The sequence below is a fragment of the Blastococcus sp. SYSU DS0828 genome, assembly GCF_054050975.1.
The window spans coordinates 1-56,560 of record NZ_JBJHAK010000012.1 but is presented as its reverse complement, the minus strand read 5'-3'; the positions used below and the strand labels follow the sequence as shown (position 1 = coordinate 56,560).

Here is a 56,560-nt window from a genome sequence, read left to right as displayed (position 1 = left end):
CCAGCGGAGCGATCCCGGCGGCGGTCAGGACGCCGCGCAGCTCGGCGAGCTCGGCGGTGTCGACCCGGCCGACGCCGACGGCGAGGACCACCAGCGCGCCGTCCCGCGCCGCGGCGCGCCAGGCACGCCCCGGCGCCAGCGGGTCGGCGAGCTCGAGGCGCACCCGGACGCCACCCGCTGCGCCCTTCTGGGCGGCGGCGGTCGTCCCCACCGCCGTGGGCACGTCCCGGTCGCGCAGGACCGCAGCGATCTCCCCGGCCAGCGTCCGGGCCGACACCCGGTCGTCGAGCGACGGTGACAGGAGCAGGGCACGTACCGGGCCGGCGTCGGCCGCGTCCTCCAGGCGACGGGCCAGCACCCGGGCGGGGCTGCCGGTGAGCTGGCTGCGCGCGGCGCGGCCCGACCGCTGCACCAGGACCTCCGGGGCCGGGTCCCCGCCCCAGGCGCGCCGGACGTCCTCCGGCGAGCGCACGGACGGGTCGGCCTGGGCGCGGAGGACGGCGCCGGCCAGACCGAGGAAGAGCCCCACCAGAGCGCCGAGCCCCAGCACGAACAGCGGCACGGGGGAGGCCGGTGAGGTGGGAACGGTGGCCGGGTCGCTGACGGTGAGGGTCACCGGGCGCTCACCGGTTCGCGATTCCTCGAGCTCGGGAACGACCTCGGTGACCTGCTCGGCGACCGCGTTGGCGATCTCGGCGGCCTCCTCGGCGTCCCCGCCCGTGACGACCACCCGGAGCTGGGAGGTGTCGGCGGGCACCTCGGCCGACACCCGGTCCCGCAGCGAGGTGAAGGACTCGGTCAGGTCGAGCTCCTCGATCACCGGGCGGAGGACCGGTGCGCTGGCCACGAGGCCGGGGTAGCTCTTCGCGCGCTGGTTGACGTACTGCGCGCTGTTCGAGATCGTCGGTGACGCCGACACGAAGACCTGCGCCGTCGCCGCGTACGTCCGCGGGACCAGCTGCAGCGCCACGGCGGCCACGACGAGGCAGACCGCGAGGACGCCGACCCAGGTGGTCCAGTAGCGGCGGATCGCCGCGAGGTACTCGCTGAATTCCATGTCCGTCCCTGCTCCTGGCGCCGTGGTCGCAGAACAGCTGGGAGGGGTGCTCCGAGGCCGGCCGTCCCCGCTGTCCCGCAGCCTCTCGCCGGGAATGCTAGGGCCGCCGGATCGCCGCACCGGCGCTTCCGGTGGGGGCCTCACCCCTTCGGGCGGGGCGGCCGGACGACCGAGCGTGCTGGGCACGCACGTTCGGGTGAACGACCCCGCGATCGTCACCCACCGTGATCCTCGGTGCGTAGTGTCCGCCAGAGTGAGCCGCTGACCTGCGACGACTGCAGGCGTGCATCACGCTCGGTGAACTCGCGGGCGCCAACGTGGCCCGCAGCCAGAACATCGCACGGGGGGCCTGCATGACCGTCATCGGATACGCGCCGGGTGCCTACGACCTGTTCCACGTCGGGCACCTGAACATCCTCCGGCACGCGGCCGACCACTGCGACCGGCTGATCGCCGGCGTCGTCTCCGACGAGATGCTGCTGCAGACCAAGGGGCGGGCCCCGGTCATCCCGCTGGCCGAGCGCATGGAGATCGTCGGCAGCCTGCGGTTCGTCGACGCCGTGCACGCCGAGGTGGTCCCCGACAAGATCGACACCTGGCGCGAGGTCGGGTTCGACGTCCTCTTCAAGGGCGACGACTGGCGGGGCACCACCAAGGGCCTGAAGCTCGAGCGCGACTTCGCCGAGGTCGGCGTCCGGGTGCACTACTTCCCGTACACGATGCACACCTCCAGCACGATCCTGCGCAAGGCGCTGGCGGCCATCGAGGCGGAGCAGCCGGTGGGCCGGGTGGCCCGCGCCCGCACCTCCTGAGCGGGGCGGCGCCTGTCGGGGGTGCCGTCTAGCCTGGGGAGCGGCCCCGGCCGCACTCGGCGGTCCGTGCGAGGCCGGACAACCTCAGGAGAAGAAGAAGCGTGACCCTGCGCGGCGTGCTCGACGTCGTCCTCACCGACCCCGGCATGGCCCGCGTGGTCGCCTCCGCCGGGAGCGCCGAGCTCGCCGTCACCGCACCACCGACGGTGCAGCCGCTGGTGGCGGCCGCCCTCGCCGCACCGGCGCCGGGCGCCGGCGTGCCCGTCCTCGTCGTCACCGCGGGGGAGCGCGACGCCGACGCGGCCGCCGACCTGCTGCGCTGCTTCGTCCCGGGCCGCCGGGTGGAGGTCTTCCCGGCCTGGGAGACGCTGCCCCACGAGCGGCTCAGCCCGCGCGCGGACACCGTCGGCCGGCGGCTGGCCGTGCTGCGGGACCTCACGCACCCGGGGGAGAACGGTGCGATCGACGTCCTCGTCGCCCCGGTCCGCAGCGTGCTCCAGCCGCTGGCCCCCGGGCTCGGTGACCTGGTGCCGGTCGAGCTGAAGCCCGGGGACTCGGCCGAGCTGGACGACATCGCCCAGGCGCTCTCCGACGCCGCCTACACGCGCGTGGAGCTGGTCGAGAAGCGCGGCGAGTTCGCCGTCCGCGGTGGCCTCCTCGACGTCTTCCCGCCCACCGAGCCGCATCCGGTGCGCGTGGAGTTCTGGGGCGACGAGGTCGACGAGCTGCGGTACTTCTCCGCCGCCGACCAGCGGTCGCTGGACGAGCGCCCCGAGCGGCTGTGGGCCCCGCCGTGCCGCGAGCTGCTGCTCACCGAGGAGGTGCGCGCCCGTGCCGCCGCGCTGGCGGTCGAGCACCCCGGCCTGATCGAGGTCCTGGGGAAGCTCGCCGAGGGCATCGCCGTGGAGGGCATGGAGTCGCTGACCCCCGCCCTCATCGGCGACGCGGCCATGCAGCTGCTCACCGACCTGGTGCCCGCGGGCACGCACGTCCTGGTCTGCGACCCCGAGCGGGTGCGCAGCCGGGCGGCCGACCTGGTGCGCACCGCGGAGGAGTTCCTCGCCGCCTCGTGGGCGACCGCCGCCGAGGCGGGGGAGGCGCCGCTAGACCTGGGCGCGTCCTCCTTCCGGGACCTCGCCGACGTCCAGGCCGCGGCCCGCGGCCGCGGCCTGCCCTGGTGGACCACCGGCGCCTTCACCCTGCAGGCCGAGGACGACGAGCGGCAGGTGACCCTCGACGCCACACCCGTCGAGCGCTTCCACGGCGACCAGGGCGCCGCCGTCGAGCGCATGCGGGGCTGGCACCGCGACGGGTGGCGGGTCGTCGTCACCTTCGCCGGCCCCGGCCCCGCGCAGCGAGCCGCCGACCAGCTCACCGAGGCCGAGCTCGGCGTCCGGCTGGTGCCCGACCTGGCCACCGCCCCCGACCCCGGGCTGACCCACGTCACCCAGGGCAACCTCGAGGCCGGGTTCGCCTTCCCGGGCGTCGGGCTGGCGCTGGTCACCGAGCACGACCTGACCGGCCAGCGCGGCACGACGATGCGCGACGCGGTGAAGATGCCCGCCCGCCGGCGCAACGCCGTCGACCTGGTGCAGCTGCAGCCGGGCGACCTCGTGGTGCACGAGCAGCACGGCGTCGGCCGCTACATCGAGATGATCAGCCGCACCGTCAACGGCGGCCAGCGCGACTACCTGATCGTCGAGTACGCGCCGTCGCGGCGGAACCAGCCGCCGGACCGGCTGTTCGTGCCCACCGACGCCCTCGACCAGCTGACCCGCTACGTCGGCGGGGAGTCGCCGGCGCTGTCCAAGCTCGGCGGCGCCGACTGGCAGAAGACCAAGAGCCAGGCCCGCAAGGCGGTCAAGCAGATCGCCGGCGAGCTGATCCGGCTGTACTCCGCGCGCATGGCGACCCAGGGCCACGCCTTCGGGCCCGACACGGTCTGGCAGCGCGAGCTGGAGGACGCCTTCCCCTTCCAGGAGACCCCCGACCAGCTGGCCGCGATCGACGAGGTCAAGGCCGACATGCAGCAGACGGTGCCGATGGACCGGATCATCTGCGGCGACGTCGGCTACGGGAAGACCGAGATCGCGATCCGGGCCGCGTTCAAGGCGGTGCAGGACGGCAAGCAGGTCGCCGTCCTGGTGCCGACGACGCTGCTGGCCAACCAGCACTTCAAGACCTTCTCCGAGCGGGTCGCCCAGTTCCCGGTGACGGTGAAGGTGCTCTCCCGGTTCCAGTCCGACCGCGAGACCACCGAGATCCTCCGGCAGCTGGCCGCCGGCGAGATCGACATCCTGGTCGGCACCCACCGGCTGCTGCAGCCGACCACCCGGTGGAAGGACCTCGGGCTGGTCATCGTCGACGAGGAGCAGCGCTTCGGCGTCGAGCACAAGGAGTACCTGAAGACGATGCGGACGGCGGTCGACGTCCTGTCGATGTCGGCCACCCCGATCCCGCGCACCCTGGAGATGAGCCTCACCGGCATCCGCGAGATGTCGACGATCCTCACCCCGCCCGAGGAGCGGCACCCCGTGCTCACCTACGTGGGCGCGTGGAACGACAAGCAGATGGCGGCGGCGATCCGCCGGGAGCTGCTGCGCGACGGCCAGGTCTTCGTGATCCACAACCGGGTGCAGTCGATCGACAAGGCCGCCGCGAAGATCCGCCACCTGGTGCCCGAGGCCCGCATCGCCGTCGGCCACGGGCAGATGAAGGAGCACGAGCTCGAGCGGATCATGGTCGGCTTCTGGGAGAAGGAGTACGACGTCCTGGTCGCGACGACGATCGTCGAGTCCGGCCTGGACATCCCGAACGCCAACACCCTGATCGTCGACCGGGCGGACACGTTCGGGCTCTCCCAGTTGCACCAGATCCGCGGCCGGGTCGGCCGTGGGCGGGAGCGGGCCTACGCCTACTTCACCTACGACCCCACCCGCACGCTCACCGAGACCTCGGTCGACCGGCTGACCACCATCGCGAACAACACCGACCTCGGCGCCGGCATGGCGGTGGCGATGAAGGACCTGGAGATCCGCGGCTCGGGCAACCTGCTCGGCGGCGAGCAGTCCGGGCACATCGCCGGCGTCGGCTTCGACCTGTACGTGCGGCTGGTCGGCGAGGCGGTGGCCGACTACCGGGCGCAGGTGACCGGTGAGGAGGCGCCCGCCGAGCCGGTGGAGGTGCGGGTTGACCTGCCGGTCGACGCACACCTGCCGCACGACTACGTGCCCGGCGAGCGGCTGCGCATGGAGGCCTACCGCAAGGTCGCGTCCATCCAGGACGAGGCGCAGGCGCAGGCGGTGCTCGACGAGCTCACCGACCGGTACGGCGCCCCGCCGGCGCCGGTGCTCAACCTGCTGGCCGTGGCCCGCTTCCGGGTGGCTATGCGGGAACTCGGCATCACCGAGGTCTCGCTGCAGGGCCGCACCATCCGGGTCGGCCCGGTGGACCTGCCGGAGTCCAAGCAGATGCGGCTGGCCCGCCTGGCCGACGGCGCCTCCTACAAGGCGGCCGTGCGGACCATCTCGCTCAAGGTGCCGGTCGGCCCCGACCGCCGCACGCCGCTGCGCGACGTCGCCCTGCTGGAGAACCTGCACGCCACGCTGACCGCCGTCCTCGGGGCCCCGGTCGCGGCGTAGCGGGCGCTGCCACGGCCCTGCTGCAGGGGGCCGCGCCGAGCGTGCGAGGCGTGGGGGCAGCAGGGTCCTTTTCGTGGGAGTCTCCCGGCGTGCTGATCCACCGCGCCGCCCGGTCGTGTGCCGCCGTGTCCCTGGCCGTCCTCGCCCTGACCGGTTGCCGGTCGGCACCGGACGTCGCCGCCTACGTGGGCGAGGAGCGGATCGGCGTCGCCGAGCTCGAGGCGGAGGTCGCCGACCGGCTCGCCGACGCCGGTGTGGCCGCCACCGCGCAGGGGCGTGAGGAGCAGCTCACCCGCCGGGTGCTGGGCCTGCTCGTCGAGGGCGAGGTGCACGACGCCGCGGCCGAGCGCTACGGGGTGCAGGTCACCGACGCCGAGGTGACCCGCCGGATCGAGGAGCTGCTGGGCGACGACGACCCCGAGGCCGTCTACGCGCGGCTCGCCGAGCAGGGCATCGGCCGGGCGGACGTCCGGGAGAGCGTGCGCCAGCAGCTGGTGCGCCAGGAGATCGCCGCCGCCGAAGGGACGGCGGACCCGCTGGACGAGGCTGCCCTGCGGGCCCGGTACCAGGAGGTCCGCGAGGAGCTGGGCCAGATCGAGTTCGGCTACGTCACCGTGCCGGACCAGGCCACCGCCACCGCCGTCATCGCGGAGCTGACCGCCGACCCGGCCCGCTACGCCGCGGTGGCCGCGCGGTTCGCCGGCCCGTACACGCTGCCGGAGCTCGGACGCCGGGCCGCCGACGAGCTGCCGCCCGCGCTGAGCGCGCCGCTGGTCACCGCCGAACCGGGGACGGCGGTCGCGGTCCCGGTGCCCGAGACGGGCGGGGTCGTCGTCGCCTTCCGCGCCGGCACCGTCTACCCGTCCTTCGAGGAGCTGCGGCCGCAACTGGTCGAGGAGGCCGGCGAGCAGGCGGAGGCCTCGGTCCGGCCGCTGCTCGACGAGGTGCGGGCCGACCTCGACATCGCGGTCAACCCCCGCTACGGGACCTACGAGGAGGGTCGGCTGCTGCCCGCCCAGAGCGGGGTGGTCGACCTCCTCGACGATGCGCCGGCGGCTGCTTCGGCAGACTGAGCCGGTGCCCGTCGCGCTCGCCGTCCCCGTCAGCCCCCGCCTGCCCGGCCTGCTGAGCCCCGCCGGGTGGCGGGCGGTCTCCTCGGGGCGCCCGCTGGCTGCCCTGCCCGGGGCAGCCGGCACCGCTGCGGTGCTGCGCGCCGACGGGCTGGCCGTCGCCGAGGTACCCGACCTCGCCGCCGCCGGCGCCCTGGCCGGCGACGTCGTCCTGCTGGTCCCCGCCGGGGAACCGGTCCCCGGTGCGGAGCTCGTCGCCGCAGCCCCGGAGCCCGCCGGGGTGCGGCTGCTGGACGTCGTCGCGGTCATGGACCGGCTGCGCTCGCCCGGCGGGTGCCCGTGGGACGCCGAGCAGACGCACGCGTCGCTGCGCGGGTACCTGCTCGAGGAGGCGCACGAGGCCTACGACGCGATCGTCGACGACGACCCGGCCGCCATGCGCGAGGAGCTCGGCGACGTGCTGCTGCAGGTGGTCTTCCACGCCCGCGTCGCCGCCGAGGCGGGGGAGCAGCGGCGCTTCGACGTCGACGACGTCGCCGGTGACCTGGTCGACAAGCTGGTCCGCCGGCACCCGCACGTGTTCGGCGACGCCGGGCCGCGCGATGTCGCCCAGGTGGAGGCCGGCTGGGAGGAGATCAAGAAGGCCGAGAAGCAGCGCCGCTCGCCCACCGAGGGCGTCTCCCGCTCGCAGCCCGCGGCGTCGTGGGGCGCGGCCCTGGTGCGCCGGGCCGGTCGGGCGGGGCTCCCCACGCCCGAGCCGGCCGAGCTGGCCGACGCGAGCCCGGAGGCGCTCGGCGAGCGGCTGCTGGCCGTCGTCGCCGCCGCCGAGGCGCGCGGGTGGGACGTGGAGGACGCGCTGCGGGAGGCGGTGCGCCGCTACGCCGGCGAGCTCGACGCCGCCGCGACCCGACCCGACCGGGGGACGTCGACCTGACGGGCGGTGCGTCGGCTCGCTAGCGTGGAGGACCACCGACGGCGCGTGATGCGCCGGGCCGGGAAGCGAGCAGCGACGACGCGCCACCGGCCCGGGGACCACCGCCTGCCGCCGACGAGGATCCGGCGGCCGTACCCGACCGGAGAGGAGCCGCTCCGCTGTCCGCCGTGCTCTCCGCCCCTGCCGATGACCCGGTCGGCCCCGACGAGGCCGTCGAGGGCGTGTCCGGCCTGATCCCGTCCGAGACCTGGCAGGTGCTCCTCGTCTGCGCCGGCGCCGCCCTGGCGGCCTGGCTGCTCGGCGTCCTGATCGGCGTCGTGGTCCGGCGGGTGGGCCGTGGCTCGCCCGTGACCGCCGACCTCTCCCGGCGGGGCCGCACCCCGCTGCGCGCGCTGCTGGTGCTGGTGGCGCTGACCGTCGTCCTCGAGGCGGCCGACGACCTGGGGGACTGGGCGGAGGTCGTCGTCCACGTACTGGCCCTGAGCGTGATCGCGACCATCGGCTGGCTGGTCGCCGTGGCGGTCTTCGTCGCCGCCGATGCCTGGCTCGCCCGCTACGACGTCGACGTCGCGGACAACCGGCACGCCCGGCGGGTGCGCACACAGATCTCGCTGCTGCGCCGGCTGGCCGTCGTCGTCGTCGCCGTGCTCACGGTCGCGGGGATGCTCCTGACCCTCCCCGGCGCCCGCGCCGCCGGCGCCAGCATCCTGGCCAGCGCCGGCGTGATCTCGATCGTCGCCGGCCTGGCCGCCCAGACCTCGCTGGCCAACGTCTTCGCGGGCCTGCAGCTGGCCTTCACCGACGCGATCCGCGTCGACGACGTGGTCGTCGTGGAGGAGGAGTGGGGCCGCATCGAGGAGATCACCCTCACCTACGTGGTCGTGCACATCTGGGACGACCGGCGGCTGGTGCTGCCCTCGACCTACTTCACGACCACGCCGTTCCAGAACTGGACCCGCAAGGAGTCCGCCGTCCTCGGCGCCGTCGAGCTCGACGTGGACTGGACGACGCCGTTCGACCGGATGCGCGAGGAGCTCGACCGGCTGGTCACCGGGAACGAGAACTGGGACCAGCGGGTCAAGGTCCTGCAGGTGACCGACGCCGTCGGCGCTCTCGTGCGGGTCCGCGTGCTGGTCAGCGCGCAGGACGCGGGGACCCTGTTCGACCTGCGCTGCGCCGTCCGGGAGGGGCTCGTCGGCTGGCTGCAGCGGGAGGCCCCGCACGCCCTGCCGCGCGTCCGGAACGAGGGCGCCGCCGGGTACGAGACCGCCGGGCGGCGCGGACCGCGGCCGGCCCCCGACCCCCGCACCGCACCCCGGCCGGCGCGCCCGTCCGGCCGCGGGCCCGCGACCAGCGAGGGGCTCTTCACCGGGAGCCTGGAGGCCCGCAAGCGCTCCCAGGCCTTCAGCGGGCCGAGCGAGGAGGACCAGGCCGAGCGCGCCCGCCACGACCGGACGGCCGGGGACGAGGGGACCGCGGAGCAGGAGCGGGGCCCGTCGGCGCCCTGATCCGGCGGGGCGCGGCCGGGGGAGGCCTCGCCGACAGTTCCGGCTGGTTAGGCTGCCCCCGTGCCGAGCATCGATGCCGTAGGCGCGCGGGAGATCCTCGACTCGCGCGGAAACCCCACCGTGGAGGTCGAGGTCGCCCTCGACGACGGGACGATCGCCCGGGCCGCCGTGCCCAGCGGAGCCTCCACGGGCGCCTTCGAGGCGGTCGAGCTGCGGGACGGGGGTGAGCGCTACGGCGGCAAGGGAGTGACCAGGGCCGTCGACGGCGTCCTCGACGTCATCGGCCCCGAGCTCGTCGGCTACGAGGCCAGCGAGCAGCGGCTGATCGACCAGCGCCTGCTCGACCTCGACGGGACGCCGGACAAGTCCCGCCTGGGGGCCAACGCCATCCTCGGCGTCAGCCTCGCCGTCGCGCGGGCCGCCGCAGACTCCACCGGCCTCCCGCTGTTCCGCTACGTCGGCGGCCCGTCGGCGCACCTGCTGCCCGTGCCGATGATGAACATCCTCAACGGCGGCGCCCACGCCGACAGCAACGTCGACGTGCAGGAGTTCATGATCGCCCCCGTCGGGGCGGCCACGTTCGCCGAGGCGCTGGCGATGGGCACGGAGACCTACCACGCGCTGAAGGCGGTGCTCAAGGGCCGCGGCCTGGCCACCGGCCTGGGCGACGAGGGCGGCTTCGCGCCCGACCTGCCGAGCAACCGGGACGCCCTGGACCTCATCGCCGAGGCGGTGGAGAAGGCCGGCTACAGCCTCGGCACCGACATCGCCTTCGCGCTCGACGTCGCCGCCACCGAGTTCCACACCGACGGCGGCTACGACTTCGAGGGCCAGTCCCGGTCGGCGGAGTACCTGGTCGACTACTACCGCGGCCTGGTCGACGCCTACCCGATCGTCTCCATCGAGGACCCGCTCGACGAGGAGGACTGGGACGGCTGGATCGCCATGACCGCCGCCCTGGGTGACCGGGTGCAGATCGTCGGCGACGACCTGTTCGTCACCAACCCGGCGCGCCTGGCCGACGGCATCGCGCGCAAGGCCGCCAACGCGCTGCTGGTCAAGGTCAACCAGATCGGCACGCTCACCGAGACCCTGGACGCGGTGAACCTGGCCCACCGCAACGGCTACCGCTGCATGATGAGCCACCGCTCGGGCGAGACGGAGGACACCACGATCGCCGACCTCGCCGTCGCCACCGACTGCGGGCAGATCAAGACCGGTGCGCCGGCCCGCAGCGAGCGGGTGGCCAAGTACAACCAGCTGCTGCGCATCGAGGAGGAGCTCGACGACGCCGCCCGCTACGCCGGCGCCGCCGCCTTCCCGCGGCTGAACGGCTGAGCGGAGGCCGATGAGCAGCGTGCGCGGCCGGCGGGGCGGAGGCGAGACACGGCGCGCGACCGGCCGGGTGCCGCGGGTGCACCACTCGCGGCCGGTCCGTACCGGGCTGCGCTCGGGGGCGTCCAGCCGGCCGGCGCAGCGGCGTCCGAACCGTCGCCCGGAGCGCCGACCGACCGCCTCGGTCGCGCCCCGTCGCCGCCCGCTGTTCACCGGCCGCGCCGTCGTGCTGGTCGGCCTGGTCCTGCTGCTCGCGCTCACCCTCGCCGGGCCGATCCGGCAGTACCTGGCCGGCCAGGCCGAGCTCGCCCGGCTGGCCGCGGAGGGCCGGCAGCTCGACGCGCGGGTCGGCGAGCTGCAGGGCGAGCTGGCGCGGCAGGCCAACCCCGCCTACGCCCAGCGGCAGGCGCGGGAGCGGCTCTCCTACGTCCTCCCCGGCGACCGGCTGGTGCTCGTCGTCGACGGGGACGCCGTCGAGGGTGACGCCGGGACGCTGGCGGCCGCCGCGGACCCGGGGCCGCTGCCCTGGTACGAGGGGCTGATGCGGTCGGTGGCCGAGGCCGACGGCGGCGTGGTCGACCAGCCGGACGACGAGGAGGTGGCGGAGTGATGGAGGACCCCGCTACCCCCCCGGCCTCGCACGCTCGGCCCGGGCCCCTGCAGCGGGGCCGTTCCAGCCCCGTCAGCGAGGAGGACCGCGAGGTCGTCGCCCGGCAGCTCGGCCGCCCGCCCCGTGCGCTGGCGGGTGTCGCGCACCGGTGCCCCTGCGGCCAGCCGGACGTGGTCGAGACCTCGCCGCGGCTGGAGGACGGCACGCCGTTCCCGACGCTCTACTACCTCACCTGCCCGCGGGCCTCGGCCGCCGCGAGCCGGCTGGAGTCGACCGGCCGGATGCGGGAGTGGCAGGCGGAGCTGGCCACCGATCCCGAGCTCGCCGCCGGCTACCGGGCGGCGCACGAGGCCTACCTCGCCGCGCGCGACGCGAAGGACGTGCTGCCCACCCGCGCCACCGCCGGTGGCATGCCCGACAGGGTCAAGTGCCTGCACGCGCTGGCCGGCCACGCGCTGGCCGCCGGCCCCGGCGTCAACCCGATCGGTGACCGCGCGGTCGCCGAGATGGGGGAGTGGTGGGCGAAGGGCCCCTGCGCCCGGCCGGAGGGCGACGCATGACGCGGGTCGCGGCGATCGACTGCGGCACCAACTCCATCCGCCTGCTCGTGGCCGACGTGCCGGCGCAGGGCGGGCACACCGACCTGCTGCGGCGGATGGAGGTGGTGCGCCTGGGCCAGGGCGTGGACGCGACCGGCCGGCTGGCGCCGGAGGCGATCGAGCGCACCCGCGTGGTGCTCGCCGAGTACGCGGCGGCGGCCCGGGACCTGGGCGCCACCGACGTCCGGATGGTCGCCACCAGCGCCACCCGCGACGCGGCGAACCGCGCCGACTTCGAGGACATGGTGCGGGCCACCCTGGGGCGCACACCCGATGTGGTGACCGGCCGGGAGGAGGCCGAGCTCTCCTTCCTCGGCGCCACCGGCTCGCTCGCCGCCGCGGCCGCCGCGCACGGGCTGGCACCCGCACCGGCTCCCTGGCTCGTCGTCGACATCGGCGGCGGCTCCACCGAGTTCGTGCTCGGGGACGCCGACGGCGTGACCGCGGCCCGCTCGGTCGACATCGGCTGCGTGCGGCTGACCGAGCGGCACCTGCACGACGACCCGCCCACCCCGGAGCAGATCGCGCGGACCGAGCGCGACGTCCGCGCCGCGCTGGCCCAGGTCAGCGCCGAGGTGCCGGTCTCCCGCGCGGCGAGCCTGGTCGGGCTGGCCGGCTCCGTCACCACCGTGGCGGCCCTCGCACTGGGCCTGCCCACCTACGACTCCGCGGCGATCCACGGCTCGCGCATCCCGGTGGCCGACGTCCGCCGGGTCGCCGCCGACCTGCTGGGGGCCACCCGGGCGCGCCGCGCCGCCGAGCCGGTGATGCACCCGGGCCGGGTCGATGTGATCGGCGCCGGCGCGCTCATCCTGCGGGTGCTCATGGAGGAGTTCGGCCTGGCCGAGGTGACCGTCAGCGAGCACGACATCCTCGACGGCATCGCCCTGCGCCTCGCCCGCGACCGGCCCCGTCCAGAGGCTCGCCGCGAGCGTGCGAGCGGAGAGTAGGACGGGGTCCTTCTCCTATGCCTGTAGACGCCGGCGGCTTCCCCGTCACCCGTACCCCCGCCGGGGTGGCGCGCAGTGCCCGTGGTGCGCGTGAGCTGCCGGTCCTCGACGCGCGCATCTCCGGCTGCTACGCCTGCCCGCGGCTGGTGGCGTGGCGCGAGGAGGTCGCCCGGGTCAAGCGGGCGTCCTTCCGCGACCAGGACTACTGGGGCCGTCCGGTGCCGGGCCTGGGACCCGCCGATGCGCGGATCGCCGTCGTCGGCCTCGCGCCGGCCGCGCACGGCGGGAACCGCACCGGCCGGGTCTTCACCGGCGACCGCAGCGGTGACTGGATCTTCGCCGCGCTGTGGCGGGCCGGCCTGGCCAACCAGCCGACGTCGACGCACGCCGGCGACGGGCTGGAGCTCACCGACGTGCGGGTGGCCGCCGCGGTGCGCTGCGCCCCGCCGGCCAACGCGCCCACCCCTGAGGAGCGGGACACCTGCTCGCCGTGGCTGGCCCGCGAGCTGGAGCTGCTGCCCCGGCTGCGGGTGGTCGTCGTCCTCGGCGGCTTCGGCTGGACTGCGCTGTGGCCGGTGCTCGCCGCCGCCGGGTACGCGCTGCCACGCCCGCGGCCGGCGTTCGGGCACGGGGTCGAGGTGGAGCTGACCGGGCCGCGCGGCCCGCTGACCCTGCTGGGCAGCTACCACGTCAGCCAGCAGAACACCTTCACCGGCAGGCTCACCGAGCCGATGCTGGACGCTGTCCTCGCCCGGGCGACCGAGCTGGCCGACGGCTGACCGGCGGCGGTCCCGCGCGGCCGGGCCCGGTCCGGCTAGCGTGCGCACCGCGCCCCCGTAGCCCAATCGGCAGAGGCAGGCCCCTTAAAAGGGTCCCAGTGTCGGTTCGAACCCGACCGGGGGCACGATCGGTGCGGGGCCTACGAGGTCCGGGCCGCGATCGCCCGGCCCATGCGGGCCAGCGCCTCGCTCAGCACGGCGGGCGAGGTGGCGATGTTGATGCGCACGTGCCCGGCGCCCCCGGTGCCGAAGACGTGGCCGGAGCTCAGGGCCACCCGTGCGTGGTCCAGGAAGAACCGTGCCGGCCCGTCGAGGTCGCTCACCACGGCGCGGCCGCCGCTGGGGGCCTCGGGCGGGAGGTCCAGCGGACGGCAGTCCAGCCAGGCCAGGTAGGTGCCCTCCGGTGCGCGCAGCGTCGTCGTCGGCAGGTGCTCGGCCACCAGCTGCTGCAGCAGCCGCCGGTTCTCGTCGAGGGCCGCGAGCACCGCATCCAGCCAGCCGCCGGCCTCGCGGAAGGCCACGGTGTGCGCGATGACGCCGAGGTGGCTGGCCCCGTGGCCGACCTCCTCGGGGAGACGGGCCAGGTCCGCGGCCGCCTCCGGCCCGGCGACGACCACGGCCGCCTTGAGACCTGCGAGGTTCCACGCTTTCGACGCCGACACCAGCGCGAAGCCGTCGTCGGCGACGCTGAGGTAGGGCACGAAGCGGGCGCCGGGGAGGACCAGCGGTGCGTGGATCTCGTCGGAGACGACGCGCACGCCGTGCCGCCGGGCGAGTGCGGCGACGGACTCGAGCTCGGCGCGGGTGTGCACGGCGCCGGTGGGGTTGTGCGGGTTGCACAGCAGGAACGCCGGGTGGGCGCTGCGGGCGCCGGCTGCGGCGAAGGCGGCGTCCAGCGTCTCCGGGTCCAGGCGACCGCGTGCGTCCAACGGCGCTTCCACGACGGAGCGCCCGGCGTGCTCGACGAACGCGTAGAAGGGCGCGTACACCGGCGGGGTCACCACCACGACGTCGCCGGGACCGGTGACGAGGCGGAGCACCTCCACGATGCCCGTCATCACGTCCGGCACGACCGCCGTGCGGGCCGGATCGATGCCGGTCCAGCCCCACCGGTCGGCCGCGAAGGCGGCCACCGCCTCCGGGTACTCGTGTCCCGCGGGGTAGCCGGTGTCGCCCGCGTCGACCGCGCGGTGCAGCGCCTCGCGGACGGGGGGTGCGAGGGCGACGTCCATCTCGGCGACCCACAGCGGCAGCACATCCGCCGGGTGGGTGCGCCACTTGACGCTCGTCCGCCGGCGTAGGTCGTCCAGGGGAACCTGCAGGAACGGGTTGGCCGGCCGCGCCCCGGCCTCCGGGCCCGGGGCGGCCGGCGAAGGACCGGAAGGCAGGGCGGTCATGGATGTGCTCCGATCGGGTGCGGTCGCCAGGGCGGGTGGGTGGCGAGGACAGCATCGGGCACCCCGCGCCGAGCCCGCCCGGTGAGCGCCGCGCCGCTGGTGGCGTGCCGGACGAGGGAGGGGCTGCGGCCGGTTTCCGACCCGCACCCGCGAGGGTGATCCGGATCTGCGGCAGCTGTGGAACGCTGTGGGCGTGTCGGGCGTTGACCTGACCGAGTGGAGTGCGTGATCAGTCTCCACGACCGACGAGTCACCTCGAGGAGATGACGATGGCCAGTAGGAACCCGGCGTTCAGCCGTGGGTTCGGCAACGCGGGCCCCGGCCAGCAGTACGCCGGTTGGGGCAACCAGCCCCAGTACGGCGCCCCCCAGTACGGGGCCCCGCAGTACGGCGCCCCGGCGCCGCAGCAGGACCAGTACGCCGCGCCGTCCCCGTACGGGACGACCGAGGACACCCGCTACATGACGATGGACGACGTCGTCACCAAGACGGGTCTTTCGTTCCTGGTGACCGTCGCCGCCGCGGCGCTCACCTGGGCGATGCCCGGCACCGCCGCCATGGGGCTCGCCCTCCCTGCGGTGCTCGTCGCCCTGGTGCTCGGCCTGGTGATCGCCTTCAAGCAGATCGCCAGCCCGGTCGCGACGCTCTCCTACGGCGCGCTGTACGGCGTCGCGCTGGGTGCGATCAGCGAGGTGTTCAGCCTCCAGTTCGGCTCGGGCATCGTCATGCAGGCGCTGATCGGCACCTTCGGCGTCTTCGCCGGCATGCTGGTCATCTACAAGACCGGCGCCATCCGGGTCACCCCCAAGCTGACCCGCTGGATCGTCGGTGCGCTCATCGGCGTGCTGGTGCTCGTCGTGGTCAACCTGGTCGCCAGCTTCTTCGTCCCTGGTGGGCTGGGGCTGCGTGACGGCGGCCCGCTGGCCATCGTCTTCAGCCTCGTCGTGATCGGCGTCGCGGCGTTCACGCTGCTGCTCGACTTCGACATGGCCGACGAGGCGATCCGCCGCGGCGCCCCGGCCAAGTTCGCCTGGTACATCGCCTTCGGCCTGCTCGTCACGGTCATCTGGCTGTACCTGGAGATCCTGCGGCTGCTCTCCTACTTCCAGGACGAGTGAGCCTCCGCACCACATGACAGTGGCCCGGTCCCCGCGAGGGGGCCGGGCCACTGTCATGTCCGGGGGCTACCTCAGGAGAGGCGCTCCAGCACCATCGCCATGCCCATGCCGCCACCGACGCACATGGTCTCCAGGCCGAACGTCTTGTCCTTGGTCTGGAGACCGTTGATCAGCGTGCCGGTGATGCGGGCGCCGGTGCTGCCGAAGGGGTGGCCGACGGCGATGGCGCCACCGTGCACGTTCAGCTTCTCGATCGGGATGTTCAGGTCGCGGTAGCTGGGGATGACCTGCGCGGCGAACGCCTCGTTGATCTCGACCAGGTCGATGTCGTCGATCGTCATGCCGGCCCGCTGGAGCGCGAGCTTCGAGGCGTCGACCGGCCCGTAGCCCATGATCTCCGGCGAGAGCCCGGTGACCGCGGTGGAGACCACGCGGGCGAGCGGGGTCAGGCCGAGCTCACGGGCCTTGGTGTCGCTCATGACCACCACGGCCGACGCGCCGTCGTTGAGCGGGCAGGCGTTGCCGGCGGTCACCCGGCCGTCGGGGCGGAAGACCGGCTTGAGGCCGGAGATGCCCTCCAGGGTGGTGCCGGGGCGCGGGCCGTCGTCCTTCGAGACGACGGTGCCGTCGGGGAGGGTGATCGGGGTGATCTCCCGCTCCCAGAAGCCGTTGTTGATCGACTCCTCGGCGAGGTTCTGGCTGCGGACGGCGAACTCGTCCATCTCCTGGCGGGTGACGCCCTTGAGCAGCGCCAGGTTCTCCGCCGTCTGCCCCATGGCGATGTAGACGTCGGGGACGTCGCCGTTCTCCCGCGGGTCGGTCCAGGAGTCGGCGCCGCTCTCGGCGACCTTGGCCACCCGGGCCTGGGCGTCGGCGAACACCGGGTTCTGCGTGTCGGGCAGCGAGTCGCTGTTGCCCTTCACGAACCGCGAGACGGTCTCCACGCCGGCGGAGATGAAGACGTCGCCCTCACCGGCCTTGATGGCGTGCATGGCCATGCGGGTCGTCTGCAGGGACGACGAGCAGTAGCGGGTGATCGTCGTGCCGGGCAGGTGGTCCATGCCCAGCAGCACGCTGACGACGCGGCCCATGTTGTAGCCCTGCTCCCCACCGGGGAGGCCGCAGCCCAGCATGAGGTCGTCGATGTCGCGCGGGTCGAGGGCGGGCACCTTGTCGAGCGCGGCCCGGATGACCGCGGCGGCGAGGTCGTCGGGCCGCATGTCCTTGAGCGACCCCTTGAACGCGCGGCCGATGGGGGAACGCGCGGTCGAGACGATGACTGCTTCGGGCATGGTTCCTCCACGATGAGGGGGTCCGGACGCGGCGCGCCGGACGTCGGTCACCTCGGAAACTACCCCGGCCCGGCCGCCTGGGGAGGGGCCCCAGGTCAGGAGGACGCCGGTGTGGCCGGGGTCACCTCGTCCGCCCGGCGAGCGGGTCGTTCTCGGCGTGCTCGGCCTGCTCCGGGGTCGGCACCCCCGTCGGCCGGCGGCGGCGCAGCAGCGCCCACGGGCCGCGGGGACCGGTCTCCGAGCCGGCCACCTCGGCGGCCTGGACCTCGGTACCGGGACGGTTGACCGCCCGGGCCGCGGCGCGGGCGACCGGCTTGACCGTCTGGCGGCGCAGCGAGCGCAGGCCGCGGTCGGCGCGCGCCGGCCACACGCCGAGAGCGTCGGCGACCGAGGGCAGCAGCACCGCCGCCGCCGCCGCGTAGCCGGCCGCGCTCGGGTGGAACTCGTCGACGCTGAACATGCTGGAGTCCGAGGCGAAGGCCGGGCCCAGCAGCGAGCCGAGGGAGACGGTGCGGCCCCCGGCCTCGACGACGGCGATGGTCTGCGCCGCGGCCATCTGCCGGCTCCAGCGTCGGGCCAGCGTGCGCAGCGGCTGCGCGATCGGCCGGATGGTCCCCAGGTCGGGGCAGGTGCCGACGACGACCTCGCAGCCGGCAGCGGTGAGCCGCCGGACGGCGTCGGTGAGGTGGCCGACCGAGACCGACGTGGGGGTGCGGGCGGTGACGTCGTTGGCGCCGATCATGATGACCGCGACCGCGGGGCGCTCGGCCAGCGCGCGGTCGACCTGCACCTCGAGGTCGGCGGCGCGGGCGCCGGACTTGGCCAGCCGCACCAGCTGCACGGGGCGCTCGGCGAGCTCGGCCAGCCCCGCGGCGACGAGCACGCCGGGGGTCTCGGCGGCGCGGTGCACGCCCAGCCCGACGGCGCTGGAGTCGCCCAGCACCGCGAGCACGATCGGCTCGCCGCCGCCCCGCCCGTAGATGCCGTCGCCCGACGGGGGGTCCTCCTTGTACGTGCGGGCCTCGACCCTGCGGCGGGCCGCCCGCGCCTCCTCGCGGAGGAGGGCGACCAGGGCAGCTCCGGCCAGCCCGACCCCACCGCCGCCGTAGGCGGCACCGGTGGCCAGTCGTCGGGCCGTCGCGGTACGCGTCATGATCCCTCCCTCCCTGGTCGGTGCCGACGTCATCGGGGCACCACCGACGTTATCGGCCCCCTACGGTGCAACCTGTGCCCCCATCCCTCCCTGGTATGAGCTCCTCCACCCCGACCGACGAGCGGACGCGGCAGATCGTTCGCGTCCTGGTCGAGGCGTTCGGTGACCTCATGGACGCCGATGCGGACGCCTTCCGCACCAAGTTCCGCAAGATGGCAGCCGATCCGTTCGCCTTCTACCGGGGCAGCGCCCCACTGTTCTACGCGGACATGGCGACGTCCGAGGATCGCTGGTGCGACGAGCGGACGTCCCGGGTGTGGATCCACGGTGACCTGCACGCGGAGAACTTCGGCACGTACATGGACGCCAACGGCCGGATCGTCTTCGACGTCAACGACTTCGACGAGGCGTACCTCGGGCACGTCAGCTGGGACCTGCGCCGCTTCGTCGCCAGCTTCGCGCTCATGGCGTGGCGCAAGGCGTTCTCCGACGAGGTGATCAGTGAACTGCTCGCCGTCTACCTGCGCGCGTGGCTCGACCAGGTGGCGGCCTTCACCCGGTCGGACGCCGACCGCGAGTTCGCCCTGGTGGCCGGCAACACCCACGGCGCCGTGCACGAGCTGATCCGCCGCACGGCCACCCGCACCCGCCTGGGGCTGCTGCAGCGGATGACCGTGGTCGAGGGCGACGCGCGCCGCTTCGCGGACTCCGCGCGCAACCGCCGGCTGGACGACGCCGAGCACCAGGAGGTGCTCGCGGCGCTGGAGCGGTACAAGGCGACGCTGCCGCCCCGGCCCTGGCGGCGCGAGGTCGCCTACGACGTCAAGGACCTCATCGGCACCGGTGGCTTCGGCATCGGCAGCGCGGGGCTGCCGGCCTACAACGTGCTGCTGGAGGGCTACGACCAGGCGCTGGAGAACGACGTCGTGCTCTCGGTCAAGCAGGGCAACGTGCCCGCCCCCGGCCGGGTCGTCGACGACCCGCGCATCCGCGGGTACTTCGAGCACGAGGGCCACCGGACGGCGCTGAGCCGGCGCGCGCTGCAGTCGCACGCCTCCCAGTTCCTGGGCTACACCGACATCCGCGGCACGGGCTTCGTCGTCGCGGAGCTGTCGCCCTACGAGCTCGACCTCGAGTGGGAGGACCTCACCGAGCCCGCCGACATCCGCCCGGTCCTGGAGCAGCTCGGGCGGGCGACGGCGAAGCTGCACTGCGTGGGCGACGCCGACAGCGACCACACCCTCGTGCCGTTCCAGACCGAGGAGGCGATCACCGCGATGCTCGGCGACCGGCGGGAGGAGTTCGTCGCCGACCTGGTCGCCTTCGCGCACGACTACGCGCACCGCACGCAGGAGGACCACCGGCTCTTCGTCAACGCCTTCCGGGCGGGGCGGATCCCGGGGATCAGCTCCAGCCGCTGAAAGAGGACCCCCAGAAGGACCCCGTCCTCCCCGCCGTTCGCGAGCTCAGGGCGGTGCCCTGGACGGGGCCGTTCCAGCACGTCGCCATGAGCTAGCGCACGCGGCGGCCGCGGCGGGTGCGCAGGTAGTCGGCGACGACGTACTCGCCGAGCCGCTCGCTGTCGGGAGTGAACACCCGCCCGCCGGCCCGCTGGGTGAGGTCGTGCACGAAGTGGACCAGCCCGGGATCGGGGTCGAGGGCGAAGACGTTCACCGTGGCGCCGGAGCGGGCGACCCGCTCCACCTCGGCCACCGTGCGGGCGATCGTCTCGGGCATCGGCGGCCAGCAGAAGTACGGGGTCCCGTCGTCCTCCAGGTGGGCGGTCGGCTCCCCGTCGGTGACCACCAGCACCACCGGCTCGGCGTCGCGGTGCCGGGCGAGGAACCGGCGGGCCAGCATCAGGCCGTGCTGCAGGTTGGTGCCCTGCAGGGTGTCCACGCTCAGCTCGGCGAGCGTCTCCGGGCGCAGCACCTGGGCCGTGGAGGAGAAGCCGATGATCTCGATGGCGTCCTGCGGGAACCGCGTCGTCACCAGCGAGTGCAGCGCCATCGCCGTCGACTTCGCCGCGCCCCACGTGCCGCGCAGCGCCATCGAGTAGGAGAGGTCGACCAGCAGGGCGACGGCGGCGCCGGTGCGCCGCTCGGTCTCCACCACCTCGAAGTCCTCGACGGCGATGCGGACCCGCCGCTGCCCCTCCCGGCGCGGCTCGCCCGCCGTCCGCAGCACCGCGTTGCGGACGGTGCGGACGACGTCCAGCGGCTGCTCGTCGCCGAACCGCCACTCCCGTGAGCCACCGGTCAGCTCCCCGGCCGCGCCGGCGTCGGCGACGTCGTGCTCGCCGCGACCGGTGGCGTCCAGCTGCGCGAACACCCGGCGCAGCGCGGTGGCTCCGAGTCGGCGGACCGCCTTGGGCGAGAGCTCCAGCCGCCCCTCGCTGCGGTTGAGGTAGCCCTGCCGCTCGAGCTCGCGTTCCAGCTGCCGGAGCGTGGCGAGGTCGTCGGCGGCCGAGCGGCCCAGCGCGCGCTCGAGCAGCTCCTCGTCGACGTCGGCGAGGGACGCCCCGGCGTAGCCCTGCGACAGCTGGTTGGACAGCGCCTCCAGGTCGGCGAGCTCGGCGACGGCGGTGGTGGCGTCGCCCATGCCCAGCGCCTGCTCGCCGTCGGGCACCTGGCCGCGCTGCCCCCAGGGCAGGTCGGGGCGGGCCTGGCGGAGCGCGTCGGAGAGGTGGGCCATCTCGCTGGCCAGCCCCATGTCCTCCATCGTCTGGGCCATCAGCTCGGCCAGCTCGGCCCGCTGCTCGGGGGAGAGGCCGGCCATCATCCGCTGCTGCGCCGCCGCCCGGCGGGCCAGCGAGTTGATCAGCTCCTCGACGGATTCCGGGTCGTCCGGGAAGAACTGGCCGTGCCGGTCCATGAAGTCGGCGAACTGCTGGTCGGTGTCCTCGCCGCGGTTGTGCGCGTCGACCAGCCGGGAGAGGTCGGCGACCATGTCCTTGACCGCCTGCATGTCGCCCTCGGAGGCGTTCTCCAGGGCCTGCTTCATCGACGCGAAGGAGCTGTCGAGCACCTCCCGGCGCAGCAGGTCCTGGATCTGCTCGTAGGCCTCCCGGCCCTCCGCCGAGCGCCACGACCAGTCCTTGAGCGCGCGGACGGCGCCCGCGGTGTCCTCGGGCAGCGCGTCCAGCTCGGCCTCGGCGAGCCGTGCGGCGTCGTCCGGATCGGGGAACAGCTCCCGACGCTCGGCCTGCACGGCGCGGTCGAGCAGCTCGCGCACCTCCTGCAGGGTGCCGTCCATCCGCCCGGCGGTGCGTGCCGAGCGCAGTCGGTCGCGCACCTGCCGGCGCAGTTCGTCCAGGCCGCGCCGGCCCTGCGTGCCGCGGCGCAGCAGCTCGCGCAACGCCTCCCGGACGCCGCTGCCGTCGAGCACCGAGTCGCCGATCTCGTCCACGGCGTCGCCGAGGTCGTACGGCGGGGCCAGCGGGTCGGGACCGCCCCGCCAGGCGCCGTACCGGTAGCCGCGCGGGCGGCGCGTGGTCACCTCAGGCTCCGTAGACCGTGCGGCCGCCGTCGGTGTCCTTCGCCAGCCGCCGGGTGAGGTGCAGGCCCTCCAGGGCGAACTCCACGGCGGCCGCGGCCTGCTCGGCGGACTGGTCGCCCTCGGGCACCCCGAGCCGGCCGAGCAGCTCGGCGAGCTTCGGGACGGTGCCCAGCTGGCCCAGCAGGGCCGGGGCCGGGACGAGGTCGCCGGACTCGACGGTCTCCCCGCCGGTGAAGTGCTCCTGCAGGCCGGTGAGGTCCAGGCCCGCGCACCGCGCGCGGAACGTCTGCGCCGTGGCCTGGCGCAGCAGGTGCTCCAGGATCTCCAGCTCGCGGTCGTCGTCGGGGTCGGCACCGGCGTCGGCGAACTCGACCTTGCCGCGGCTGGCCGGGACGATGCTGGGCAGGTCGACCACCCGCGCGACCGGCCGGGTCTCGCCGGCGACCGCGGCCCGGCGGACGGCGGAGGCGGCGACGGTCTCCAGCCCGGCGATGGCGAACCGGGCGCTGACCCCGGAGCGCTGGTCGACGTGGCTGGACTCGCGGACGAGCCGGGTGAACCGGGCGACGATCTCGACCAGGTGCGCCGGCACGACGGGCGCGTCGAGGGTGTCCTGCCCGCTCGGTGCCCCGAGCCCGCCGGTCTGCGCCTCCTGCTCCAGCAGGCGGATCTCGTCGGCGAGCTCGATGGGGTAGTGGGTGCGCACCTCGGCGCCGAACCGGTCCTTGAGCGGGGTGATGATCCGCCCGCGGTTCGTGTAGTCCTCCGGGTTCGCGCTCGCGACCAGCAGCAGGTCCAGCGGCAGCCGCACCCGGTAGCCGCGGATCTGGATGTCGCGCTCCTCCAACACGTTGAGCAGCGCGACCTGGATGCGCTCGGCCAGGTCGGGCAGCTCGTTGACGCTGAAGATGCCCCGGTTGGTGCGGGGGACCAACCCGTAGTGCACGGTCTCCGGGTCGCCCAGCGTGCGCCCCTCGGCCACCTTGATCGGGTCGACGTCGCCGATCAGGTCGCCGACGCTGGTGTCCGGCGTGGCCAGCTTCTCGCCGAAGCGCTCGCTGCGGTGCAGCCAGCCGACGGGGGTGGCGTCACCGTGCTCGGCGATCTGCCGGTGCGCCCAGACGCTGATGGGGCGCAGCGGGTGCTCGTTCAGCTCGCTGCCGACCAGCACCGGGGTCCACTCGTCGAGCAGGCCGACGAGCGTGCGGATCAGGCGGGTCTTGCCCTGGCCGCGCTCGCCGAGCAGGACCAGGTCGTGGCCGGCGATCAGGGCCCGCTCGACCTCGGGCAGGACGGTCTCCTCGAAACCGACCATGCCGGGCAGGGTGGGCTCGCCGGCAGCCAGGCGGGCGAGCAGGTTGGCGCGGATCTCGGCCTTGACCGGGCGGGAGGTGGCGCCGGTCGCGCGTAGTTCGCCGAGCGTCGTGGGTGCGGGGGAGGGGGTGGCCGGTGCGGTGGTGGCACCCGGGGTGTCCGTCACCCCCGCCACGGTACGACGGCCGCGCGCGTCCTGGTCGGTCGCGGACGACGGCCCCTGCCAGGATCGACGCATGGCAGGTTCCGGCGGTCCTCCCCTGGTCAGCGGTGCCGACGTCGCGGCGGCGGCGGAGCTCCTCGCCGGCGTCGTCCGACGCACCCCGCTGGAGCACTCCCGGGGGCTGGCCGACCGCGTCGGGGGCCCGGTCTGGCTCAAGTGCGAGAACCTCCAGCGCACCGGCTCGTTCAAGCTCCGCGGCGCCTACACCCGGATCGCGCGGCTGACCGACGAGGAGCGGGCCCGCGGCGTGGTCGCCGCCAGCGCCGGCAACCACGCCCAGGGGGTTGCCCTCGCCGCCCGGCTGCTCGGCGCCGAGGCGACGGTCTACATGCCCGGGAGCGCACCGCTGCCCAAGGTGGCGGCCACCGAGGCGTACGGCGCGCGCGTCGAGATGTTCGGCCAGTCGCTGGCCGAGCCGCTGCTGGCCGCGGCGGAGCACGCCGAGCGCACCGGCGCGGTGTTCATCCACCCCTTCGACCACCCGGACGTGATCGCGGGCCAGGGCACCGTCGGGCTGGAGGTGCTCGAGCAGTGCCCGGAGCTGGCGACGGTACTGGTCTGCGCCGGTGGCGGCGGGCTGGTCTCTGGTATCGCGGCTGCGGTGAAGGAACGCCGTCCCGACGTCCGGGTGGTGGCCGTGCAGGCCGAGGAGGCCGCCGCCTTCCCGGGCTCCCTGGCCGTCGGGCGGCCGGTCGCGCTGGAGTCGATGTCCACCATGGCCGACGGGATCGCGGTCCCGTGTCCCACCGACCTGACCTTCGCCCACGTGCGGGGACTGGTCGACGAGGTGCGCACGGTCAGCGAGGAGGACCTCTCGCGGGCGCTGCTGTTCTGCCTGGAGCGGGCGAAGCTGGTCGTCGAGCCCGCGGGGGTGGCCGCGGTCGCCGCCGTCCTCGCCGATCCGCGGGCGTTCGAGCCCCCGCTGGTCGCCGTCGTCTCCGGCGGCAACATCGACCCCGTGCTGCTGCTGAAGGTCGTGCAGCACGGCATGGCCGCGGCCGGACGCTACCTCTCGCTGCGGCTGCGCGTCCCCGACCGGCCGGGGTCGCTGGCCGCCGTCCTCGCCGAGCTCGCCGCGGTGGGCGCCAACGTGCTGGAGGTCGAGCACGAGCGGACCTCGACGCGCCTGGGCATCGGCGAGGTGGAGGTCTTCGTCGTCGTCGAGACCCGCGGGCCCGCGCACGCCGGGGAGGTCATCGGGGCGCTGCGCGCGGCCGGGTACGCCGTCACGCCGGAATAGCCGCGGCCGGACCGATGAGTTCCCCGGTCCCCGGCGGTCCTGGTTGCCGTCCCGCACCTGCGGGGCGCGACGGAGGAGCCGGCGGATGTACGCGACGGAGAAAAGCGGTGGGGAACTGTCGGTGGGCGGACCTAGCGTCCGCGCCATGACCGACGCGATCGTCGTCGAGGGGTTGGTCAAGCGCTTCGGTGCGACCACCGCGCTCGACGGAGTGGACCTGACGGTGGCCGAGGGCTCGGTGCTCGGGCTGCTCGGCCCGAACGGTGCGGGCAAGACGACGGTGGTGCGCGTCCTCACCACGCTGCTGACCGCGGACGAGGGCCGGGCGGAGGTGGTCGGGCTCGACGTGGCCCGGGACGCCGACCGGGTGCGCGCGGCGATCGGGCTCACCGGCCAGTACGCCGCCGTCGACGAGTACCTCACCGGGTTCGAGAACCTGGAGATGGTGGGGCGGCTGTACCGGCTCGGCAAGGCCGAGTCGCGGAAGCGGGCCGGTGAGCTCCTGGAGCGCTTCGACCTCTCCGCCGCGGCCGGTCGGCCCGCGAAGACCTACTCGGGTGGCATGCGCCGGCGGCTGGACATCGCGGCCTCGCTGATCGCCCGCCCGCGCGTGCTCTTCCTCGACGAGCCGACGACCGGGCTGGACCCGCGCAGCCGGCTGGCCATGTGGGAGTTCATCGCCGACCTCGCCGGCGGTGGGACGACGATCCTGCTCACCACCCAGTACCTGGAGGAGGCCGACCGGCTGGCCGACCGGATGGTCGTCATCGACCGCGGCCGGGTCATCGCCCGCGGCACCGCCGACGAGCTCAAGGCCCAGGTGGGCGGGCAGCGGCTGGAGCTGACGGTCACCGACGCCGCCGTGCTGCCCGACGTCGTGGCGCGGCTGCGCCCGCTCGCCGTGGAGGACCCGGTGGTCGACGTGCCGGCCCGTCGGCTGTCGTTGCCGGTGAGCGGCGGCGCGGAGGTGCTCGCCGAGGCGCTGCGCCGGCTCGACGGCCGGATGCCGGAGATCTTCGACGTGGGGCTGCGCCGGCCCGACCTGGACGACGTCTTCCTGGCGCTGACCGGCCGCGCGGCCGAGGAGGTCGCCACCGACGACGGGACGACGGCCGAGCCGGTCGTCACCGGAGGTGCCCGATGAGCAGCATGGCCGCGACGCTGTCCGACAGCGTCGTCATCACCAAGCGGAACCTGATCAAGGTCAAGCGCGTGCCCGACCTGATCGTCTTCGCGACGCTGTCGCCGATCATGTTCGTGCTGCTGTTCCGGTACGTGTTCGGCGGAGCCATCCAGCTGCCCCCGGGGACCAGCTACGGCGAGTTCCTGCTGCCCGGCATCTTCGCCCAGACCATCGTGCTCGGGAGCACCACCACCGGAGCCAGCCTGGCCGAGGACCTGCAGAAGGGCCTGATCGACCGGTTCCGCTCGCTGCCGATGTCCCGCTCGGCGGTCCTGATCGGCCGCACTGTCGCCGACGCCGGGCTGAACATCATCTCGATCACGGTGATGGCGCTGACCGGCCTGGTGGTCGGCTGGCGGATCCACTCCTCGGTCGGGGAGGCGATCGCGGGGTTCCTGGTCCTGCTGCTGTTCGCCTACGCCGTCTCCTGGCTCATGGCGATGGTCGGGTTGCTCGTGCGGACCCCGGAGGTGGTCAACAACGCCAGCTTCATCGTCATCTTCCCGCTGACGTTCGTGGCCAACACGTTCGTCCCGCTGGAGTCCTTCCCGTCGGTGCTGCGCACCTTCGCCGAGTGGAACCCGGTGTCGGCGGTGGTCCAGTCTGCCCGGAACCTCTTCGGCAACACCTCGCCACTGGCGCCGACGCCGGACGCCTGGTCGCTGCAGAACCCGGTGCTCTACACGCTGATCTGGGTGGTGCTCATCCTGGCGATCTTCGTGCCGCTGTCGGTGCGCACCTACCGGCACGCCGCCGGCCGCTGAGACAGAGGCCTGCTGCCCCCGATCTGCACCTGTCCGGTCGCGCCGAGTGGGGCCCGGAGGGCCCCGCGCAGGCGCGACGAATCGGCTCAGCGCAGGTCGGGGACGGCAACTGGCCGCGGTGCGATCCGGAGGATCGCGATGTGCTGGCGGTGCGATCCGGAGGATCGCGATGTGCTGGCGGTGCGATCCGGAGGATCGCGATGTAATGGCGGTGATGAGCACTCCCGAGGCACTCGCCGCCGACAACCCCCTCGCCGCCCCGTCCGAGCTGCCGTTCCGGCTGCCACCGTTCGCCGACATCACCCTCGAGCACTGCCGGGAGGCGCTGCTCGCCGGGATGGTCGAGCAGCGCCGGGAGGTGGCGGCCATCGTCGGGTCGGACGAGCAGCCGACGTTCGAGAACACGGTCGTGGCGCTGGAGCGGTCCGGCGCGCTGCTCGACCGGGCCTGGTCGGTGTTCGGCAACCTCTCCTCCTCGGTGGCGACGCCGCGGCTGCGGGAGATCGAGCGCGAGATCGCCCCGCTCGCCGCGGCCCACGACGACGCCCTGCGGCTGGACCCGGCGCTGTTCGCCCGCATCGACGCCGTGCACGCCGCCCGGGACACCGCCGGCCTGGACGCCGAGTCGGTGCGGCTGGTGGAGCGGTACCACCTCGACTTCGTGCTCGCCGGCGCCCGGCTCGACGACGGCGGCCGGGCCCGGCTCGGCGAGCTGAACCAGGAGCTCTCAGAGCTCTCGACGACGTTCGGGCAGAACCTGCAGCTGGCCACGGAGGCAGCGGCGGTGCGGGTCGAGGATGCCCGGGAGCTCGACGGGCTGAGCGAGGAGGAGGTGGCGGCCGCGGCGCGCGCGGCCACCGACCGCGGGCTCGACGGCTACCTGCTCACCCTGGTGCTGCCCACCGGTCAGCCGGTGCTGGCCAAGCTCCGCGACCGAGGGCTGCGACGCCGGGTGTTCGAGGCGTCGGTGAGCCGGGCGTCGGCGGGGGAGCACGACAACCGACCGGTCGCCGAGCGCATCGCCCGGCTGCGGGCCGAGCGGGCGCGGCTGCTGGGCTTCGAGACCCACGCCGACCTGGTGCTCGCCGACTCGACCGCGCGGACCACCGCCGCGGTCGACGCGATGCTGCGCTCGATGGTGCCGGCGTCGGTGGCGAACGCCGAGGCCGAGGCCGAGGTGCTGCGCGAGCTGGCCACCCGCGACGGTGTCGAGCTCGCGGCCTGGGACTGGGCTTACTACAGCGAGCGGGTGCGGGCCGAGCGCTACGCGGTCGACACCACGGCGTTGCGGCCGTGGTTCGAGCTCGACCGGGTGCTGGTCGACGGCGTCTTCCGGGCCGCCGAGCTGCTCTACGGCTTCCGGTTCACCTCCCGGCCCGACCTCGTCGGCTACCACCCCGACGTCCGGGTCTGGGAGGTCACCGACGCCGACGGGACGGAGGTCGGGCTGTACCTGGGCGACTTCTTCGCCCGGGAGGGCAAGCGCGGCGGGGCGTGGATGAGCTCGTTCGTCCGCCAGTCCGGGCTGCTGGGGACCCGCCCGGTCGTCGTCAACAACCTCAACGTCACCCGCGCCCCGGACGGCCGGCCGACGCTGCTGACCCTGGACGAGGTGAACACGCTCTTCCACGAGTTCGGCCACGCGCTGCACGGGCTGAGCTCCTCGGTGACCTACCCGCGGTTCGCGGGCACCGCCGTGCCGCGGGACTTCGTGGAGTTCCCCAGCCAGGTCAACGAGATGTGGGCGCTCTGGCCCGAGGTCCTGGCGCACTACGCCCGGCACGTGGAGACCGATGAGCCGCTGCCGGCATCGGCGGTGGAGGCGATCGACGCCGCGCAGCTGTGGGGTGAGGGCTTCGGCACGCTGGAGTACCTGGCCGCCACCTTGCTGGACCAGGCCTGGCACCGCCTCACGCCCGACAGCGAGATCGGGGACCCGGTGGAGTTCGAGCGGGCGGCCCTCGCGGCTGCGGGCGTGGCCTCGGAGCTGGTGCTGCCGCGCTACCGGACGACGTACTTCCAGCACGTCTTCGCCGGCGGCTACTCGGCCGGTTACTACTCCTACATCTGGTCGGAGGTGCTCGACGCCGACACCGTGGAGTGGTTCAAGGAGAACGGCGGCCTGCGCCGGGAGAACGGGGACCTCTTCCGGGAACGGCTGCTCGCGGTGGGCGGTTCGGTGGACCCGCTGGCTGCCTTCCGCGCGGTCCGCGGCCGGGAGGCCGACCCCGCACCGCTGCTGCGCAGGCGCGGGCTGGCCCCGGTCGCCTGAGCGCACTGGGGGGGTGTTCCCTCGGCTCCGGGGGTCGTGCAGGACCCCCGGGGCGTGGGTTCGACTCCGACAGCGGCGCACGGGCGGGGGGCGTCCCGCGGGTGGCGCAGGGCCCGGGGCGCCGGCGCGGTGGGGGCCGTCGCTCAGAGCCAGGGCAGCGAGAGGACCAGGTCCAGGTCGTCCGGGGCGTCCCCGTCGCGTACCAGCCGGTTGGGCTGGCGGTGGCCGCACGCCGTGCAGCGGTGGACCACCTGCCAGCCCTTGCCCGACTTCTCCACCAGCCCGATCGGCTCCATCGGCTGCCGGCACTCGCTCGCCCGGTCACCCGGCAGGTCGTCGACGTGCAGCGACCACAGGCAGTACGGGCAGTGGTTGCGGTAGTGCCCGTCGGTGTTGGCCGGCACCGGCGTCGTGCAGTGCACGCACGGGAAACCGGTGTTCTCCGCCCGCCGGGAGCGAGCGCGAGGCGCTACCACGTCTTCCTCGCCCACCCCGTCAGGGGACGAACGGCTCGACCGCGACGACCTCGACGGTGATGTCCTTGCCGTTCGGCGTCTGGTAGGTCACCGAGGTGCCGGGCTCCGCGCCCATGATCGCCGAGCCGAGCGCCGACTCCGGGGAGTAGACGGTGAGGTCGGTGGTGCCGGCGATCTCGCGCGAGCCGAGCAGGAACTTCTCGGTCTCGTCGTCCCCGGCGAACTTGATCGTGATCACCGTGCCGAGGGCGGCGTTCGTGGCGGTCTTCGGGGCGTCACCGACCCGCGCCTTGCGGAGCAGGTCGGTGAGCTGGCGGATCCGGCCCTCCTGCTTGCCCTGCTCCTCCTTGGCAGCGTGGTAGCCGCCGTTCTCCTTGAGGTCGCCCTCCTCGCGGCGGGCGTTGATCTCGGCGGCCATGGCCGGGCGGTTCGCCACCAGCTGGTCGAGCTCGGCCTTCAGCCGGTCGTGGGCCTCCTGGGTGAGCCAGATGCCCTGGTCCTGCTCGTCAGTGGGGGTGGACACGGGGGAGAACTCCTGGGAAATCGGGTGCGTCGTCCTGGTGTGGGACGACCGTGGTCGATCCGGCCAAGCTAACACCGCGGCGCGGGCAGATGCACCGCTGCGCCGGGTCCCGGACGGATGCGGAACCGTAGCGCATCGTTGCGTGACTGACGACACGTTCCGCCCGGACGGGTGGCTGACCTGCGAGTCGTCGGCCACACCCGGGTGAGTGTCCGCCACTCCCGTCGCCCGGCGAGGGACACTGTGCCCGTGACCCAACCCGACCAGTTGCGCCTGCTCGCGGTGCACGCCCATCCGGACGACGAGTCGAGCAAGGGCGCCGCCACGATGGCGAAGTACGTCGCCGAGGGCGTTCGCGTGATGGTGGCCACCGCCACCGGCGGTGAACGCGGCTCGGTGCTCAACCCGGCGATGGACCGTCCCGAGGTGTGGGAGCGGCTCCCGCAGATCCGGGTGGAGGAGATGGCGCGGGCGCGCGAGATCCTCGGGATCGAGCAGGAGTTCCTCGGTTTCGTCGACTCGGGGCTGCCCGAGGGCGACCCGCTGCCGCCGTTGCCCGAGGGGTGCTTCGCGCTGGTGCCGGTGGAAGAGGCCGCGGCGCCCCTCGTCGAGCTCATCAGGCGGTTCAAGCCGCAGGTGATGACCACCTACGACGAGCGTGGCGGCTACCCGCACCCCGACCACATCAAGACGCACGAGATCTCGGTGCACGCCTTCGAGGCGGCCGGCGACCCCGACCGGTACCCCGACCTGGGTGAGCCGTGGCAGGTGAGCAAGCTCTACTACCACATGAGCTTCACGCTGCCGCGCACGAAGGCGCTGCACGAGGCGATCCTCGCGACCGGTGCGGAGTCGCCCTACGCCGAGTGGCTGGAGAAGTGGGATCCGGCGCACGACATCTCCCACCGCGTCACCACCCGGGTGCCGTGCGCCGAGTACTTCCCGGTGCGCGACGCCGCGCTGATCGCGCATGCCACCCAGATCGATCCGCTGGGCCGCTGGTTCGCGTGCCCGGTGGAGACCCAGCAGCAGGTGTGGCCCACCGAGGACTACGAGCTGGCCCGCTCGCTGGTCGACACCCCCACGCCGGAGGACGACCTGTTCGCCGGCATCCGCAGCGAGGTGACCGCCCGATGACCGGAACCACGACCCTGAGCCTGCTGGCCGCCGCCCAGCAGCAGGCCCCCGAGGACGTCGGCAAGGCCGGCCCGCTCGGCCTGTTCCTGATCGTGGTGCTCCTGATCGCCGCGGCCCTGCTGGTCAAGTCGATGAGCGGCCACCTCAACCGGCTGCCGCGCAGCTTCGACCCGGCCGACCGCGAGCCGCCGGTCGTCGTCCCCGACTCCCCGGCCGGGCTGGTCGAGGAGCGCGAGCCCGGCCAGGAACTGCTCGACACGCTGCGGCGCGCGCCGCTGGCCATCGAGGCCCCCCGGCGCGAGGGCGACGACCGGCGCTGACCCCACCGGCGAGGGCGCCTCCGGCGCAGACCGCACTTCCTCCCACGCGTCGCTCGTTCGGCGCATGCTCCTGGAGGGCGGCCGCTCCGGCAGCTCACCTGCTCGGGGACACTGGGCGGCGTGCCAGCCAGTGCCGCCGCTCCCGCCGCCACCGACGTCCTCGTGGTGGGCGCCGGCCCGGCGGGCTCCGCTGCCGCTGCGTGGGCGGCCCGTGCCGGCCACGACGTGGTGCTGGCCGACGCCGCGGTGTTCCCCCGGGACAAGACCTGCGGCGACGGCCTGACCCCGCGCGCGGTCGCCGAGCTGGACCAGCTGGGGCTGGGGGACTGGGCGCGGTCGAAGGCCCGCAACCGCGGCCTGCGCGCCGCCGGGTTCGGCCGCGAGTGGCAGCTGCCCTGGCCGGGCGGTGCGCTCCCGGACCACGGCAGCGCCGTGCCCCGGACCGAACTGGACGCGCGCATCCGGCAGGTCGCGCTCGACGCCGGTGCGACGCCGGTCGACGGAGCCCGGGCCGTCGACGTCGGGCGCGACGGGGACCGGGTGCGCGCGGTCGTCTTCGAGGACGCCGACGGCGGGACGACGACGATCGCCTGCCGGCGGCTGGTCGTCGCCGACGGCGTCCGCTCACCCCTGGGCCGGGTGCTGGGCCGGGAGTGGCACCGCGACACCGCGTACGGGGTGGCCGCACGCAGCTACGTGCGCTCCGGTCGCAGCGACGACGAGTGGATCAGCTCGCACCTGGAGCTGCGCGGCACCGAGGGGGAGCTGCTCTCGGGCTACGGCTGGGTGTTCCCACTGGGCCGGGAGGCCGGCGAGGTCAACCTGGGGGTGGGCACGCTGGCGACCGCGCGCCGGCCGGCCGGGGTGCAGCTGAAGTCCTTGCTGGAGTTCTACGCAGAGACCCGGCGCGGGGAGTGGCAGCTGGACGGGAAGGTCCGGGACGTGACCTCCGCGCTGCTGCCCATGGGGGGTGCGGTGTCCGGCGTGGCCGGCCGCAACTGGGCGCTCGTGGGCGACGCGGCGGGCTGCGTGAACCCGCTCAACGGGGAGGGCATCGACTACGGCCTGGAGACCGGCCGGACCCTGGCCGGGCTGCTCGGCGAGGACGACTGGACGGCGGCGTGGCCGGCGACCCTGCGGCGGCACTACGGCGAGGCCTTCTCCATCGCCCGGCGGCTGGCCGGGCTGCTCACCGTCCCCCGGTTCCTGCCCCTGGCCGGCCCGGTCGGCATGCGCTCACGGCCGCTGATGACGGTGGCGCTGCGCGTCATGGGCAACCTGGTCACCGACGAGGACCGCGACGCGGTCGCCCGGGCCTGGCGCACGGCCGGGAAGCTCTCGGTCCGGCTGGACGACCGTCCACCCTTCTCCTGACCACGGGTCGCGGCGCAGCCGCGGTCCACCTGAGCGGGGTCCCGGAGGGATCCCCGAAGGTGGACGTGACCTGAGCGGAGGAGGGAACCGCGGCAACGCCGCGTCGTGCCGAGAGGGGCCCGGAGGGTCCCCGAGAAGCGACGGGCAGGGATCAGCGCGAGCCGGGACGGCACCTGGCCGCGGTGTCGTCCGGAGGACGACAGATCACTCAGACGAAAGGGGAATTGAACACCGCGAAGTAGACGGCGATGTAGTGGCAGAGCGCCGCGACGACCGTCATCGCGTGGAAGACCTCGTGGTAGCCGAACGTCCCCGGCCACGGGTTGGGGCGCTTCACGGCGTAGGCGACGCCGCCCACGGTGTAGAGCACCCCGCCGACGGCGAGCAGGACCATCGAGGCGACCCCGGCGATGTGCAGGATGTCGGTGAGGACGAAGAGCGCGACCCAGCCCAGGCCGATGTAGAGCGGTACGCCCACCCAGCGCGGCGCCGTCGGCCAGCTCATCTTGAGCGTGACGCCGGCCAGCGCGCCGGCCCACACCCCGCCGAGCACCCAGAAGCCGGTGGGCTGGTCGACGGCGAGCAGCGCGAACGGCGTGTAGGTGCCGGCGATGAACAGGAAGATCATGGAGTGGTCGAGCCGCTTCATGATCTTCCAGCCGCGCGGTGACCAGCGACGGCGGTGGTAGAGCGCGCTGATACCGAACAGCCCGCAGATGGTGAGGCAGTAGACCGTCACCGACCACCCGGCGCGGGCGCCCTGGACCGAGGCCAGCGGGATGAGCACCGCACCGGCGACGATCGCGCCGAAGAACGAGAAGAGGTGGATCCAGCCGCGGGCGCGCGGCCGGGTGTCGGGGTGCTCCCAGTCGTCGTCGGCGAAGTCCTCGGCGGTCCACGCCTGCTCGACCTGCTGGCCCTCCGAGGCGACGGCGGCGACCGCCTGCTCGGCCGGGGCCTCCAGCTCCGCCCCGTCGGCCTCCACCCGTACGGACGTGCGATCGCTGGGAGGGACGCTCATGCTCTGAGGTTACGGAGGGGCCGGTGCGGCGTCATCCGGGGCGGCTGTGACGTGCGCGGCCGTGACCCGTGGCTCGCCGCGTGCCTGCGAGTGGCGAGTAGGGCGGGGTCCTTGTCACTAGGGTGACCGTCGTGGGGGTGCGCCGGCGGGTCCGTGACGCACTCATCCAGGTCTACGAGCGGCGCCTGGCGCGGGCGCTGGAAGGCGCGGACGTGCCGAGGCACGTGGGCGTGATCATGGACGGCAACCGGCGGTGGGCGCGCGCCATCGGGCTGGAGGACGTCGCGCACGGGCACCGCCGGGGCGCGGCGAAGATCGCCGACCTGCTCGGCTGGTGCGACGACGCCGGCGTGCAGGTGGTCACCCTGTTCATGCTCTCCACCGACAACCTGCGCCGGCCCGAATCCGAGCTCAACGCGCTGCTGGCCATCATCGAGGACGTCGCCGTCGACCTGTCCCGGCCGGGGCGGCGCTGGCGGGTGCGCAGCATGGGGGCGCCGGAGGTGCTGCCGGCGCGCACGGTCGCCGTGCTCGAGCAGGCCGAGCGGGACACCTGTGACCGCCCCGGGGCGACGGTCAACCTGGCGGTCGGGTACGGCGGGCGGCGGGAGATCGCCGATGCGGTGCGCTCGCTGCTGGCCGAGCACGCCACCCGCGGCACCTCGCTGGAGGAGCTGGTGGAGGTGCTCGACGTCGAGCACATCGCCGAGCACCTGTACACGCGTGGTCAGCCCGACCCGGACCTGGTCATCCGCACCAGCGGCGAGCAGCGCATGTCGGGGTTCCTGCTGTGGCAGACGGCCAACGCCGAGTTCCACTTCACCGACGTCTACTGGCCCGACTTCCGCCGCGTCGACTTCCTGCGGGCGCTGCGGGACTACTCGGCCCGGCACCGCCGCTTCGGCGGGTGACGGTGGCTGGGAGACTGGCCGCCATGACCGCGGGAGCTCTCGACGTCGCCCTGGAGTACGTGCGGCTGGGGCTGCGCTTCGACCGCCTGGAGGCCGGCTTCGTCGACGCCTACACCGGCGATCCCCGGATCCGCGCGCAGGTGCAGGACGAGCCGGCGCCCACGCCGCGGCAGCTGCGCGACCGCGCGCGGGAGCTGCAGCGCGAGCTGGACGCCGCCGGGCTCCCCGAGGAGCGCACGTCCTTCCTGCGCGGGCAGCTGACCGGTCTGGAGTGCAGCGCGCGGAAGATGAGCGGCGAGCCGGTCGGCTTCGTCGAGGAGGTGCGCGCCTACTTCCAGGTCGACGTCGAGCTGGGGGACGAGGCCGCCTACGCCGCCGCACACACCGAGCTGGACGCCCTGCTGCCCGGCGACGGGTCGCTCGCGGAGCGGTACGCGGCGCACCGGCGTCGGGAGGAGTGCCCGCCGGACCGGCTGGAGAGCGCGGTGCAGGCGCTGTCCAGCGCGCTGCGCGACCGGGTGCGTGGCCGGTACGGCCTCCCGGAGGTCGAGACGGTCCGCTACGAGGTGGTCACCGACAAGCCGTGGTCGGGGTTCAACTACTACGAGGGCGGCTACCGCTCCCGCGTCGCGATCAACGCCGATCTGCCGCACCGGCTCTCCCAGCTCGCGCACCTGGTGGCGCACGAGTCCTATCCCGGGCACCACACCGAGCACTGCCGCAAGGAGCAGGGGCTCGTCGAGCGGGCCGGCCGGATCGAGCACACGGTCTTCCTGGTCAACACCCCCGAGTGCCTCATGGCCGAGGGGCTCGCCGACCTCGGCGTCCCGGCGGCGATCGGGGAGGGCTGGGGGAGCTGGTCGGCGGAGATCCTCGGCGACCTCGGTCTGCGGTTCGACGGCGACCTGGCCGAGCGGATCGCGGTGGCGGCCGCGCCGCTCAACCGGGTCCGTCAGGACGCCGCGGTGCTGCTGCACGACCGGGGCGCCGGGGCCGACGAGGTGGCGGCCTACCTGCAGCGGTGGGCGCTGGTGAGCCCCGAGCGTGCGCGGCAGCAGATCCGCTTCCTCACCGACCCGCTGTGGCGGGCATACATCTCCACCTACGTCGAGGGGTTCGACCTCCTGACGCGGTGGCTGGCCGCCCGCCCGGCGGACCAGCCGGTCGCCGACCGCTTCCTCCGTCTGCTCGACGAGCCGCTGACCCCGCAGCGGATCGCCGCCGAGATCCCGGCCGCCTGACCCGTGGCAGCCCGCTCCCCGGCGCAGGCGCGGTTCCTGGGGCTGTGGACCGCGGGCTGGCTGGCCCTGCTGCTGGTGGCCGGCATGCTCCGGTTCGGCGACCCCGCGGTGCAGTGGCCGGTGCTGGTGGTCCCGGCCCTGTGGGCGCTGGTCGCCCTGCGGCCCCGGCGGGCGTCGCGGGCCGGCGGTGCGGGTTCCCGGCGCCCCGGTCGATCGGCCGAAGAGTGGGCCGAGGACAGGTGGGCCCACGACGAGGAGGCCGAGGACCGGTGGGTCGACGACAGGTGGGCGGAGGACGGTCGGGCCGACGACCCGTGGGCCGAGGACGGTCGACCGCGGGACGCGGGACGGTGGCCCCCGCCGGGCGAGCGCACCGACACCGTGGAGCGTCCCGCGCTGCGCCGCCGGTCCGACGGCACAGACCGGTGGCGGTGAGGGGTCGGCGCTGACGCCGTCGGCGAAACCGGTGGAAGCTGTCGGCGGGCGGAGGGATGCTTTCGCGCGTGATCCACGCCCGCGGCCTCGCCCGCACGTTCCGCAAGCGCAAGCAGGAGGTCCACGCCGTCGTCGGGGTCGACCTGGACGTCGCCCCCGGTGAGATCGTCGGCTTCCTCGGCCCGAACGGGGCCGGGAAGACGACGACGCTGCGCATGCTGACGACGCTCCTGGAGCCCACCGCGGGCACCGCCACCGTGGCCGGCTGCGACCTGCGGGCCGACCCGGTCGGGGTCCGCCGCCGCATCGGGTACGTCTCGCAGAGCGGCTCGACCGCCCCGGAGGCGCGGGCCGGGGAAGAGGTCGTCGACCACGCCCGCCTCTACGGCATGAGCACCGCCGAGGCGACCGAGCGCGGGCAGCGGCTCTTCGCCGAACTCGACCTCGACGGGCTCTGGGAGCGCCAGCCCAAGGCCATGTCGGGCGGCCAGCGCCGCCGCCTCGACATCGCGGTCGGGTTGATCCACGTGCCGGAGCTCGTCTTCCTCGACGAGCCGACGACCGGGCTGGACCCGCAGGCGCGGGCCAACCTGTGGCAGCACATCCGCGGGCTGCGCGAGGAGCGCGGGACGACGGTCTTCCTGACCACCCACTACCTGGACGAGGCCGACGCGCTCTGCGACCGGATCCTCGTCATCGACCACGGGGCGATCGTCGCCGAGGGCACTCCCGACCAGCTGAAGTCGCAGGTGGGCGGCGACGTGCTCACCGTGATGGTGGAGCGCCCGGAGCAGGCCGCGGAGGTCGCCCGCCTGGTCGAGGCACTGCCGGGGGCCGAGCAGCCGCAGCTGCTCGCCGACCGGGTCGTGGGCCGGGTGTCGCACGGAGGTCGTGCGCTGGTCGAGCTGGTGCGGGCCCTGGACGCCGCGGACGTCCCCGTCAGCGGCATCGAGAGCCGCCGGCCCAGCCTCGACGACGTCTTCCTCGGCCTGACCGGCCGGTCCCTGCGCGAGTCCGGCGCCGCGCCGGCGTCACCCCCCGCTCCGGCGGTGGCCGGGCGATGAACACCCTCCTGCGCGACACCGGAACCGTGTTCGCCCGCGCCATGCGGATGTCGCTGCGCAACCCCGCCTGGCTGGTGATCAGCCTGATGCAGCCGATCCTCTACATCCTGCTGTTCGGGCCGCTGCTCGAGCCGCTGGCCGGTCAGCTGGGTCCGGGCGACGCCTACCAGATCTTCGTGCCCGGCATCCTCGTGCAGCTGGGCATGTTCGGGGCGCTGTTCGTGGGCTTCGGGCTGATCGCCGAGTGGCGGGCGGGGGTGATCGAGAGCCAGCGGGTCACCCCGGCCAGCCGCACCGCCCTCCTCCTCGGCCGGGTGCTGCGCGACGTCGTCGTCCTGCTGACGCAGGGAGCGCTGCTGGTGCTGGTGTCCATCCCGCTCGGGTTGCGGGCGCCGGTGCTCGGCGTCGTCCTCACCCTGCTGGTCGTCGCCCTGCTCGGTGCGGCGCTGGCGGCGGTCTCCTACGCCCTGGCGCTCACGCTGAAGAGCGAGGACGCGTTCGCACCGCTGCTCAACGCTGTCGTCTTCCCGCTCGTGCTGCTGTCGGGCATCCTGCTGCCGATGAGCCTGGCGCCCGGGTGGCTGCAGGCGGTCAGCGACGTGAACCCGTTCAAGCACGTGGTCGAGGCGGCCCGTGAGTTCTTCGTGGGCGGGTACGGCACCTCGACCGCGTGGTGGGGGGTCGCGATGACGGTGTTGCTCGCGGTCCTCGGCTGGGCGTTCGGGGTCCGCAGGTTCCGTCGCGAGTCGAGCTGACGGTCCGTGCGGGACGGCTGCGACGGATGAGGCCTCCGGGTGACATCCACTCCTTCTCGTGGGGTGCACGTCACGTGGATGTCACCCCCCGGGCATAGCGTCCGCAGTGGACGGCGAGCTCCCCTCGCCGTCCACGGGAGGCCCGGTTGGTGCGACTGCGTTCGTCGTCCAGAGGGGCCGGTCCCCGGCTCCTGCGCCGGGGCCCGGCCACCTTCGAGCAGGGGTGCGCCTCGTCACCGGGGCGTCGCCTCACGGGAGCCGACTCGTGACCACTCGCCGTACGTTCGTCCTCGACACCTCCGTCCTGCTGTCCGACCCGGGCGCGCTGCTGCGCTTCGGCGACGCCGACGTGGTGCTGCCCCTCGTCGTCATCGGGGAGCTGGAGGACAAGCGCAACCACCCCGAGCTCGGCTGGTTCGCCCGCCAGGCGCTGCGCATCCTCGACGACCTGCGGGTCACCCACGGCAGGCTCGACGCGCCGGTGCCGGTGGGGGAGAGCGGCGGCACGCTGCACGTCGAGCTGAACCACAGCGACCCCGCGGTGCTCCCGGCCGGTTTCCGGAACGACAGCAACGACAGCCGGATCATGGTGGTCGCGCTGAACCTGCGGGCGGAGGGCCGGGACGTCTGCCTGGTCACCAAGGACGTGCCGCTGCGCGTCAAGGCCGCGGCCGTCGGGCTGGACGCCGACGAGTACCGCGTGCTCGACGCGGTGGACGCCGGCTGGACCGGGATGGCCGAGGTGTCGGTGGAGGACGCCGAGCTCGACGTGCTGTACGAGGACGGCGAGGTCTTCCTGCCGGCCGCCGCCGAGCTGCCCACCCACACCGGTCTGGTCCTGCTCTCCTCGCGCGGCTCGGCCCTCGGCCGGGTCACGCCGGACAAGCAGGTGCGGCTGGTGCGGGGCGACCGGGAGGCCTTCGGGCTGCACGGGCGCTCGGCCGAGCAGCGGGTCGCGCTGGACCTGCTGCTGGATCCGGCGATCGGCATCGTGTCCCTCGGTGGTCGGGCCGGCACCGGCAAGTCGGCGCTGGCCCTGTGCGCGGGGCTGGAGTCGGTGCTGGAGCGGCGGGCGCACAAGAAGGTGGTCATCTTCCGGCCGCTGTACGCCGTCGGCGGTCAGGAGCTGGGGTACCTGCCGGGCGGCGAGGGCGAGAAGATGTCGCCCTGGGCCCAGGCCGTCTACGACACCCTGGGCGCGCTGGTGTCCCGCGAGGTGCTCGAGGAGATCGCCGCGCGGGAGCTGATCGAGGTGCTGCCCCTCACCCACATCCGCGGCCGCTCGCTGCACGACTCCTTCGTGATCGTCGACGAGGCGCAGTCGCTGGAGCGGGGCGTGCTGCTCACCGTGCTGTCGCGTCTGGGCAGCAACTCCCGCGTGGTGCTCACCCATGACGTCGCCCAGCGGGACAACCTGCGGGTGGGCCGGCACGACGGCGTCACCGCGGTCATCGAGAAGCTGAAGGGGCACGTGCTGTTCGCGCACGTGACGCTCACCCGTTCCGAGCGCTCGCCCATCGCGGCGCTGGTGACCGAGATGCTGGAGGACCTGCCGCTCTGACCTGAGCAGCCGCGTCGGCCGCTCTGGGGGTGGTTCTTCCCGCTGCACGGGTTCTGCAACGGCCCGGGAGCAGCGGGAACACCCCCGGAGCGGGGCGTCCACAGGCGCCGCCGTCGTCCACCGGACCGGCGCGGGCCTGGTCACCCGGGCGGGCCGCGTCGGACGGTCGGAGGATGACCGACCCGCACTTCCACCCGCCCGTCCGTCTCCGCCGGGACGCCCTGACCGAGGGCTGGTCCGACGGCGAGCTGGCCCGGGCCGTCCGCTCCGGGGAGCTGAGCCGGCTGCGCCGAGGGGCCTACGTGGACGCCGTCCTCCCCGCCGGTCCGGCCGCGCAGCACGCGCTCCTGGTCGAGGCCACCGTGGCGCTGCTCCGCCGCCCGGCGGTCGTGAGCCACCAGTCGGCGGCCGTGCTGCACGGGCTCCCGCTGTGGGACGTCGCGCTCGACCGGGTGCACATCACCCGGCCGCCGGGCTCGTGGACCGACCGCAGCCGGGTGTTGTGCTGTCACGTGGCGCGCATCCGCGACGACGAGGTGGTCCGGGTCGGCGGCGTGCCGGTCACCGATCGCGTCCGCACCCTGCTCGACCTCGCCCGCTCCCTGCGGTACGAGGCGGCCGTGGTCGCCCTCGACGCCGCGCTGCACCGGGGGCTCGTGACCTACGACGAGCTCCGCGCGCGGCTGTTCGACATCGTCGGAGCTCCCGGGACGCGGAGCGCGGCGCGAGCCGTCGCTGCGGCGGACGCCCGCAGCGAGAGCGTCGGGGAGAGCCGCAGCCGGGTGATCCTCCAGCGCTGGCAGCCGGCTCCCTCGGCGCTGCAGTTCGAGGTCCTCTCCGCCGGCGGGGACCTGGTCGCCCGCACCGATTTCGCCTGGGAGGGGCCCTCCTGGTGGGAGAGTTCGACGGGCGGGTGAAGTACGGCCGGCTGCTGCGGCCGGGGCAGGACCCCGGCGACGCCGTCTTCGCCGAGAAGCGCCGCGAGGACGCTATCCGGGACGAGGGCTGGCACGTCGTCCGCTGGGTGTGGGCAGAGCTGTCCGTGCCGCACCGCCTCGCCGCGAAGGTGCGCCGGGCGGTGGAGCGGGCCCAGCGGCGAGCCGGGTGACCGCTCCGCTGGTGCGGCACCCGCTGTGGGCTCCGGCACGGCTCGCACAGCGGGAGTTCGACCCCGGAGCCGGTCAGGCGGCGTCGGCCGGCTCCTCCGTCGGCGTCGCCCGGGCGGCGGGCCGTCGCCGGCCCTCGGGCGCGGGCTTGGGTGGTGTGACGACGGCGCGGACCAGCGCGACGACGACCCAGCCGGCGGCCAGGCACCACGGCAGCCGGTTCACCATGTCCTCGGTCGTGAAGTCCCCGCGCAGGCCGAGCGCGAGCACGGGGACGGCCAGCACGAGCCCGACGAGCAGGACGTCCCAGCGGAACGGGCTCATGTCTGCGGGCTGTCCAGGCGCTCGCAGAGCAGCGAGGCCCAGCGGTGCGGGGTCGCGCGGGCGCCGTCGAGGAGGGCCACGGGGACGGTCAGCCGCTGCAGCACGGCCGCCGGGTCGGCGCTGAGGTCGGTGTCCTGCACGACGAGGGCGTCGACGCGGGGCAGCCCGCCGAGCCACACCTCGAGGTCCTCGGGCTTGCGGGTCGCCTCGGCGACGGCCCAGACCGACGCCGGCGACCAGATCGCCAGCATCTGCGACATCCAGTAGAAGTCGCTGCGGAGCGGCGCGTCCACGGCGACGATCGTCAGCATGCCGACGTCGGTCGCCTCGTGCTGACGGTCGATGGCCGCGTCGACCGTGGTCACCCGGCTGCCCTTGGGGGCGAGTCCGGCGAGGTCGCCGCGGGTCGCCCACTGCACGCGGTCGGGGTCCAGCCGCAGGGAGACGGCGAGCGCGCGCGCGGCGCGGAGCGCCTCGACACCGGGCCCCACGACGAACAGCACCTCACCGGCTCCGGTGGGGAGCTCCGGCGCCTCGGGCAGCCGCGCGGCCAGCACGCGGGTCAGCGCCGCGTAGGTGCCCTCCGCCTCGATCCGGCCGGCGAAATCCGCCGCCAGCAGGTCCTGGGGCAGGCCCAGCTCGCTTAGCCGGGCGACGATCTCGCGCGGGCCGGCGGGGCTGAGCCCGGTCCGCCGCGACGGCGCCGGGGCGGCGGGGACGTCGGCGGCCCGCGCGGCGGGAACCGGCCGGTGGACAACGGCGTCCTCGTCGATACCGGCCAGCTCCGGGTGGTCGTCGCCCATGAGGGGACCCACCGGGAGGCGCGTGACGGTCGCCAGGGTGCGGGGTGCGGCCTGGGTCCCCTCGGCCTCCCGGGCAGCGGCGTCGCGCGGGCCGGCTGCGGCGGGGCGTGACGGGGGGACCGCCGGGCGGCCCGACGCCGGCGGCACGGGGGGCAGCCCACGACCCCGCGCGCCGGGCAGCGGCGGCAGCAGGGACACCCGCGGCATGACCGTCGTGGCGTCCGACGACAGGGTGAGCGGGGCGGGGTCGCTGGCGGTCCGGGCGAGCAGCGGCTCCTCGGCGACGGCGTCCGCGGCGGCCACCTCCTCGGCGACGGCGTCCGCGGCGATGGCCTCCTCGGCGACGACCTCCTCGGCGACCGTGTCCGCGGCGATGGCTTCCTCGCCGAGAGCTTCCGCGGCGGTGGCGTCCGCGGCGATGGCGTCCTCGGCGACCGCGTCCGCGGCGACGACCTCCTCGGCCACGGTCGCCTCGGCGGGCGAGGCCTCGGCGACGACCTCCGCGGCGGTCTCCGCGGGCAGCTCCACGGCGTCCTCGGCCACGGCGAACGGGACCCAGTCGTCCTCGACGGCCGGCACCGGTGACTCGTCGACGACCGCGGCACCGCCGTCCTCGACGACGAGCGCGGCCTCCCCGGCGACCGTGGCCACCTCGAGCGGAGCCGGCGACGTGGGAGCCCCGCCCAGCACGTCGGCCCAGATGGGCGAGTCGGTGCCGACGGGACGAGCGAGGACCGGCTCACCCCACAGCGCGGTGTCGGCGGCGGAGCTGCCCCAGCCGAGGTCGGCGGAGGTCGGTGCGGGCGCCGCCGGCGGGAGGGGGTCGTCGAAGAGGGGGAACGACGACACGGCGCCGACGGGCTCCGGCACGACGAGTGCCGGCGTGGGCGGCGACGAGGTGACCGGCTGCTCGCCGACCGAGGCGAACAGCGGGGTGTCGAGGGGGTCGGGCTCGACGACGGGGAGCTCGCTGCGGCCCGGCTCGTGGTCGACCAGCTCGGGCGTGGTGGTGACCGGCTCCGGCAGGAAGGCGTCACCGGCACCCGGGAGGTCGAGCGCAGGCAGCACGGGCTCGGCCTGGACCGGCTCGGTCAACGCCTCCCGCGGGGAGTCCCCGGCCAGCATCTTGCGCAGGATCCCGGCGAGGGCCTCGTCCGAGTGGCCCTGGGCCAGGGCGTCCCGCAGCGCCTCCGCGATCTCCTCCTGCCGCGCGGACGGCGCCGGCGCGGCGGGCTCCGGCGAAGGGGCCGCCCAGGTGGGCAGGCCGTCGGCTCCGGTCGTGGACGTGGAGGGCGGCGCGGTGGCCTGATCTCTCACCGTGAACTCCTCCTGGTGCACGGCCTGGGACCGCGTCGACGGGTCTGCTGAACGAATGGCCGCGGCCAGGGACGAGCGGGGCGCCGGCGTGCCGGGGGCTTCGGCGGTGAACGGAACCGGATCCTGTGCGGCCGGGTGGAGCTCCGCCGGCTGCGCCAGCGCTTCCTCGACGGCCTGGCGCACGTCGCGATCCCCGGAGACCATGCGGGCCAGTGCCGCCGTGAACGGGGAGGGCGCGGCCTCCGCGTCGTCGCGGGCGGCGGTCGGCTGCTTCGCCGGCGACGGAGCCGTCTGCGTGCGCGGGGTGGACGCGGCTCCGCGCGTCGCCTTCGGGAAGGTGGCCCGGGACGCCGACGACCGCCCGTACCCGGTGGAGGGGGCTGCGGGGGTGGCGGGAGTGCCGGTACCGGCGGGCGAACCGCCCAGCAGGCCGGCCAGCTCGTCGATCCGCTCGTCGTCCGCGGGCGCAGCGGGCGCGGCGGCCGCAGCAGGCGCGGCGGGCGCAGCGGGCGTGGTGGGCCAGGAGGAGGCCCCGGACGTCACCGGCTCCACCGGTGCCTGGCGCGTGGCCTCCGCGGCCCAGGCGGCGGCGCCGTTGCGGGCAGGGGCTGTCGTGCGGGCGCGGGCCGGAGCAGCCGAGGCCAGCGGGGAGTCGTACGCGGCGACGGGGGTGGCCTGCGTGGGGCCCGTCGACGGCGAGGGGGCGCCGGGGCGGACGAACTGGTCGGGCGCCACCTCGGCGACGTACCGCTCGGTGGCGAAGAAGCCCAGCACCCCGCCGGAGCGGACCCGCCGGACCCCGACGACCCGGACGTGCGGCCCGAACTGCTCGCGCGCGGCCGCGATCGCGTCGTCGCGCGTGGCGGCCTCAACGGATCGCAACGGCACCGCTCACCACTCCCAGCGACTCGATCTGGGCCGTCCGGGACACCTCCGCGTAGGAGATGACCGGCAGCCGGGGCAGGATCTGGCGCATCAGCCGCGCGAGCGCCGCGCGGACCTGAGGCGAGCAGACGAGGACGGGGGACAGGCCCTGCCGCTCGGCCTCCTCGAGCATGCCGCTGCAGCCGTGGACGAGGGCGTCCACCGCGCCGGCGTCGAGGGCGAGGACGGCGCCCATCTCGGTCTGGCGGACCGCCTCGAGCAGCCGCTGCTCGAACCCGGGCTCCAGCGTGAGCACGTGCAGCCGCTCGTCCGGCGTGACGTAGGGCTGGCTGATCGCCGAGCCCAGTGCCGACCGGGTGGCCTCGACCAGTCCGTCGAGTTCGGTCGAGTGCTTGGCACGTACAGAGAGTGCCTCGAAGATGCGCACCAGGTCGCGGATCGACACACCCTCGGCGAGCAACGCATGCAACACGCGTTGCACCTCTCCCAGGGTGAGCAGCGCCGGGGTCAGCTCCTCCACGACGACCGGGTGGGAGCGGCGCACCATCTCCACGAGGAGGCGGACGTCCTCCCGCCCGAGCAGGTCCGCAGCGTTCTGCCGGACGACCTCCGCCAGGTGGGTGGTGATGACCGATGAGCGGTCGACCACGGTCGCCCCGGCCATCTCGGCGGCCCGCTGCAGCTCCGCGGGCACCCACTTGGCGGCGAGCCCGAACACCGGCTCGCGGGTCGGCTTGCCGGGGAGCCCGTCCAGCGCGTCGCCGATGGCGAGCACCGTCCCGGCGGGGGAGCTGCCCTTGGCGACCGGCACGCCGTTGAGCCAGATGACGTACTGCGAGGAGGGCAGGTCGAGGTTGTCCCGGGTGCGCACCAGCGGGATGACCAGACCGGTCTCCATGGCGACCTTCCGGCGCAGGGCCTTCACCCGGTCCAGCAGGTCGCCGCCGCGCGCGGTGTCGACCAGGTCGACCAGGTCGAAGGCCACCTCGAGCTCCAGCGGGTCGACCCGCATCCGCTCGGCGATCGCCTCGGGGGAGTCCGGGGCGGGTTCCAGCTCGGCGGCCGCCGCGGCTGCCTCGGCGTCCTCGTCGATCTCCGGCTCGTCGGTCAGGCGGGTGGCCAGGAAGAGGAACAGCGCACCGACGAGCAGGAACGGCAGCTTGGGCAGTCCCGGGATCAGGCACAGGGCCAGGGCGGCGCCGCCGGCGATGCGCACCGGCTGCTGGAACCGGCCGAGCTGGGCGATCAGGTCGGTGCCCATGTCGCCCTCGCTGGCCGACCGGGTCACGATGATGCCGGTGGCGGTCGACATCAGGAGCGCGGGGATCATCGAGACGAGCCCGTCGCCGACGGTCAGCAGCGAGTAGGTGCTGACCGACTCGGCCGGGGTGAGGCCGCGCTGCATCATGCCGATGGCGAAGCCGCCGATGAGGTTGACCAGCGTCACCACGATGCCGGCGATGGCGTCGCCCTTGACGAACTTCGACGCGCCGTCCATGGAGCCGTAGAAGTCGGCCTCGGCGGTGACCTCGTGGCGGCGCTTGCGTGCCTGGGCCTCGTTGATCAGCCCGGCGTTGAGGTCCGCGTCGATCGCCATCTGCTTGCCCGGCATGGCGTCGAGGGTGAAGCGGGCGCCGACCTCGGCAACGCGACCGGCACCGTTCGTGATCACCACGAACTGCACGATCGTGAGGATCAGGAAGATCACCAGACCGACGACCAGCGAGCCGCCGATGACGATGTGGCCGAACGCCTCGATCACCTTCCCGGCGTAGCCGTCGGTGAGCACCAGCCGGGTGGAGGAGACGTTGAGGGCCAGCCGGAACAGCGTCGCGATGAGCAGCAGCGACGGGAAGACGGCGAAGTCCAGCGGCTTCCTGATCTGCATCGCGACGAGGAGGACGAGCAGCGAGATCGCGAGGTTCAGCCCGATCAGCATGTCCATCATCGCGGCGGGCAGCGGCACCACCAGCATGAGCACGATCGAGACGACGCCGATCGGGACGGCGGCCTTGCCCAGGCCCTTCACTCGCCCGCTCCGGGGGCGGGGGACAGACGCTGGCTCACCCCTCCCTCATCGGCAGGCCGGCACGCAGCCGGTACCTCCCCATGGCCACCGCTCCTGGCTCACCGCTGGGGGGGTCCTGGCTCACGGTCGACGCTGAGCCAGGACCCGGAATGATCAGGTGACCTGATCACCATCGTTCAGGCGGCGACGGTGGGGCGGCGCCGGCCGGCCTTGGGCAGATCCGTCGTGTCCGGTGCCTCGAACCCGGGACGGTGGAACCCGCCGCGCACGCCGCGTGCACCCAGGTGCATGACGAAGGCCAGCACGCGGGCGACGGCGGTGAACAGCTGCGGGGGGACCTCCTGCCCCAGCTCGCAGGAGGCGTGCAGCGCCCGCGCCAGCGGGACGTCCTGGACCATCGGCACGCGCGCCTCGGTGGCCCGTTCGCGCAGCTTCGCCGCCACCTCGCCGGCGCCCTTCGCCACCACGCGGGGTGCGCCCTTGGCGGCGTCGTACTTGAGCGCGACGGCGACGTGGGTGGGGTTGACCAGGAGGACGTCGGCGTCGGCCACCTCGGCCATCATCCGGTTGCGGGACATCGACATCTGCACCCCGCGGCGGTGCGCCTTCATGTACGGGTCGCCCTCGGCCTGCTTGTGCTCCTGGGTGATCTCGTACTTGCTCATCTTGAGCTGCTTCAGCATCTTGGTCCGGACGACGACGAAGTCGGCGACCGCGATGACCAGGCCGGTGACGGCGACGACCCGGAACATCAGGACGGCCGAGTCGGTGAAGGTGGCGGCGACCGCCGAGAGCGGCAGCGCACCCGCGGAGGACACCAGCGTCTGGGCCCGCTCGCTGGTGACGATCACGACCGTGCCCAGGGCCGCGGTCTTGATCAGCGCCTTGGACACCTCCCACAGCCCCTGGGTACCGAACATGCGCTTGAACGCCGGGAGGGGGTTGAACTTCTTCAGCGTCGGCTTCATCGGTTTGCCGGCGAAACGCACCCCGCCCTGGGCCGCCGAGGAGGCGACGCCGACGAGCATGAGGGCGATCGCGGTCGGCAGCAGCGTCGTCAGGAAGGCCACCAGCGCCGTACCCAGCAGCGCGGTGACCGTGGTGACCTCGGGGTTCCTGGCCACTGCGCCGACGTGCACGAACAACTGCCGCACCGTGTCGAAGGCGTTGCCCACGAGCATCGGCAGCAGGAAGCTCGCCGCCGCCACTCCCAGCCAGGTGCCCAGCTCCTGGGTCCGGGGGATCTGCCCCTCCTTGCGCGCCTTCTTCAGGCGCTGGGGAGTGGGCTTCTCGGTCTTCTCACCACCCGGTCCGTCCTTGGCCATGCGTCACCCCCTCAGCCGCCGCGTAGCGAGGTCATCGCCCGCACACCGTGCTCGAGCAGCGAGTCCAGGGCCGGTGGCAGCAAGGGGAACGTCAGCCCCAGCATCGCCAGGGTGAGCATGATCTTCACCGGGAAGCCGAGCGAGAAGACGTTGAGCGCCGGGGCGGCGCGGCTCAGCAGCGCGAGCGCGACGTCGGCGAGCAGCAGCACGGCGACCATGGGGCCGGCGATCTGCAGGGCGGCGAGGAACATCATCGAGAACGCGGTGACGAGGACGGCCGCGAGCTGGTCGGTCGGCACGTCCCCGCCCACGGGAAGCCCCTCGTAGGAGGTGGCGAACCCCTTGACCATCAGCAGGTGGCCGCCGCTGGTGAACAGCAGCGTGGTGGCCAGCAGGTAGTGCAGCTTGCCCAGCGAGCCGTTCTGCGACATCGACAGCGGGTCGTAGCCCGGCTGCAGGGCGAAGCCGCCGGTGACGTCGAGGATGTCGCCGGCCATCTGCACCGCCGTGAACAGCACCTGGACGACGAACCCGAGCGCCGCGCCGATGACCACCTCGGTCACGGCGGTGACCACCAGGAAGCCGGCGGTCGGCTCGGGCAGGGTGGGGGCGATCTGGGTCGACAGCAGCACCGCGAGCGCCAGGGCGAGGGCGCCCTTGACCGGACCGGGGATCACCCGGGAGTTGAACGGCGGGGCGAGCAGGATGAAGCCGGCGGCCCGCGCCGTGCCGAGGAGCAGGGCCGCGAGCGTGACCGCCGGGACCGAGAGGTCCACGGCGCTACGTCCGGTCGAGCAACGCCGGCAGCTGGTCGAACAGGGCGTGCGTGAAGCTGACCATCTCGGAGAGCACCCAGTTCCCGGTGACCAGCAGGGCGATCGAGACGGCGATCATCTTCGGGACGAAGGAGAGCGTGGCCTCCTGGATCTGGGTGGCCGCCTGGAACAGCGAGATCAGGAAGCCGACCAGCAGGGCGGTGATCAGGAAGGGCGCGGCGACCTTGGCGGCGAGCATCATGGTCTGCGCCGCGATCTCCGTGACGTCGGCGTCCGACATCAGCCAGCCCCCCCGTAGGAACCCACCAGCGCGGTGGTGATCAGCGCCCAGCCGTCGACGACGACGAAGAGCAGCAGCTTGAACGGCAGGGACACGATGGTCGGCGGGACCATCATCATGCCGAGCGACATGAGCGCGGCGCTGACGAGCATGTCGAGCACCAGGAACGGGATGAAGATGACCAGCCCGATGATGAAGGCGCTCTTCAGCTCCGAGAGGACGAACGCGGGGATGAGCGTGGTCATGCTGACCGCGGCCGCGTCCGCCGGGGCCTCCTCGCCGGAGAGCCCGATCATCAGCTTCAGCTCGTCCTCGCGGGTGTTGGCCAGCAGGAACTCGCGCAGCGGCCCCACGCCCGCGTCGTAGGCCTGGGAGACCGACATCGTCCCGTCCATGTAGGGCTGGACGGCGAGCTCGTTGATGTCGGAGAACACCGGGCCCATCACGAACAGCGTCAGGAACAGCGCGATACCGGTCAGCACCTGGTTCGGCGGCGACGTGGCCATGCCGAGCGCGTTCCGGGTGAGCCCCAGCACCACGACGATCTTGGTGAACGAGGTGGCGAGCAGGAGCACCGACGGGGCGACCGACAGCACCGTGATCGCCAGAATCAGCGTGATCGAGTTGCTGGGGGAGCCGTTGCCGATCGAGATGTCCACGGCACCACCGACCTCGGGCGCCACCGGCGCCGTCGGCTCCGTGGGTGCCGTCGGGACGGCCGCGGCCGGACCCGCCAGCAGGACCGCCGCCACCGTGGCGACCAGCAGGGACAGCAGGACCACGAGGGCGCGGCGTCGTGCCCGCCGGCTGCCCGGGGAGGGCAGCGCGCACAGCGCGGTCGTCATGTCCGCCGGACCGTCCGCTCGCGCAGTTCGTCGACCAGCGTGCCCCAGCCGTTGCGGTCCAGGACGGAGCCGGCGAGGACGCCGTCCCCGGAGCGGGCCGCCTGGACCGGGATCGCGGGCGTGCCCTCGCCCGGGCCGTCCGCGGTCCGGGGTCCGCCCGGGGCCCGGCGCTCGCGCAGCGCTGCGTCGACGGCCTCGGCGTCGACCTCGGCGAGCAGGGTGACGTGCTCCTCGGTGGCCCCGACGACCAGGACGACGTCGGCGATGCGCACCACGTTGACGGTGCTGGTGCGGCCCATCCGCTGCCGGGCGAGCACCTCGATGAGGCCGTTGCCCTGGCCCAGGCCCTTCTTCTTCGCCAGCCGGGCGGCGAACCAGAGCACGCCGCCGATCAGGGCGAGGGACAGGAACAGCCGGATGATCATCCACGTCATGAGGCCTGGGCCCCCAGCTCGGCGGCGTCGGTGACGATCTCGCTGATCCGGAGGCCGAAGTCCTCGTCGACGACGACCACCTCGCCGCGGGCGATCAGCGTGCCGTTGACCAGCAGGTCGGCCGGCGCGCTGGCGGCGCGGTCGAGCTCGACGACCTCGCCCGGGTGCAGAGACAGCAGCTCCTGCACCGTCATCCGGGTACGGCCGATCTCGACGGTGACCTCCATGGCCACGTGCCGCAGGAGCTCGAGGCTGCCGCGCTGCTCGCGGGCGGCGGGCAGCGTGACCTGCAGCGCGAGGGTGGCCTGGTGCTCGCCGTCGGCCAGCAGCGGGACGGCGACGAACATGCCCTTGTCGCGCAGCCCGTCGAGGGCGGCGACGGGCTCCTCGGTGCGCTCGGAGGCCACGCGCACGCGGCCGAGGGTGGCCGCGGCGGCCTCGAGGGCCGGGCGCAGGGCCGCGGAGACGTCCATCTGACCCACGGGGGAGTTCTGCAGGGCGTCGACGACGTCGCTGGAGAGCACCAGCACGACGTCGCCGGAGACCTCGCCGGAGAGGCCGGCGGTGACCGCGACCGCGGCCGCCGGGGGCAGCGGGACGGTGTCGGGATCGCTCACGGGGGCGCCGGCGGTCAGCACCGAGGACGAGGGGATCAGGTCGGCGGCGGCACGGGCGGCCGCGGCGACGACCGCCGTGACGGTCTGGGAGTCCTGCGAGTCGGTGCGGGGCGCGGTCATGCGGAGTCCTTCGCGGCGTGCGGGGTGGGGACGATCGAGGCAGCCAGTCGTCGCCGGTGGTTGCTGGCAATCGCGTAGGCGAACGTCACGTCGTTGGTGGTGACCTCCAGCGGGCTGTCCCGGGGATGGCGGAGCAGCAGCACGTCGTCGACGGCGAGGGAGAGCAGGTCGGAGGAGGAGACGGTGAGCGGGGCGAACCGGACGCTGACGTCCACCGGGACCAGGTTCAGCCGGTCGATCAGCGCCTCGCGGGCTCGCTGGCGCTTGCGCAGCGCGGACTCCGACAGCTGCGGGGAGGCCGCGTTGTTCAGGGCCTGGGCGAAGGAGGAGAAGGGCAGCACGACGGTGGCCTCGCCCTCGCGGCTGCCGACCTGTAGCGAGTAGCTGGCCACCATGACGGTGTCCGAGCCGGCGGCGGCCTGGGCGAGCTGCGGGTTGTACTCCCGGCCGACCAGCACCGGCTGGAGCTCGGTGACGGACGCCAGCGAGGTCGCGAACTCGTCGAGCAGCCGGTCGAGCAGGTGGTTGGTGATGGTGGTCTCCATCGCCGTCATCGGCCGGTTGGGCTGATCGGCGCTGCCGGAGCCGCCCAGCATGTGGTCGACCATCGCCATGGCGATGTCGAGGGGGAAGGCCAGCAGGCCCTTCCCGGCGAGCGGCTCCAGGGTGAACGTCGACATGAAGGTGGGGTTGGGCAGCGTCCCGACGTAGTCGTCGTAGGAGAACTGCTCGATGCCACCGAGCTCCATGCGCGCACCGGCCCGGAGGAACGTGGTGAGGATGGTCGTCGCCTGCCGGGCGAAGGCCTCCTGCGCGATCTGCATGACCCGCACGTGCTCGCGGGAGAGCTTCGTCGGGCGGCGGAAGTCGTAGGTGCGCGGCGCCCCGCGGCGGCTGCGGCCGCTCGAGGCGGCGGAGGTCGGAGCCGGGGCCGGCGCGGCGGCCGGGGCCGGTCCGGTCTCGGGGGTGGTCACGCAACCCCTCATCGGCGGGGACCGGCAGCACCCTGACCGGGTGCCACCGGGAGCCCGTGGCGGCCGGGGAGCGCGTGACGGGTGGTGCGGCTGATGCACGACAGGGGTGCCCTCCGTGATCGGAGGGCACCCCTGCGTGGTCGCGCGGGCGCTACTGGGTCACGTACTCCGTGTAGTAGATGCCCATGACCATCGGTACGTCGTGCTCCGTGTAGGCCTCGATGATCTTCTGCTCGAGCGACTCCTTCAGCGCGTCCCGGGCGCCGGTCACGTCGGCCGGGTTGGCCTGCGAGAACGTGGAGATGATCGCGTCGTAGGCCTTGGCGCCGTCGACCCCCCCAGCGCCGTGGCCGCCGCCGGCGGCCGCCGCGGTGTAGTCGAGCGTGATGCCGATCTTCAGGTAGCCCCCACCGGCCAGGTTCACCGCGATCGGCTCCAGAGCGGTGTAGCCGCCGTGCTCCGGTGCCGCGGCCTCGGCCTTGCCCGAGCCGGCGAAGAGGAAGAAGTAGGCAGCGCCGGCCCCGGCGAGCAGCACGACGGCCAGGATCAGGAAGAGCTTCTTCTTCCCGCCGGAGCCCTCGGTCTCCTCGCCGTCGGCGGGGGCGTTCTTGTCCTTCTTGCTCATTCGGTCACTCCATGGTGGGCGGCGTCGAGCCCGGGCAGGAGGGCGTTGGCCTCCGCCGAGGCGCTGGACAGGACGACGACGTCGACCCGTCGGTTGACGGTGAGGGCGTTGGGGTCGGACTCGGGCACCAGTGGCCGGGTCGAGGAGTAGCCGGTGGCCGACAGGCGTGCCTGCGGGACCCCGTCCGTGGCCAGGTACCGCACGACCGTGGTCGCCCGGGTGGCCGAGAGCTCCCAGTTCGACGGCCACGGGCCGCCGCGGGTCACCGGGAGGTGGTTGGCGTGCCCCTCGACGCCGAGCGCGTTGGGCAGCCCGGTGAGGGTGGGTGCGATGGCGCCCAGGATGGCGCGGCCCTCCGGTCGGAGCGCGGCCTCCTCGGCGTCGAAGAGCACCTGGTCGGCGACGATGTGCACGACGAGGCCGCGCTCGTCGATCTCGTAGCGCGCGGCACCGGCGTGGCCGGCCGCGGCCAGCGCGGCCTCGATCTTCTGACGGGCGGCCGCCAGCTCGTCGTAGGCGGCCTTCGCCTCGGCGGCGATGCGCTCGGCCCGGTCGGCGGCGGCCTGGGCGGCGGCCTTGTCGATCTGGGCCTGCTGGACCGTCGGGTCCGGCGGGATGGCGGAGGCGATGTCCACCACGCCGGGGAGCCCGTCGAGCACCGACCCCTCCGGCGTCGGGCCCGGCTGCACGGTGATCGGCCCGCCGAAGCTCTCGGCCATGCCCTTGGCCAGGGCGGCGAACTTCTGCTCGTCCACCTTGCTCATCGCGAAGAGCACCACGAACAGCACGAACAGCAGCGTCATCATGTCGAAGCCCGACACCAGCCACCGTTCGTGGTTCTCGTGCTCCTCGTGCTCCTCGTGCTTCTTGCCGCGGCGGCGGCCGTGACCGGTGCTCACGAGGTCACGCCGCTTCCTTGGCCACCGAGCCCGGCGGCACGAGCGAGGTCAGCTTGAGCCGGACGGCCCGCGGGCTCGTGCCGGCCTGGATCTCGGCGATGCCCTCGACGAGCAGCTCCATCTGCGCGGCCTGCAGCTCGCTGACCCGGAGGATCTTGGCGCCCATCGGCAGGAACCAGAAGTTGGCGGCCATGACGCCCCACAGCGTGGCGATGAACGCCGCAGCGACCATCGGGCCGAGCGTCTCCGGGTTGTTCAGGTTCCCCATGACGTTCATCAGGCCGACGATGCAGCCCAGGATGCCGATGGTCGGCGCGTAGCCGCCCATGTTGTTCATGAACTTGGCGGCGACCTTGTCCTCGGCCTTCTTCGCCGAGATCTCGCTCTCCAGGACGGCGCGCAGCTCCTCGGGGTCGGTGCCGTCGATGCCCATCTGCAGGCCGCGCTTGAGGAACGGGTCCTCGATCGCCTTGACCTGCGCCTCCAGCGCGAGCAGGCCCTCCTTGCGGGCCTTCTCCGCGAGGCTGACCAGCGTCTGGATCTGGTCGGTCGGCGGCGGCACCTTCGCCGGCATCACGGCCATCTTGAACCAGTTGCCGACCTTCTTCAGGTCGTCCATCGTCTGGCTGGCCGCCGCCGCGCCGAAGGTCGCGACGACGACCAGGATGATCGCCGGCAGGAAGATCAGCGACGTCGGGTCGGCGCCTTCGAGGATCATGAAGACGATCAGGGCGACGATGGAGATGGTGAACCCGATCAGGGTGGCCGGATCCACGGATCAGCGCTCCTCTCGGGTCGGGAAGGGGACGACCGACGAGTCGCCGACCTGCTGCTCGGGGACGTGCGGGCGGTAGGCGCCCCGGTCCATCTCGTAGGAGAGGGCGAGGATGCCGGCGCGGTACTCGCGGATCTCCTGCAGCACCTCGGCCACGCTCTCGCGCACCACGTACTTCGTGCCGTCCACCAGGAAGGCGACCGTGTCCGGGTGGCCCTCGACCTTCTCGATCAGGTCGGGGTTGAGCGCGAACTGGTCGCCGTTCAGGCGCGTCACTCGGATCACGGGTCGGACCTCTTGCTCGGTGGGGGTGGGTGGGAAGTGGACACGGATCGGGCGGGAACGGCACTTCTGTCATCGGCTCCGGACGGGGGGTCCTTGAGCCGAAGGTGCTGGCGGGAGCCGTGTGACCGACGGCCCGGTCACCCCGAGGGGTGACCGGGCCGCCCGGTTCACATGCTGGAACGGCCTTCCTGCAGGGCCCCGCGCTGAGCTCGCGAAGCGTGGGGGGCAGGAAGGTCCTTCATCAGCGCTTCAGGTTCACCAGGTCCTGGAGGATCTCGTCGGAGGCGCTGATCACGCGGCTGTTCGCCTGGAAGCCGCGCTGGGCCACGATCAGGCTGGTGAACTCCTCGGAGAGGTCGACGTTGGACATCTCCAGGGCTCCGGAGACCAGGTTGCCCCGGCCGCCGGCCCCGGCGACACCGATCATCGCCACACCGGAGTTGTCGCCGACGCGGAAGGCGGAGTTGCCGGCCTTCTCCAGTCCGCTGGGGTTGTTGAAGGCGGCCATCGCGAGCTGGCCCAGCGGCTGGCGCAGCCCGTTGGAGTAGATGCCGGTGATCGTGCCGTCGTTGGAGAGCTGGAACGACTGCAGCGAACCCAGGGCGTAGCCGTTCTGCTCCGGGGCGGTCACCTCGCTCGAGCCGGCGAACTGGCTGATCGTCCCGAGGTCGACGGCGACCGGGCCGGGCCAGCCGGCGGCGCCGGGGGCGAAGCTGATCCCGCCGGTCGGTGCGGTCATCCTGCCCGCCGTGTCGAAGGTGACGGTGCCATCGAAGGCGGAGCCGTCGGCGTTGGTCAGCGGGAGCGCCGCGCCGCCGTTGTTCTGGACGGTCAGGCTCCAGGTGTCCGCGCCCGTCTTGTTGAACGTGTAGGTGACCGACTGGGCGACGCCCTGCGCGTCGTACATCGTGGTCGGGGTCTGCACGAACGACCCGATCGGGGCGGCGGCGTTGAGGTTGCCCTCGAGCGTGCCGGTCCCGGTGGCGCGCGGGTTGACGATCTGGCCGTAGGGCACGGTCAGGGCGCCGATCGGGCCGTTCGGGTTGATGGCGCCGTTGGCGTCGGCCACCCAGCCCTGCAGGATGCTCCCGTCCGGGGTCACCAGCCGGCCGTTCGCGTCGAAGTCGAACGAGCCGGCCCGGGTGTACAGCTGCTCCCCGCCGGGCCCGGTGGTGACGAAGAAGCCGTCGCCCTCGATCATGAAGTCGGTCGAGCGGCCTGTCGACTGGGCCGCCCCGTTCGTCCAGTTCGTGGTGACGGCGGCGAGCTTGACGCCCAGGCCGATCTGGGCGGGGTTCGTGCCACCCCGGTCCTCGGCCGGGGCGCCACCGGCGCGCACGACCTGGGACAGCGTGTCCTGGAAGACGGTGGCGCTGCTCTTGAAGCCGACGGTGTTGACGTTGGCGATGTTGTTGCCGGTGACGTCCATCTTGGTCTGGTGTGCACGCAGACCGGAGATGGCGGAGAACATGGAACGGAGCATCGGGGATCTCCTCCGGGTGGGGTCTCGGGGTGGGGGAGCGCGGGTCGGCGCAGGGGTGTGGTGGGGGTCAGCGGGTGCCGACGTCGGTGATCCGGCCGAGCGGCACCGCGACACCGCCCACGGTCGCCACCGCCTCGGCCGTGTCGGTGCCCAGCCGGACCGAGCTGACGACGCCGGTTCGCGCGGCACCGCTCTCGTCGGTGTAGGTCACCGTCTGGCCGACCATCGCGCCGGCGCTGCTCGAGCGCTGCAGCGCCAGCATCGAGGCGTTCTGCTTCGCCAGCTGCTCCAGCTTCTCCACCTGGCTGAAGGTGGCCGTCTGGGCCATGAGCTGGTTCGTGTCGGCGGGGTTGCTCGGGTCCTGGTACTTCATCTGGGCCACCAGGAGCTTGAGGAAGGTGTCCTTCCCCATCTGGTCCCCACGCTCCACGGAGTTCGTGGCGCTGTAGGTGGCGGTGGTGCCGACGGCACCGCCGACTGCGTCCGGCATGAGGTGACTCCTTCTCTCAGGCGAGCACGTCCACGCCGGACGACGTGGATCGCATGCGGGGGCGGGGCGGCCCCTCCTCCCCGCTATCGGCAGTCCGCTGCCCGGACCGGAACCGTTCGCCGGTCCCGTCGGAGGCCGGCGAACGGCCGCCCGGCCCCTGCTGCGCCTGCTGCTCGGCGGCGTGCCGCGCCAGCCAGGAGCCACCGGCGTCGGCGTCGACCTCGACCCGCGAGGGGCTGAGCCCGGCGGACTCGAGGTCGCGGCGGAGCTCGGGAAGGGCGTCCAGGAGCGCGGCACGGCCGAGCTCGTGAGCGCCGCGCAAGGTGAGGTCGAGGCCCCCCTGGCCGACGGTCACCTTCACCTCGACCGGGCCGAGGTTCTCGGGGGTGAGCACCAGCGTCATCGTGTGCGAGCCGTCGCCCGCCCCGCTGAGCACCGCCACCTGCCGGGCCACCTGACCGGAGACCGGCAGCGTCGCCCCGGAGCCGGGGGGGGGGGGGGGGGGGGGGGGGGGGGGGGGGGGGGGGGGGGGGGGGGGGGGGGGGGGGGGGGGGGGGGGGGGGGGGGGGGGGGGGGGCGGGGGGTGGGGGGGGGGGGGGGG

Annotated in this window: 53 protein-coding genes and 1 tRNA gene (1 of these 54 cut by a window edge); 28 read left to right on the top strand and 26 right to left on the bottom strand. The window is 74.0% G+C overall.

Annotated elements, in window-relative coordinates:
• Nucleotides 1-1,057, bottom strand: the 5' portion of a protein-coding gene (locus ACI79Q_RS11650) for a YveK family protein (RefSeq protein WP_456614726.1). The gene continues 125 nt to the left of window position 1, outside the view; only the first 1,057 of its 1,182 coding nucleotides appear in the window; it begins with the start codon at nt 1,055-1,057; its stop codon lies beyond the left edge, outside the window.
• A gap of 353 nt (nt 1,058-1,410) precedes the next feature.
• On the opposite strand from ACI79Q_RS11650, the gene ACI79Q_RS11645 reads away from it, so the two are divergent.
• The 11 genes from ACI79Q_RS11645 (at nt 1,411) to ACI79Q_RS11595 (ending at nt 13,420) form a co-directional block, all read left to right on the top strand.
• A complete protein-coding gene (locus tag ACI79Q_RS11645; protein ID WP_456598072.1) occupies nt 1,411-1,869 on the top strand; it encodes an adenylyltransferase/cytidyltransferase family protein in 459 nt (152 codons plus the stop codon).
• Nucleotides 1,870-1,970: 101 nt separating this feature from the next.
• Nucleotides 1,971-5,510: a transcription-repair coupling factor gene (gene mfd / locus ACI79Q_RS11640; protein ID WP_456612929.1), complete on the top strand. Its 3,540-nt coding sequence runs from the start codon at nt 1,971-1,973 to the stop codon at nt 5,508-5,510.
• 89 nt (nt 5,511-5,599) lie between these two features.
• Nucleotides 5,600-6,583 carry a SurA N-terminal domain-containing protein gene (locus ACI79Q_RS11635; RefSeq protein ID WP_456600165.1) on the top strand — a complete coding sequence of 328 codons (984 nt, stop codon included), beginning with the start codon at nt 5,600-5,602 and terminating at the stop codon, nt 6,581-6,583.
• 4 nt (nt 6,584-6,587) lie between these two features.
• Nucleotides 6,588-7,514, top strand: coding sequence for a MazG family protein (locus tag ACI79Q_RS11630; protein WP_456590533.1), 927 nt, complete (start codon nt 6,588-6,590; stop codon nt 7,512-7,514).
• A gap of 167 nt (nt 7,515-7,681) precedes the next feature.
• On the top strand, nt 7,682-9,022 hold the full coding sequence (locus ACI79Q_RS11625) for a mechanosensitive ion channel family protein (RefSeq protein WP_456614725.1): 1,341 nt from the start codon (nt 7,682-7,684) through the stop codon (nt 9,020-9,022).
• A 60-nt stretch (nt 9,023-9,082) separates the two neighbouring features.
• Nucleotides 9,083-10,360, top strand: coding sequence for a phosphopyruvate hydratase (gene eno, locus ACI79Q_RS11620; protein WP_456590535.1), 1,278 nt, complete (start codon nt 9,083-9,085; stop codon nt 10,358-10,360).
• Between the two features lie 10 nt (nt 10,361-10,370).
• Nucleotides 10,371-10,967, top strand: a complete 597-nt coding sequence (locus tag ACI79Q_RS11615; protein WP_456600164.1) for a septum formation initiator family protein — start codon at nt 10,371-10,373, stop codon at nt 10,965-10,967.
• Nucleotides 10,967-11,527 carry a DUF501 domain-containing protein gene (locus ACI79Q_RS11610; protein ID WP_456598066.1) on the top strand — a complete coding sequence of 187 codons (561 nt, stop codon included), beginning with the start codon at nt 10,967-10,969 and terminating at the stop codon, nt 11,525-11,527. Before ACI79Q_RS11615 ends, ACI79Q_RS11610 begins: the two co-directional genes overlap by 1 nt.
• Nucleotides 11,524-12,516, top strand: a complete 993-nt coding sequence (locus ACI79Q_RS11605; protein ID WP_456612930.1) for a Ppx/GppA phosphatase family protein — start codon at nt 11,524-11,526, stop codon at nt 12,514-12,516. Before ACI79Q_RS11610 ends, ACI79Q_RS11605 begins: the two co-directional genes overlap by 4 nt.
• Nucleotides 12,517-12,533: 17 nt before the next feature.
• Complete coding sequence (locus ACI79Q_RS11600; protein ID WP_456614724.1) at nt 12,534-13,295, top strand: uracil-DNA glycosylase; 762 nt, start codon at nt 12,534-12,536, stop codon at nt 13,293-13,295.
• A gap of 51 nt (nt 13,296-13,346) precedes the next feature.
• Nucleotides 13,347-13,420: transfer RNA gene (locus tag ACI79Q_RS11595), tRNA-Leu, on the top strand.
• 15 nt (nt 13,421-13,435) lie between these two features.
• On the opposite strand, the gene ACI79Q_RS11590 is transcribed toward ACI79Q_RS11595, so the two are convergent.
• Nucleotides 13,436-14,692, bottom strand: a complete 1,257-nt coding sequence (locus tag ACI79Q_RS11590; RefSeq protein ID WP_456612932.1) for a MalY/PatB family protein — start codon at nt 14,690-14,692, stop codon at nt 13,436-13,438.
• Nucleotides 14,693-14,961: 269 nt separating this feature from the next.
• Here ACI79Q_RS11590 and ACI79Q_RS11585 point away from each other — a divergent pair, with 269 nt between their 5' ends.
• On the top strand, nt 14,962-15,810 hold the full coding sequence (locus ACI79Q_RS11585) for a Bax inhibitor-1/YccA family membrane protein (RefSeq protein WP_456598061.1): 849 nt from the start codon (nt 14,962-14,964) through the stop codon (nt 15,808-15,810).
• Nucleotides 15,811-15,881: 71 nt separating this feature from the next.
• Here ACI79Q_RS11585 and ACI79Q_RS11580 read toward each other — a convergent pair whose 3' ends face one another.
• Nucleotides 15,882-17,102, bottom strand: a complete 1,221-nt coding sequence (locus tag ACI79Q_RS11580) for an acetyl-CoA C-acetyltransferase (RefSeq protein WP_456600161.1) — start codon at nt 17,100-17,102, stop codon at nt 15,882-15,884.
• A 121-nt stretch (nt 17,103-17,223) separates the two neighbouring features.
• Nucleotides 17,224-18,255 (bottom strand): SGNH/GDSL hydrolase family protein, encoded by a 1,032-nt coding sequence (locus ACI79Q_RS11575; RefSeq protein ID WP_456600160.1) that lies wholly within the window; start codon nt 18,253-18,255, stop codon nt 17,224-17,226.
• Nucleotides 18,256-18,350: 95 nt separating this feature from the next.
• Between ACI79Q_RS11575 and ACI79Q_RS11570 the strand changes: the two genes are divergently transcribed.
• Nucleotides 18,351-19,676 (top strand): DUF2252 domain-containing protein, encoded by a 1,326-nt coding sequence (locus ACI79Q_RS11570; protein WP_456612935.1) that lies wholly within the window; start codon nt 18,351-18,353, stop codon nt 19,674-19,676.
• 91 nt (nt 19,677-19,767) lie between these two features.
• Here the strand turns inward: ACI79Q_RS11570 and ACI79Q_RS11565 are convergent, their stop codons facing one another.
• Entirely contained in the window at nt 19,768-21,753 is a 1,986-nt protein-coding gene (locus tag ACI79Q_RS11565) for a VWA domain-containing protein (RefSeq protein WP_456614723.1), read from the bottom strand.
• A gap of 1 nt (nt 21,754) precedes the next feature.
• On the bottom strand, nt 21,755-23,233 hold the full coding sequence (locus ACI79Q_RS11560) for a sigma 54-interacting transcriptional regulator (RefSeq protein WP_456612936.1): 1,479 nt from the start codon (nt 23,231-23,233) through the stop codon (nt 21,755-21,757).
• Between the two features lie 70 nt (nt 23,234-23,303).
• On the opposite strand from ACI79Q_RS11560, the gene ilvA reads away from it, so the two are divergent.
• The 4 genes from ilvA to ACI79Q_RS11540 all read left to right on the top strand — a co-directional run bounded on the left by ilvA (nt 23,304) and on the right by ACI79Q_RS11540 (nt 28,749).
• Nucleotides 23,304-24,530 (top strand): threonine ammonia-lyase, encoded by a 1,227-nt coding sequence (gene ilvA / locus ACI79Q_RS11555; protein ID WP_456590547.1) that lies wholly within the window; start codon nt 23,304-23,306, stop codon nt 24,528-24,530.
• Nucleotides 24,531-24,675: 145 nt separating this feature from the next.
• Nucleotides 24,676-25,674: an ATP-binding cassette domain-containing protein gene (locus ACI79Q_RS11550; RefSeq protein WP_456600156.1), complete on the top strand. Its 999-nt coding sequence runs from the start codon at nt 24,676-24,678 to the stop codon at nt 25,672-25,674.
• Entirely contained in the window at nt 25,671-26,477 is an 807-nt protein-coding gene (locus tag ACI79Q_RS11545; protein WP_456590549.1) for an ABC transporter permease, read from the top strand. Before ACI79Q_RS11550 ends, ACI79Q_RS11545 begins: the two co-directional genes overlap by 4 nt.
• Nucleotides 26,478-26,691: 214 nt before the next feature.
• Complete coding sequence (locus tag ACI79Q_RS11540) at nt 26,692-28,749, top strand: M3 family metallopeptidase (RefSeq protein ID WP_456614722.1); 2,058 nt, start codon at nt 26,692-26,694, stop codon at nt 28,747-28,749.
• Between the two features lie 143 nt (nt 28,750-28,892).
• Here the strand turns inward: ACI79Q_RS11540 and ACI79Q_RS11535 are convergent, their stop codons facing one another.
• Nucleotides 28,893-29,225 carry an RNHCP domain-containing protein gene (locus ACI79Q_RS11535; protein WP_456600154.1) on the bottom strand — a complete coding sequence of 111 codons (333 nt, stop codon included), beginning with the start codon at nt 29,223-29,225 and terminating at the stop codon, nt 28,893-28,895.
• Nucleotides 29,226-29,244: 19 nt separating this feature from the next.
• Nucleotides 29,245-29,748: a transcription elongation factor GreA gene (gene greA / locus ACI79Q_RS11530; protein WP_456590552.1), complete on the bottom strand. Its 504-nt coding sequence runs from the start codon at nt 29,746-29,748 to the stop codon at nt 29,245-29,247.
• Nucleotides 29,749-29,997: 249 nt separating this feature from the next.
• Here greA and mca point away from each other — a divergent pair, with 249 nt between their 5' ends.
• The 3 genes from mca (at nt 29,998) to ACI79Q_RS11515 (ending at nt 32,579) form a co-directional block, all read left to right on the top strand.
• The gene (mca, locus tag ACI79Q_RS11525; protein WP_456590553.1) at nt 29,998-30,885 is read left to right on the top strand and encodes a mycothiol conjugate amidase Mca; all 888 of its coding nucleotides are present in this window, start codon (nt 29,998-30,000) and stop codon (nt 30,883-30,885) included.
• Complete coding sequence (locus tag ACI79Q_RS11520) at nt 30,882-31,205, top strand: hypothetical protein (RefSeq protein WP_456590554.1); 324 nt, start codon at nt 30,882-30,884, stop codon at nt 31,203-31,205. Before mca ends, ACI79Q_RS11520 begins: the two co-directional genes overlap by 4 nt.
• 120 nt (nt 31,206-31,325) lie before the next feature.
• The gene (locus ACI79Q_RS11515) at nt 31,326-32,579 is read left to right on the top strand and encodes a geranylgeranyl reductase family protein (RefSeq protein WP_456590555.1); all 1,254 of its coding nucleotides are present in this window, start codon (nt 31,326-31,328) and stop codon (nt 32,577-32,579) included.
• A gap of 208 nt (nt 32,580-32,787) precedes the next feature.
• Here ACI79Q_RS11515 and trhA read toward each other — a convergent pair whose 3' ends face one another.
• Nucleotides 32,788-33,600, bottom strand: a complete 813-nt coding sequence (trhA, locus tag ACI79Q_RS11510) for a PAQR family membrane homeostasis protein TrhA (RefSeq protein ID WP_456614721.1) — start codon at nt 33,598-33,600, stop codon at nt 32,788-32,790.
• Nucleotides 33,601-33,731: 131 nt separating this feature from the next.
• On the opposite strand from trhA, the gene ACI79Q_RS11505 reads away from it, so the two are divergent.
• The 8 genes from ACI79Q_RS11505 (at nt 33,732) to ACI79Q_RS11470 (ending at nt 40,675) form a co-directional block, all read left to right on the top strand.
• Complete coding sequence (locus ACI79Q_RS11505; protein WP_456590557.1) at nt 33,732-34,511, top strand: isoprenyl transferase; 780 nt, start codon at nt 33,732-33,734, stop codon at nt 34,509-34,511.
• 23 nt (nt 34,512-34,534) lie between these two features.
• Nucleotides 34,535-35,752, top strand: coding sequence for a DUF885 domain-containing protein (locus ACI79Q_RS11500; RefSeq protein ID WP_456590558.1), 1,218 nt, complete (start codon nt 34,535-34,537; stop codon nt 35,750-35,752).
• 3 nt (nt 35,753-35,755) lie between these two features.
• Complete coding sequence (locus ACI79Q_RS11495) at nt 35,756-36,187, top strand: hypothetical protein (protein ID WP_456590559.1); 432 nt, start codon at nt 35,756-35,758, stop codon at nt 36,185-36,187.
• Between the two features lie 68 nt (nt 36,188-36,255).
• Complete coding sequence (locus tag ACI79Q_RS11490; RefSeq protein WP_456612940.1) at nt 36,256-37,251, top strand: ATP-binding cassette domain-containing protein; 996 nt, start codon at nt 36,256-36,258, stop codon at nt 37,249-37,251.
• Nucleotides 37,248-38,006 (top strand): ABC transporter permease, encoded by a 759-nt coding sequence (locus ACI79Q_RS11485; protein ID WP_456590561.1) that lies wholly within the window; start codon nt 37,248-37,250, stop codon nt 38,004-38,006. The genes ACI79Q_RS11490 and ACI79Q_RS11485 overlap by 4 nt, the downstream gene beginning before the upstream one ends.
• A gap of 265 nt (nt 38,007-38,271) precedes the next feature.
• On the top strand, nt 38,272-39,567 hold the full coding sequence (locus tag ACI79Q_RS11480; protein ID WP_456598048.1) for a PhoH family protein: 1,296 nt from the start codon (nt 38,272-38,274) through the stop codon (nt 39,565-39,567).
• Between the two features lie 173 nt (nt 39,568-39,740).
• Nucleotides 39,741-40,484, top strand: coding sequence for a type IV toxin-antitoxin system AbiEi family antitoxin domain-containing protein (locus ACI79Q_RS11475; protein ID WP_456614720.1), 744 nt, complete (start codon nt 39,741-39,743; stop codon nt 40,482-40,484).
• Entirely contained in the window at nt 40,460-40,675 is a 216-nt protein-coding gene (locus ACI79Q_RS11470; protein WP_456614719.1) for a hypothetical protein, read from the top strand. The genes ACI79Q_RS11475 and ACI79Q_RS11470 overlap by 25 nt, the downstream gene beginning before the upstream one ends.
• A 73-nt stretch (nt 40,676-40,748) precedes the next feature.
• Here ACI79Q_RS11470 and ACI79Q_RS11465 read toward each other — a convergent pair whose 3' ends face one another.
• The 17 genes from ACI79Q_RS11465 to ACI79Q_RS11385 all read right to left on the bottom strand — a co-directional run bounded on the left by ACI79Q_RS11465 (nt 40,749) and on the right by ACI79Q_RS11385 (nt 56,401).
• A complete protein-coding gene (locus ACI79Q_RS11465) occupies nt 40,749-40,997 on the bottom strand; it encodes a hypothetical protein (protein WP_456598046.1) in 249 nt (82 codons plus the stop codon).
• Nucleotides 40,994-44,005 carry a hypothetical protein gene (locus ACI79Q_RS11460; protein ID WP_456614718.1) on the bottom strand — a complete coding sequence of 1,004 codons (3,012 nt, stop codon included), beginning with the start codon at nt 44,003-44,005 and terminating at the stop codon, nt 40,994-40,996. Before ACI79Q_RS11460 ends, ACI79Q_RS11465 begins: the two co-directional genes overlap by 4 nt.
• Nucleotides 43,986-46,031 carry a flagellar biosynthesis protein FlhA gene (flhA, locus tag ACI79Q_RS11455; protein WP_456598044.1) on the bottom strand — a complete coding sequence of 682 codons (2,046 nt, stop codon included), beginning with the start codon at nt 46,029-46,031 and terminating at the stop codon, nt 43,986-43,988. The genes ACI79Q_RS11460 and flhA overlap by 20 nt, the downstream gene beginning before the upstream one ends.
• A 176-nt stretch (nt 46,032-46,207) precedes the next feature.
• The gene (locus tag ACI79Q_RS11450; RefSeq protein ID WP_456612942.1) at nt 46,208-47,356 is read right to left on the bottom strand and encodes an EscU/YscU/HrcU family type III secretion system export apparatus switch protein; all 1,149 of its coding nucleotides are present in this window, start codon (nt 47,354-47,356) and stop codon (nt 46,208-46,210) included.
• An 11-nt stretch (nt 47,357-47,367) separates the two neighbouring features.
• A complete protein-coding gene (gene fliR / locus ACI79Q_RS11445; protein ID WP_456612943.1) occupies nt 47,368-48,132 on the bottom strand; it encodes a flagellar biosynthetic protein FliR in 765 nt (254 codons plus the stop codon).
• 4 nt (nt 48,133-48,136) lie between these two features.
• Nucleotides 48,137-48,412: a flagellar biosynthesis protein FliQ gene (fliQ, locus tag ACI79Q_RS11440; protein WP_456612944.1), complete on the bottom strand. Its 276-nt coding sequence runs from the start codon at nt 48,410-48,412 to the stop codon at nt 48,137-48,139.
• A complete protein-coding gene (fliP, locus tag ACI79Q_RS11435) occupies nt 48,412-49,257 on the bottom strand; it encodes a flagellar type III secretion system pore protein FliP (protein WP_456612945.1) in 846 nt (281 codons plus the stop codon). Before fliP ends, fliQ begins: the two co-directional genes overlap by 1 nt.
• Nucleotides 49,254-49,691: a FliO/MopB family protein gene (locus ACI79Q_RS11430; RefSeq protein ID WP_456590571.1), complete on the bottom strand. Its 438-nt coding sequence runs from the start codon at nt 49,689-49,691 to the stop codon at nt 49,254-49,256. The genes fliP and ACI79Q_RS11430 overlap by 4 nt, the downstream gene beginning before the upstream one ends.
• Nucleotides 49,688-50,428, bottom strand: coding sequence for a flagellar motor switch protein FliN (gene fliN / locus ACI79Q_RS11425; protein WP_456590572.1), 741 nt, complete (start codon nt 50,426-50,428; stop codon nt 49,688-49,690). Before fliN ends, ACI79Q_RS11430 begins: the two co-directional genes overlap by 4 nt.
• The gene (locus ACI79Q_RS11420; protein WP_456612946.1) at nt 50,425-51,402 is read right to left on the bottom strand and encodes a flagellar motor switch protein FliM; all 978 of its coding nucleotides are present in this window, start codon (nt 51,400-51,402) and stop codon (nt 50,425-50,427) included. Before ACI79Q_RS11420 ends, fliN begins: the two co-directional genes overlap by 4 nt.
• 151 nt (nt 51,403-51,553) lie before the next feature.
• On the bottom strand, nt 51,554-52,027 hold the full coding sequence (locus tag ACI79Q_RS11415) for a flagellar basal body-associated FliL family protein (protein WP_456590574.1): 474 nt from the start codon (nt 52,025-52,027) through the stop codon (nt 51,554-51,556).
• Complete coding sequence (locus tag ACI79Q_RS11410) at nt 52,024-52,926, bottom strand: flagellar motor protein MotB (RefSeq protein WP_456614717.1); 903 nt, start codon at nt 52,924-52,926, stop codon at nt 52,024-52,026. Before ACI79Q_RS11410 ends, ACI79Q_RS11415 begins: the two co-directional genes overlap by 4 nt.
• 4 nt (nt 52,927-52,930) lie before the next feature.
• Nucleotides 52,931-53,701: a motility protein A gene (locus ACI79Q_RS11405; RefSeq protein WP_456590576.1), complete on the bottom strand. Its 771-nt coding sequence runs from the start codon at nt 53,699-53,701 to the stop codon at nt 52,931-52,933.
• A gap of 3 nt (nt 53,702-53,704) precedes the next feature.
• Complete coding sequence (locus ACI79Q_RS11400; RefSeq protein ID WP_456598038.1) at nt 53,705-53,986, bottom strand: flagellar FlbD family protein; 282 nt, start codon at nt 53,984-53,986, stop codon at nt 53,705-53,707.
• A 241-nt stretch (nt 53,987-54,227) separates the two neighbouring features.
• Nucleotides 54,228-55,469, bottom strand: a complete 1,242-nt coding sequence (locus ACI79Q_RS11395) for a flagellar hook protein FlgE (protein WP_456614716.1) — start codon at nt 55,467-55,469, stop codon at nt 54,228-54,230.
• A 67-nt stretch (nt 55,470-55,536) separates the two neighbouring features.
• Entirely contained in the window at nt 55,537-55,959 is a 423-nt protein-coding gene (locus tag ACI79Q_RS11390; RefSeq protein ID WP_456590579.1) for a flagellar hook assembly protein FlgD, read from the bottom strand.
• Between the two features lie 16 nt (nt 55,960-55,975).
• Nucleotides 55,976-56,401, bottom strand: a complete 426-nt coding sequence (locus tag ACI79Q_RS11385; RefSeq protein ID WP_456590580.1) for a flagellar hook-length control protein FliK — start codon at nt 56,399-56,401, stop codon at nt 55,976-55,978.
• Between the last annotated feature and the right edge of the window lie 159 nt (nt 56,402-56,560).

Bases quoted from the DNA above. Each gene is read 5' to 3' on its own strand.
- ACI79Q_RS11590 (WP_456612932.1), bottom strand. From the start codon at position 14,692: ATGACCGCCCTGCCTTCCGGTCCTTCGCCGGCCGCCCCGGGCCCGGAG.
- ACI79Q_RS11450 (WP_456612942.1), bottom strand. From the start codon at position 47,356: ATGGCCAAGGACGGACCGGGTGGTGAGAAGACCGAGAAGCCCACTCCC.
- ACI79Q_RS11575 (WP_456600160.1), bottom strand. From the start codon at position 18,255: ATGACGCGTACCGCGACGGCCCGACGACTGGCCACCGGTGCCGCCTAC.
- ACI79Q_RS11615 (WP_456600164.1), top strand. From the start codon at position 10,371: ATGAGCAGCGTGCGCGGCCGGCGGGGCGGAGGCGAGACACGGCGCGCG.
- ACI79Q_RS11415 (WP_456590574.1), bottom strand. From the start codon at position 52,027: ATGAGCAAGAAGGACAAGAACGCCCCCGCCGACGGCGAGGAGACCGAG.
- ACI79Q_RS11390 (WP_456590579.1), bottom strand. From the start codon at position 55,959: ATGCCGGACGCAGTCGGCGGTGCCGTCGGCACCACCGCCACCTACAGC.
- fliN (WP_456590572.1), bottom strand. From the start codon at position 50,428: ATGACCGCGCCCCGCACCGACTCGCAGGACTCCCAGACCGTCACGGCG.
- ACI79Q_RS11545 (WP_456590549.1), top strand. From the start codon at position 25,671: ATGAGCAGCATGGCCGCGACGCTGTCCGACAGCGTCGTCATCACCAAG.
- fliQ (WP_456612944.1), bottom strand. From the start codon at position 48,412: ATGTCGGACGCCGACGTCACGGAGATCGCGGCGCAGACCATGATGCTC.
- fliP (WP_456612945.1), bottom strand. From the start codon at position 49,257: ATGACGACCGCGCTGTGCGCGCTGCCCTCCCCGGGCAGCCGGCGGGCA.
- ACI79Q_RS11605 (WP_456612930.1), top strand. From the start codon at position 11,524: ATGACGCGGGTCGCGGCGATCGACTGCGGCACCAACTCCATCCGCCTG.
- ACI79Q_RS11500 (WP_456590558.1), top strand. From the start codon at position 34,535: ATGACCGCGGGAGCTCTCGACGTCGCCCTGGAGTACGTGCGGCTGGGG.
- ilvA (WP_456590547.1), top strand. From the start codon at position 23,304: ATGGCAGGTTCCGGCGGTCCTCCCCTGGTCAGCGGTGCCGACGTCGCG.
- ACI79Q_RS11570 (WP_456612935.1), top strand. From the start codon at position 18,351: ATGAGCTCCTCCACCCCGACCGACGAGCGGACGCGGCAGATCGTTCGC.
- trhA (WP_456614721.1), bottom strand. From the start codon at position 33,600: ATGAGCGTCCCTCCCAGCGATCGCACGTCCGTACGGGTGGAGGCCGAC.
- ACI79Q_RS11600 (WP_456614724.1), top strand. From the start codon at position 12,534: ATGCCTGTAGACGCCGGCGGCTTCCCCGTCACCCGTACCCCCGCCGGG.
- ACI79Q_RS11475 (WP_456614720.1), top strand. From the start codon at position 39,741: ATGACCGACCCGCACTTCCACCCGCCCGTCCGTCTCCGCCGGGACGCC.
- ACI79Q_RS11645 (WP_456598072.1), top strand. From the start codon at position 1,411: ATGACCGTCATCGGATACGCGCCGGGTGCCTACGACCTGTTCCACGTC.
- ACI79Q_RS11520 (WP_456590554.1), top strand. From the start codon at position 30,882: ATGACCGGAACCACGACCCTGAGCCTGCTGGCCGCCGCCCAGCAGCAG.
- ACI79Q_RS11610 (WP_456598066.1), top strand. From the start codon at position 10,967: ATGGAGGACCCCGCTACCCCCCCGGCCTCGCACGCTCGGCCCGGGCCC.
- ACI79Q_RS11540 (WP_456614722.1), top strand. From the start codon at position 26,692: ATGAGCACTCCCGAGGCACTCGCCGCCGACAACCCCCTCGCCGCCCCG.
- ACI79Q_RS11550 (WP_456600156.1), top strand. From the start codon at position 24,676: ATGACCGACGCGATCGTCGTCGAGGGGTTGGTCAAGCGCTTCGGTGCG.
- ACI79Q_RS11465 (WP_456598046.1), bottom strand. From the start codon at position 40,997: ATGAGCCCGTTCCGCTGGGACGTCCTGCTCGTCGGGCTCGTGCTGGCC.
- ACI79Q_RS11485 (WP_456590561.1), top strand. From the start codon at position 37,248: ATGAACACCCTCCTGCGCGACACCGGAACCGTGTTCGCCCGCGCCATG.
- ACI79Q_RS11585 (WP_456598061.1), top strand. From the start codon at position 14,962: ATGGCCAGTAGGAACCCGGCGTTCAGCCGTGGGTTCGGCAACGCGGGC.
- ACI79Q_RS11580 (WP_456600161.1), bottom strand. From the start codon at position 17,102: ATGCCCGAAGCAGTCATCGTCTCGACCGCGCGTTCCCCCATCGGCCGC.
- ACI79Q_RS11430 (WP_456590571.1), bottom strand. From the start codon at position 49,691: ATGACGTGGATGATCATCCGGCTGTTCCTGTCCCTCGCCCTGATCGGC.
- ACI79Q_RS11395 (WP_456614716.1), bottom strand. From the start codon at position 55,469: ATGCTCCGTTCCATGTTCTCCGCCATCTCCGGTCTGCGTGCACACCAG.